The sequence below is a fragment of the Microbacterium hominis NBRC 15708 genome, from assembly GCF_001592125.1.
In the GTDB taxonomy this organism is placed as follows: Bacteria; Actinomycetota; Actinomycetes; order Actinomycetales; family Microbacteriaceae; genus Microbacterium; species Microbacterium hominis.
Genome location: NZ_BCWI01000019.1, coordinates 1 through 57671 on the forward strand (window position 1 = coordinate 1; position 57671 = coordinate 57671).

General features: G+C 72.5%; 45 protein-coding genes (1 of these 45 running past the window's edge). 16 read left to right on the forward strand and 29 right to left on the reverse strand.

The window, feature by feature from the left end; translation table 11 throughout:
• The first annotated feature begins 66 nt into the window (after positions 1 to 66).
• The 3 genes from MHO01S_RS13310 to MHO01S_RS13320 all read left to right on the forward strand — a co-directional run bounded on the left by MHO01S_RS13310 (position 67) and on the right by MHO01S_RS13320 (position 3384).
• The gene (locus MHO01S_RS13310; protein WP_231734823.1) at positions 67 to 1455 is read left to right on the forward strand and encodes a DUF6421 family protein; all 1389 of its coding nucleotides are present in this window, start codon (positions 67 to 69) and stop codon (positions 1453 to 1455) included.
• A complete protein-coding gene (locus MHO01S_RS13315; RefSeq protein WP_061782435.1) occupies positions 1448 to 2119 on the forward strand; it encodes an SDR family oxidoreductase in 672 nt (223 codons plus the stop codon). The genes MHO01S_RS13310 and MHO01S_RS13315 overlap by 8 nt, the downstream gene beginning before the upstream one ends.
• A 143-nt stretch (positions 2120 to 2262) precedes the next feature.
• Complete coding sequence (locus tag MHO01S_RS13320; RefSeq protein ID WP_060958381.1) at positions 2263 to 3384, forward strand: threonine aldolase family protein; 1122 nt, start codon at positions 2263 to 2265, stop codon at positions 3382 to 3384.
• Between the two features lie 42 nt (positions 3385 to 3426).
• On the opposite strand, the gene MHO01S_RS13325 is transcribed toward MHO01S_RS13320, so the two are convergent.
• Genes MHO01S_RS13325 through MHO01S_RS13335 form a run of 3 tightly spaced genes read right to left on the reverse strand, consistent with a single transcriptional unit; the run spans position 3427 to position 6946 of the window.
• A complete protein-coding gene (locus MHO01S_RS13325; RefSeq protein WP_060958380.1) occupies positions 3427 to 5364 on the reverse strand; it encodes a M3 family metallopeptidase in 1938 nt (645 codons plus the stop codon).
• Between the two features lie 51 nt (positions 5365 to 5415).
• Complete coding sequence (locus tag MHO01S_RS13330; RefSeq protein ID WP_232783938.1) at positions 5416 to 6228, reverse strand: AlbA family DNA-binding domain-containing protein; 813 nt, start codon at positions 6226 to 6228, stop codon at positions 5416 to 5418.
• A gap of 55 nt (positions 6229 to 6283) precedes the next feature.
• Positions 6284 to 6946, reverse strand: coding sequence for an NUDIX hydrolase family protein (locus tag MHO01S_RS13335; protein WP_060958379.1), 663 nt, complete (start codon positions 6944 to 6946; stop codon positions 6284 to 6286).
• Positions 6947 to 7063: 117 nt separating this feature from the next.
• On the opposite strand from MHO01S_RS13335, the gene MHO01S_RS13340 reads away from it, so the two are divergent.
• From MHO01S_RS13340 to MHO01S_RS13355, 4 genes are all read left to right on the forward strand, one after another.
• Positions 7064 to 7744: an alpha/beta hydrolase gene (locus MHO01S_RS13340; protein ID WP_060958378.1), complete on the forward strand. Its 681-nt coding sequence runs from the start codon at positions 7064 to 7066 to the stop codon at positions 7742 to 7744.
• 231 nt (positions 7745 to 7975) lie between these two features.
• Entirely contained in the window at positions 7976 to 9571 is a 1596-nt protein-coding gene (locus MHO01S_RS13345; protein WP_061782436.1) for an ABC-F family ATP-binding cassette domain-containing protein, read from the forward strand.
• 208 nt (positions 9572 to 9779) lie between these two features.
• Positions 9780 to 14588: an ATP-dependent helicase gene (locus tag MHO01S_RS13350; RefSeq protein WP_061782437.1), complete on the forward strand. Its 4809-nt coding sequence runs from the start codon at positions 9780 to 9782 to the stop codon at positions 14586 to 14588.
• 45 nt (positions 14589 to 14633) lie between these two features.
• Complete coding sequence (locus MHO01S_RS13355; RefSeq protein ID WP_060958375.1) at positions 14634 to 15407, forward strand: DNA-formamidopyrimidine glycosylase family protein; 774 nt, start codon at positions 14634 to 14636, stop codon at positions 15405 to 15407.
• A 137-nt stretch (positions 15408 to 15544) separates the two neighbouring features.
• Here the strand turns inward: MHO01S_RS13355 and MHO01S_RS16520 are convergent, their stop codons facing one another.
• The 3 genes from MHO01S_RS16520 to MHO01S_RS13370 are packed head-to-tail and all read right to left on the reverse strand — an operon-like array spanning position 15545 to position 19573.
• Positions 15545 to 16906 carry an L-serine ammonia-lyase gene (locus tag MHO01S_RS16520; RefSeq protein ID WP_060958374.1) on the reverse strand — a complete coding sequence of 454 codons (1362 nt, stop codon included), beginning with the start codon at positions 16904 to 16906 and terminating at the stop codon, positions 15545 to 15547.
• A 29-nt stretch (positions 16907 to 16935) separates the two neighbouring features.
• Positions 16936 to 18315 carry a DUF3100 domain-containing protein gene (locus MHO01S_RS16525; protein WP_060958373.1) on the reverse strand — a complete coding sequence of 460 codons (1380 nt, stop codon included), beginning with the start codon at positions 18313 to 18315 and terminating at the stop codon, positions 16936 to 16938.
• 34 nt (positions 18316 to 18349) lie between these two features.
• The gene (locus MHO01S_RS13370; protein ID WP_060958404.1) at positions 18350 to 19573 is read right to left on the reverse strand and encodes an amidohydrolase; all 1224 of its coding nucleotides are present in this window, start codon (positions 19571 to 19573) and stop codon (positions 18350 to 18352) included.
• A 145-nt stretch (positions 19574 to 19718) separates the two neighbouring features.
• Here MHO01S_RS13370 and MHO01S_RS13375 point away from each other — a divergent pair, with 145 nt between their 5' ends.
• On the forward strand, positions 19719 to 20711 hold the full coding sequence (locus MHO01S_RS13375) for an Lrp/AsnC family transcriptional regulator (RefSeq protein WP_060958372.1): 993 nt from the start codon (positions 19719 to 19721) through the stop codon (positions 20709 to 20711).
• Between the two features lie 115 nt (positions 20712 to 20826).
• Here the strand turns inward: MHO01S_RS13375 and MHO01S_RS13380 are convergent, their stop codons facing one another.
• On the reverse strand, positions 20827 to 21489 hold the full coding sequence (locus MHO01S_RS13380; RefSeq protein WP_060958371.1) for a YitT family protein: 663 nt from the start codon (positions 21487 to 21489) through the stop codon (positions 20827 to 20829).
• A gap of 89 nt (positions 21490 to 21578) precedes the next feature.
• Here MHO01S_RS13380 and MHO01S_RS13385 point away from each other — a divergent pair, with 89 nt between their 5' ends.
• The 5 genes from MHO01S_RS13385 to MHO01S_RS13405 are packed head-to-tail and all read left to right on the forward strand — an operon-like array spanning position 21579 to position 25720.
• On the forward strand, positions 21579 to 22544 hold the full coding sequence (locus MHO01S_RS13385; RefSeq protein WP_060958370.1) for a phosphodiester glycosidase family protein: 966 nt from the start codon (positions 21579 to 21581) through the stop codon (positions 22542 to 22544).
• A gap of 5 nt (positions 22545 to 22549) precedes the next feature.
• Entirely contained in the window at positions 22550 to 23704 is a 1155-nt protein-coding gene (locus MHO01S_RS13390; protein WP_061782456.1) for a bifunctional glycosyltransferase family 2/GtrA family protein, read from the forward strand.
• Positions 23705 to 23743: 39 nt separating this feature from the next.
• Positions 23744 to 24151 (forward strand): transferase, encoded by a 408-nt coding sequence (locus tag MHO01S_RS13395; RefSeq protein WP_061782438.1) that lies wholly within the window; start codon positions 23744 to 23746, stop codon positions 24149 to 24151.
• A 51-nt stretch (positions 24152 to 24202) separates the two neighbouring features.
• Complete coding sequence (locus MHO01S_RS13400) at positions 24203 to 24949, forward strand: LysR substrate-binding domain-containing protein (RefSeq protein WP_060958368.1); 747 nt, start codon at positions 24203 to 24205, stop codon at positions 24947 to 24949.
• 45 nt (positions 24950 to 24994) lie between these two features.
• Positions 24995 to 25720, forward strand: a complete 726-nt coding sequence (locus MHO01S_RS13405) for a glutamine amidotransferase-related protein (protein WP_060958367.1) — start codon at positions 24995 to 24997, stop codon at positions 25718 to 25720.
• A gap of 13 nt (positions 25721 to 25733) precedes the next feature.
• Here MHO01S_RS13405 and MHO01S_RS13410 read toward each other — a convergent pair whose 3' ends face one another.
• Both MHO01S_RS13410 and treZ read right to left on the reverse strand, forming a co-directional pair.
• Positions 25734 to 26561: a TspO/MBR family protein gene (locus MHO01S_RS13410; RefSeq protein WP_061782439.1), complete on the reverse strand. Its 828-nt coding sequence runs from the start codon at positions 26559 to 26561 to the stop codon at positions 25734 to 25736.
• A 96-nt stretch (positions 26562 to 26657) separates the two neighbouring features.
• Entirely contained in the window at positions 26658 to 28391 is a 1734-nt protein-coding gene (treZ, locus tag MHO01S_RS13415; protein WP_061782440.1) for a malto-oligosyltrehalose trehalohydrolase, read from the reverse strand.
• A gap of 82 nt (positions 28392 to 28473) precedes the next feature.
• Between treZ and MHO01S_RS13420 the strand changes: the two genes are divergently transcribed.
• Positions 28474 to 29301: a DUF4344 domain-containing metallopeptidase gene (locus tag MHO01S_RS13420; RefSeq protein WP_061782441.1), complete on the forward strand. Its 828-nt coding sequence runs from the start codon at positions 28474 to 28476 to the stop codon at positions 29299 to 29301.
• Between the two features lie 70 nt (positions 29302 to 29371).
• Here MHO01S_RS13420 and MHO01S_RS13425 read toward each other — a convergent pair whose 3' ends face one another.
• The 13 genes from MHO01S_RS13425 to xylA all read right to left on the reverse strand — a co-directional run bounded on the left by MHO01S_RS13425 (position 29372) and on the right by xylA (position 46745).
• Positions 29372 to 30589 (reverse strand): amidohydrolase, encoded by a 1218-nt coding sequence (locus MHO01S_RS13425; RefSeq protein ID WP_061782442.1) that lies wholly within the window; start codon positions 30587 to 30589, stop codon positions 29372 to 29374.
• Positions 30586 to 31233, reverse strand: a complete 648-nt coding sequence (locus MHO01S_RS13430) for a VOC family protein (RefSeq protein WP_060958363.1) — start codon at positions 31231 to 31233, stop codon at positions 30586 to 30588. The genes MHO01S_RS13425 and MHO01S_RS13430 overlap by 4 nt, the downstream gene beginning before the upstream one ends.
• A gap of 28 nt (positions 31234 to 31261) precedes the next feature.
• On the reverse strand, positions 31262 to 31885 hold the full coding sequence (locus MHO01S_RS13435) for an alkylhydroperoxidase domain protein (protein ID WP_061782443.1): 624 nt from the start codon (positions 31883 to 31885) through the stop codon (positions 31262 to 31264).
• Between the two features lies 1 nt (position 31886).
• Positions 31887 to 32519 (reverse strand): CMD domain protein, encoded by a 633-nt coding sequence (locus MHO01S_RS13440; protein ID WP_061782444.1) that lies wholly within the window; start codon positions 32517 to 32519, stop codon positions 31887 to 31889.
• Positions 32516 to 33592 (reverse strand): putative FMN-dependent luciferase-like monooxygenase, encoded by a 1077-nt coding sequence (locus MHO01S_RS13445; RefSeq protein WP_061782445.1) that lies wholly within the window; start codon positions 33590 to 33592, stop codon positions 32516 to 32518. Before MHO01S_RS13445 ends, MHO01S_RS13440 begins: the two co-directional genes overlap by 4 nt.
• A complete protein-coding gene (locus tag MHO01S_RS13450) occupies positions 33589 to 35271 on the reverse strand; it encodes a dipeptide ABC transporter ATP-binding protein (protein ID WP_061782446.1) in 1683 nt (560 codons plus the stop codon). Before MHO01S_RS13450 ends, MHO01S_RS13445 begins: the two co-directional genes overlap by 4 nt.
• Positions 35268 to 36164, reverse strand: coding sequence for an ABC transporter permease (locus tag MHO01S_RS13455; RefSeq protein WP_061782447.1), 897 nt, complete (start codon positions 36162 to 36164; stop codon positions 35268 to 35270). Before MHO01S_RS13455 ends, MHO01S_RS13450 begins: the two co-directional genes overlap by 4 nt.
• Complete coding sequence (locus tag MHO01S_RS13460) at positions 36161 to 37210, reverse strand: ABC transporter permease (protein ID WP_060958357.1); 1050 nt, start codon at positions 37208 to 37210, stop codon at positions 36161 to 36163. The genes MHO01S_RS13455 and MHO01S_RS13460 overlap by 4 nt, the downstream gene beginning before the upstream one ends.
• 34 nt (positions 37211 to 37244) lie before the next feature.
• Positions 37245 to 38900, reverse strand: coding sequence for a TIGR04028 family ABC transporter substrate-binding protein (locus MHO01S_RS13465; protein ID WP_060958402.1), 1656 nt, complete (start codon positions 38898 to 38900; stop codon positions 37245 to 37247).
• A gap of 275 nt (positions 38901 to 39175) precedes the next feature.
• Complete coding sequence (treY, locus tag MHO01S_RS13470; protein WP_061782448.1) at positions 39176 to 41677, reverse strand: malto-oligosyltrehalose synthase; 2502 nt, start codon at positions 41675 to 41677, stop codon at positions 39176 to 39178.
• Between the two features lie 2 nt (positions 41678 to 41679).
• Positions 41680 to 43890 (reverse strand): glycogen debranching protein GlgX, encoded by a 2211-nt coding sequence (glgX, locus tag MHO01S_RS13475; RefSeq protein ID WP_060960641.1) that lies wholly within the window; start codon positions 43888 to 43890, stop codon positions 41680 to 41682.
• A gap of 270 nt (positions 43891 to 44160) precedes the next feature.
• Positions 44161 to 45459, reverse strand: a complete 1299-nt coding sequence (locus MHO01S_RS13480; RefSeq protein ID WP_061782449.1) for an FGGY family carbohydrate kinase — start codon at positions 45457 to 45459, stop codon at positions 44161 to 44163.
• Positions 45460 to 45557: 98 nt separating this feature from the next.
• A complete protein-coding gene (gene xylA, locus MHO01S_RS13485; protein WP_060960640.1) occupies positions 45558 to 46745 on the reverse strand; it encodes a xylose isomerase in 1188 nt (395 codons plus the stop codon).
• A gap of 114 nt (positions 46746 to 46859) precedes the next feature.
• Between xylA and MHO01S_RS13490 the strand changes: the two genes are divergently transcribed.
• A complete protein-coding gene (locus MHO01S_RS13490) occupies positions 46860 to 48032 on the forward strand; it encodes an ROK family transcriptional regulator (RefSeq protein WP_061782450.1) in 1173 nt (390 codons plus the stop codon).
• Positions 48033 to 48083: 51 nt separating this feature from the next.
• On the opposite strand, the gene MHO01S_RS13495 is transcribed toward MHO01S_RS13490, so the two are convergent.
• The 4 genes from MHO01S_RS13495 to MHO01S_RS13510 are packed head-to-tail and all read right to left on the reverse strand — an operon-like array spanning position 48084 to position 52318.
• Positions 48084 to 48650: an SIS domain-containing protein gene (locus MHO01S_RS13495; RefSeq protein WP_060960638.1), complete on the reverse strand. Its 567-nt coding sequence runs from the start codon at positions 48648 to 48650 to the stop codon at positions 48084 to 48086.
• Positions 48651 to 48675: 25 nt separating this feature from the next.
• Positions 48676 to 49698, reverse strand: a complete 1023-nt coding sequence (locus MHO01S_RS13500) for an ABC transporter permease (RefSeq protein ID WP_060960637.1) — start codon at positions 49696 to 49698, stop codon at positions 48676 to 48678.
• On the reverse strand, positions 49695 to 51200 hold the full coding sequence (locus MHO01S_RS13505) for a sugar ABC transporter ATP-binding protein (protein ID WP_060960636.1): 1506 nt from the start codon (positions 51198 to 51200) through the stop codon (positions 49695 to 49697). The genes MHO01S_RS13500 and MHO01S_RS13505 overlap by 4 nt, the downstream gene beginning before the upstream one ends.
• A 38-nt stretch (positions 51201 to 51238) precedes the next feature.
• Positions 51239 to 52318: a sugar ABC transporter substrate-binding protein gene (locus MHO01S_RS13510; protein ID WP_060960635.1), complete on the reverse strand. Its 1080-nt coding sequence runs from the start codon at positions 52316 to 52318 to the stop codon at positions 51239 to 51241.
• 237 nt (positions 52319 to 52555) lie between these two features.
• Here MHO01S_RS13510 and MHO01S_RS13515 point away from each other — a divergent pair, with 237 nt between their 5' ends.
• Entirely contained in the window at positions 52556 to 53302 is a 747-nt protein-coding gene (locus tag MHO01S_RS13515) for a GntR family transcriptional regulator (RefSeq protein ID WP_060960634.1), read from the forward strand.
• Between the two features lie 5 nt (positions 53303 to 53307).
• Here MHO01S_RS13515 and MHO01S_RS13520 read toward each other — a convergent pair whose 3' ends face one another.
• From MHO01S_RS13520 to MHO01S_RS13530, 3 genes are all read right to left on the reverse strand, one after another.
• The gene (locus MHO01S_RS13520) at positions 53308 to 54651 is read right to left on the reverse strand and encodes an FGGY family carbohydrate kinase (protein WP_061782451.1); all 1344 of its coding nucleotides are present in this window, start codon (positions 54649 to 54651) and stop codon (positions 53308 to 53310) included.
• A gap of 51 nt (positions 54652 to 54702) precedes the next feature.
• On the reverse strand, positions 54703 to 56169 hold the full coding sequence (locus tag MHO01S_RS13525; protein WP_060960632.1) for an FGGY-family carbohydrate kinase: 1467 nt from the start codon (positions 56167 to 56169) through the stop codon (positions 54703 to 54705).
• Positions 56170 to 56260: 91 nt separating this feature from the next.
• On the reverse strand, positions 56261 to 57671 hold the 3' portion of the coding sequence (locus MHO01S_RS13530; RefSeq protein WP_060960631.1) for an FGGY-family carbohydrate kinase. Its footprint extends 32 nt past the window's final position; the window shows 1411 of its 1443 coding nt (coding positions 33-1443); the start codon falls outside the window, past its right edge; its stop codon occupies positions 56261 to 56263.

Sequence of the window (57671 nt, forward strand, 5' to 3'; positions counted from 1 at the left end):
CGACCGATGGTGCCGCTCGTCGAAGACGACCGACCCATGGTGCCGCTCGTCGAAGACGACCGACCCATGGTGCCGCTCGTCGAAGACGACCGACCGCTCGAGCAGCAGCCCGCCTGGCAGGCGCTGAAGGATGCCGTCGGCCGGCTGCAACCGCTGCAGGCGCAGGACGGCTCGGTTCCCGGCGACGCCGACCGCGCCGTCGCCGCCGACCTCATCGACACCATCGCCGCCGGCATCCGCACCCTCGCGCCGCTGTTCCCGCACGACGCCGACTACCTCTCAGCCTGCGTCGTCGACCTCCGCCGGTGGGCGGACGCCGGCTTCCCCGTGCCGGACTTCCTCGACTCGCTGGTCGCCTTCCAGCCCCAGCGTGCCCGTGTGGATGGCCTCCGCCACCTCGTCGTGTTCCCGATGTACACGCAGAACGGGTCGCGCGACCGGCACCTCGAGGCCGTGCTCTGCGAGGTGATCTGGCCGGAGTTCATCGGCGAGCTGGAGCAGACCTACACCAACGGCCTGTTCGTCTCGCTGCGGCTGATCGACTTCACCTCCGGCTACGACACCGATTCCGCCGTGCTCTTCCCCGAGACGGTGGCGATGCGCGAGATCCCCTCGTTCACGTGGGGGGCGATCTTCCAGGACCGCGAGGCCGCACGCTTCCGGCGGGTAGTGGCCGCGGCATCCGAGATCACCAAGCTCGACGTGCCGGACGGCGTCGCCCGGATGCTCGCCGATCAGGGCCTCACCGAGCGGACGTTCGTCATGTGGGACCTCATCCACGACCGCAGCCACATGCGCGGCGACCTGCCGTTCGACCCGTTCATGATCAAGCAGCGCATGCCCTACTTCCTCTACACGCTCGAGGAGTTGCGCTGCGACCTCACGGCGTACCGGGAATGCGTGGGCATCGCCGCGCGACTGTCGGCACGCGCGGCGGACGGTCACCCGCTGACGGATGCCGAGACGGCCATGCTCGACCACGCGCGCCTGGTGCAGTACGCCGTGATCTTCGATCGGATCTTCCGGTTCGCGATCACCGGCTCGCGCGTGCGCAACTACGACGGCCTCGGCGGCCAGCTGCTGTTCGCCTGGCTGCATCGGCGCGGGGTGCTGCACTGGACCGACACCGCGCTCGCCTTCGACTGGGACGGGGTGCCGGACGCCGTCATCGCCCTCAGCGACGCGATCGACCGCCTGTACTGGGAGTCGATCGACCGCCCCAAGGTCGCCCACTGGCTCGCGGCCTACGACCTGGTGCGCAGCGTCGTGACCTCGCATCCGGCCTCGACCTGGGCGCGCGGCCTGCCCGACGACGTGCTCGCCGGCGCGCCGAAGGGGTACACCGACGCGGTGCTCGACGACGAGTTCCCGCTCTCGATGTTCTTCGAGGCGCTCGACAAGAAGATGCAGGGCGTCATCGCCTCGACGGCGGGCATCACGGGTCGCGATGGGTGACGGGGTCCGCGGGCGCACGGTCGTGATCGCGGGTGCCACGAGCGCGAGCGGGCGCGCGGCGGTGCGCGCGCTCCGGGGCGCCGGGGCGGTCGCGATCGCCGTGGGCCGCGACGACGCGAAGCTCGCCGGGCTGCGCGATCTCGGCGCGCGGCCCGCGGTGTGCGATCTGACCGACGAGGCCGAGGTGGGCGCGTTCGCGGCGGCGCTCCGCGCCGACGGGACGCCGGTGGACGGCATCCTGCACCTCGTCGGCGGATGGCGCGGCGGCGGCGGGCTTCCGGGCCAGAGCGACGCCGATTACCGCGCGCTCGAGGCCGGACTGACCGCCCAGCGGCACGTCACCCGCGCTTTCTGGGGCGACCTGATCGCCTCGGATGCCGCGCGGGTCGCGATCGTCTCCTCGACCGCGGTCGCGCGCCCGCTGGCGGGGGGCGCCAACTACGCCGCCGTCAAGGCGGCGGAGGAGGCGTGGGCGCGGGCGATGGCCCAGGGGTTCGCTGCGGATGCCCGCGGCGCGCACCGCGCGCCGGCGGCGGCATCCACGATCTTCCGGGTGCGCGCGCTCGAGGGCCGGGAGGAGGAGCTCGCGGCGGCGTTCCTCGGCCTCTGGGACCGGGGAGCGGACGAGGTCAACGACGCCGTCATCACCCTCGGCCCGGGCTGAACTCCTCCATCGCACGCCCCTGGCCGCCGGACGCGGCCCCGTCGCCCCATACGCCCGCCTCGATGGAGGAGTTCGGGCCAGGGGGCGGCGAACCGCGGTCTGCGACGTCGCGGACTCGCGCCCCCGAACTAGATTGGATACCCGTGACCACTCTGCATGACACGACCGCCCGCGGCTTCGCCAGCGACAACTACTCCGGCGTCCACCCCGAGATCCTCGAGGCGATCGCCGCGGCGAACCACGGCCACCAGATCGCCTACGGCGAAGACGCCTACACGATCCGTCTGCAGGAGGTCTTCCGCCGCCACTTCGGCGAATCCGCCGAGGCGTTCCCCGTCTTCAACGGCACCGGCGCCAACGTGGTGGGCCTGCAGTCGATGCTCCCCCGCTGGGGCGCCGTGATCGCGGCATCCACCGCCCACATCAACGTCGACGAGGGCGGTGCGCCCGAGCGGGTGGCCGGGATCAAGATCCTGAACGTCCCCACCCGCGACGGCAAGCTCACCCCCGAGCTCGTCGACCGCGAGGCCTGGGGGTGGGGCGACGAGCACCGCGCCCAGCCGCTGGTGGTCTCCATCACCCAGTCGACCGAGCTCGGCACGCTGTACACCCCCGACGAGATCCGCGCCCTCGCAGACCACGCCCACGCCCACGGCATGCGCCTGCACCTCGACGGCGCCCGGATCTCCAACGCCGCCGCCGCCCTCGACGTCCCGCTGCGCGCCTTCACGACCGACGCCGGCGTGGACGTGCTGAGCTTCGGCGGCACGAAGAACGGCGCGCTCGGCGGCGAGGCGGTCGTCGTCCTGAACCCGGATGCCGCGGAGGGCCTGCTCTTCCTGCGCAAGCTCAACATGCAGCTCGCCTCGAAGATGCGCTTCATCTCCGCTCAGCTGGTCGCGCTGCTGGAGGGCGACCTGTACCTGCGCAACGCCCGGCACGCCAACGCGATGGCCCAGCGCCTGCGCGCCGGCGTCGAGGCGGGCATCGCGGACGGGTCGATCACCGGGGTGGGCTTCAGCCAGCCGACGCAGGCCAACGGGGTCTTCGCGACCCTGCCCGACGGCATCGCCGACGCGCTGCGCGAGAGCTTCCGCTTCTACGACTGGGGGCCCGCCGGCGGAGGCTCGACGGAGCGCGACGGCGATCCGTCGAGTGCCGGTGGGGAGGATGCCGCGAGGAACGAGGTCCGCTGGATGTGCTCGTTCGACACGTCGGAGGACGACGTCGACGCGTTCGTCGCGGAGCTCGCGCGCCTCACCTGATCCCGTCGCGGCCGGGCTCTCACCGCCTCATCCGCGGAGCGGTCACGCCCCGGCGAGCCACTCCCGGTACGCATCGAACGCGTACGGACGCCCGAGGAAGGCCTCGACGAGCGCGGTCGCGTCGCGGCGTCCCCCGGGCTCGAGGATCTCGCGCCGATAGCGGGTCGCGGCCTCGGCATCCATCAGATCGCCCCCGAACCCCGAGAGCAGGTCGCGGGCGATCACGAGGCTCCACTGATACGTGTAGTAGCAGGCGCCGTATCCCGTCAGATGGCCGAAACCGGCGTACGGATGCCGGCCCCGCAGCGGCTGGACGGGACTCGTCGAGGCGTACCAGTGCTCCGTCGCGGCCTGCAGATCGGCCGGTCGATCGACGTGCAGGTGGTACGACACGTTGGCGTGACCGAGCTGGCGCCGCACCTCCAGCGCACGGCCGAAGCCGTCGGCGACGCGCATCTTGGCGACCAGATCGGCCGGAATGGGCTGCCCGTCGGCGTCGGCGGTGAAAGAGGCGAGGACCTCGGCATCCCAGGCCCACTCCTCGAGGAGCTGGCTGGGTGCCTCGACGAAGTCCCACTCGGTCGCGACGCCGGAGAAGCGGACGAAACGCTGATCGCCGCCGAGGATGTCGTGCACGAGGTGGCCGAACTCGTGGAAGAAGGTGACGACCTCGTCGTGCGTCATCAGCCCGCGCGAGAAGTTGCACAGCAGCACGGCCTCGGGGAGCACCCGTCCGGTCACCCCCGGGGCGAGCGGGAAGCACGCGGCGTGGTTGTACTTGCCGTCGCGCGGATGCAGGTCGAGGTGGATGCGGCCGAGCCGCGCCCCGGCACGCACGACGTCGTAGGAGCGGACGTCGTGGTGCCAGGTGGGCACGTCGACCGGCACGTACTCGACGTCGAGCAGCCGCGACGTGGTCGCCAGGACGCCCGGCAGCACGCGGTCGAACGAGAAGTACGAGCGCACGAGCTGCGCATCGACGTCGTGCCGCTCGCGGCGCAGGGCGCTCAGCAGGTAGAAGAAGTCGGCGATGGTCACCTCGGTGGCGGCGGGGTCGTCGCGCTGGAGCCGCGCGAGGAGCACGGGATACTCCGCCGCGGCGGCCGCCGCCGAGGCCTCGTCGAGGCGCGCGAGGAACTCCGCGATGGCCGCGCTGCCGCCGTCCGGGCGACCGGCGCCGATCATCCGCGTCTCGGTCTCGAAGTCCGCCCAGTCGCCATACCCGAGCAGCTGCGCCCGCTCCGCCCGCACGGCGAGCAGCTCCCCGAGGACGGCGTCGTTCTCGGGCCAGGCGAGGTCGTTGTACGCCTCGACGAGCGCGGTGCGCGTGGCCCGGTCCGTCGCGTATTCCCGTACGGGCATGAGGTCGGTGTACTCGGTGGTGAGCACGACGAGGCCGTCGTCGCCGACGGGGTGGTCGTCGATGAAGTCCTGCGGCAGGCCGGCGAGCCCCGCGGGCGGCACCCGGATCTCGCGCCGTCCGTCGCGCACGTTGCGCGAGAACTCCAGGCTGAGCTGCGTGTCGCGGTCGGTGAGCTCCCGCACGCGCTCCCGCTCCGCGTCGGGAAGGGCGACGCCGCCGCGCCGGAAGTCGCGTCGCAGGTGGTCGAGCAGCCGGCGCTGATCGGCGTCGAGACCGTCGTCCGGCAGGTCCGCGAACGCGGCGAAGAGGCGGTCGTCGAGCAGTCGCGCGGCCGACAGGGCCTCCAGCGCCTGCACCTGCTCCTCCGCGGCGGCGCGCACCGCGGCATCCGGATGCGCCTCGCTGAGCAGATACGCCTCGCTCGTGGCCTGCCGCAGGGCGAGGTCGGCGTCGTTCCACAGCTCCAGGCGTGTCGCGGCGTCGAGGTCGTCGTCCGCCGCGGCGAGGCGTGCGTCGAGGTCGGCGACGAGGGCGACGGCGGCGGCCGGGCGGGCGGACGCGAAGGCGCTCCAGCCCGGGGCGTCGGTCGGGAAGGCGAGGGGCTCGATCGCGGTCATGCTCCGAGCCTACGACGGCGCGCCGAGGGCTCGAGGGCGACGGCTGTCGGTTCAGCGGCGCCCGAACAGGGTGTCGGCCACGGTCGGGCGGAAATGCCGGGCGACGTAGGTGAGCGCCTCGTCCACACCGAAGGCGCGCGTCGAGTTGCCGACCCGCACCCAGAGCTCCTTCGCGGCGCCCTGGGTCACGAAGACGGGCTCGGCGGCGCGCGGACACCGCACGGCGCAGACCGTGCGCCCCTCGACCTCTGCGAAGCGGATGCGGGGCATGGCGGCGGCGTTCTTGCCGAGGCTCGCCGCCAGCATGTCGCGCAACCACAGCTCGAAGCGGTCGGCGTCGGGGGTGCGCAGCGTCGCGAAGTCGCGGTCGAGGCCGTGGACGCGGCCGTCGTCGTCGACGCCGATCACGAGGGTGCCGCCGGCACTGTTCAGGAACGCGGCGACGGTCTTGGCCACGACCTGTTCCATGCGGGCGTCCTTCTTGTCGTCACGGACGTTCCAGCGCGCCGTCTCCTTGAACTCGACCTGCTCGCTCTCGCCCTTCTCGAGCAGCGCGGCGACGTCGATGGCACCGTCGCGGCGCACGATCGCGGCGATGCCGGCGACGACGAAGGACAGTCCCAGGCTCGTTCCCGCGGCCAGCAGCAGCGATGTCGGCATCCACAGTCGCAGCCCGAAGAAGAACCAGCCCGCGAGGAACAGCCCGAGGCTCACCCCGAGCAGGGAGACGATCGTCATGACCGACAGCGGCAGGGAGAGGCGGGCGCCGAAGATGCGGCGGAGCACCCACGCGATGACGAAGGAGAGCAGCAGCGCGAGCGGGAGGGCGCCGGCGAAGTCGACCAGCATCTCGCTGCGGGGCACGGTGATCACCTCTGAATCGGGGCGGGGGCGGGGTGAGGGTGAGACGGGCGGTGCGTCAGCGCAGAGCGCCGACGCTCGCCAGCGCCAGACGGATGAGGGTCGAGCGGCCGCCCTCCATCTCGGCCGCCAACGACTCCGACGACGCCTCTTCCGGGGTCATCCAGGTGACCTCCAGCGCGTCCTGACGCGGCTCGCAGGTGCCCGTCACGGGGATGACGAAGGCGAGGGAGACCGCATGCTGGCGATCGTCGTGGAAGGCGCTGACGCCCGGCAGCGGGAAGTACTCCGCCACCGTGAACGGCACGGGCTGCGGCGGAAGCTGCGGGAACGCCATGGGGCCGAGGTCGTTCTCGAGGTGGCGGAACAGGGCGTCGCGCACCGTCTCGCCGTAGCGGACGCGCCCCGAGACGATCGAGCGGGTGATCTCCCCCAGCGGCGTCGCGCGCAGCAGCACGCCCACCTGCGTGACCGCGCCGACGCCGTCGGTGCGCACCGGAACGGCCTCCACGTACAGGATGGGCAGTCGCCGACGCGCCTCGGCCAGCTCGATGTCGGTCAGCCACCCCGGGTTGGCGGCGCTGCCCGGCGTGGGCGAGCCGAACGAGCCGTCGCCCATCGGGTGGCCCGGACGCCCGCCGCCGAAGCCGCGGAGCGGATCGCGGGGGGTCCCGTCGTCGTCGCGTTCGTTCGGATCGGGGTCGGGGGTTCGAACGGCCATGCCTCATGTATACCCGCACCTCCGGTCGCCCCGTGTCCGCGACGCCCGTCGACGCCGGCGGTCGGGTGCCCCCGCGAGCACGGCCGCGGTGTCGGCGGGGACTGAGAGGATGTCGGTATGAGCGCGATCGCGATCGATGACGACGCCGTCCTGTGGTCGGCGCCCACCGCCGAGCGCGCGGGCCGACCGCTGCTGCTGCTCCTGCACGGGTACGGCTCCGACGAGCGCGACCTGTTCGGTCTGGTCCCGTTCCTGCCCGATGCGTATGTGTTCGCGGCCGTGCGCGCACCGCTGTCTCCGCCGTTTCCGGCGCCGGGCTGGTCCTGGTACCCCATCGAAGGTCTCGACGGCCGCTCGAGCGGGGCGGTGACCGACGCCGCCGAGGCGCTGATCGCGTGGGTGGAGGCGGCGACGGATGCCGAGACCATCGGCATGCTCGGGTTCTCGCAGGGCGCGGCCGTCGCCCTGCAAGCCCTCCGGCTGCGGCCCGAGCGGTTCGCGTTCGCCGTCAATCTCGCGGGATACGTCGACCCGTCGCCGCTGCCCGCCGACGCACGGCTGGCCGAGCGGCGCCCCCCGGTGTTCTGGGGACGCGGCGCCCGCGACGAGGTGATCCCGCCCGCCGCCGTCGCCCACACCGTCCAGTGGCTCCCCGAGCACGTCGAGCTCAGCGGTCGGGTCTACACGGGACTCACTCACAGCGTGTCGCAGGAGGAGCTCGACGACGTCCGCGTTTTCCTCCAGAAGCGCCTCGACGACGTCGCCGCCGGCCGCCCTGGCGAGGGCGCCGCGGGCTGAGGTAGGCTGTCCGGGTTCCTGTCCCGAGTGTGAGGAAGACCGTTGAAGGGTTTCGACGCCGCGCTGTGATCCCGCGCTGAGCCGTCGACCCTCCGTCCCTCCTCGGACACCGGGTTCTCCGACGCGTCGGCGCATCCTTCCGCGCCGGCCGTCGACCCTCCCGTCGTCCCGGGAACGGTGTCGTGCGCGCCTGCGCCCCGACATCGTTCACGACATCGACAGGAGGCTCCCATGCCCCACCCCTCACCCGCGGTCGTCCTCGACCGCCTCACCTTCGCCTGGCCCGACGGCACGATCGCCGTGGATGACGTCTCCGGCGCGTTCGGCACCGGCCGCACCGGGCTCATCGGACGAAACGGCACCGGCAAGTCCACCCTGCTCGCACTCATCGCGGGACGGCTCGTCCCGGCATCCGGCGCCGTCGTCCGCACCGGCGCCGTCGAGATGCTGGCCCAGCGGCTCGACCCCCGGACGCGCGTCGCGGACGTGCTCGGCGTGGCCGGCGCCCTCGACGCCGTCCGCGCGATCGGCGCCGGCGACGTCGATCAGCGTCACTTCGACACGGTCGGCGACGACTGGGATGTCGAGGCGCGCGCCGTGGCCGCCCTCGCCGAGGCCGGCCTGCCGCCCGACGCGCTGGATCGTCGCGTGGGAGAGCTCTCCGGCGGCGAGGCGATGCTGGCGGCGATCGTCGGCATCCGACTGCGCGGCGCCCCGATCGCTCTGCTCGACGAGCCCACCAACAACCTCGACCGCGACGCCCGCGTCCACGTCCACGAGCTGGTGCGGGGCTGGCGCGGGACACTCATCGTGGTCAGCCACGACACCGCGCTGCTGGATCTCATGGACGACACGGCGGAGCTCTACGACAACGAGCTGACGACGTTCGGTGGACCCTACTCGCACTGGCGCGCTGCGCACGAGGCGGAGCAGGCGGCGGCGCGGGAGGCCGAGGCGGCGGCGCGTCAGCACGTGCGGCGCGAGAAGCGCGACCGCATCCATCAGGAACAGGTGCTCGCGACGCGGGCCGCGGTCGGCAGGAAGGCGTCGATGGACAAACGCGCGCCGAAGATCGTCATGGGTGGGAAGAAGCGTGCCGCCCAGGTCTCGGCCGGCCGCCTCCGCGTGGAGGCGCGAGGGAAGGAGGAGGACGCCCGCGCCGCGCTCGACGTCGCGGAGCGTCGCGTCCGCGACGACGAGTCCGTGCACATCGACCTGCCCGACCCGCGGGTGGCCTCCGGCCGCCGCATCGCGACGATCCGCGATGCGGAGCGGTCGTGGACGGTGCAGGGGCCGGAGCGGGTGGCCCTGGTCGGTCCGAACGGCGCCGGCAAGACGACGCTGCTGGAGCGCCTCGTCGGCGACGGTCGTGGCACCCCGACCGACGTGGATGCCGTGGCCCACACCGACCGGATCGGCTACCTCTCGCAGCGCGTCGACGGCCTGGACGACGACGCGTCGCCGCTGGCCAACCTGCGGCGCGCGGCGCCCGGGGTCGGCGACGTCGAGCTGCGCAACCGCCTCGCACGGTTCCTCCTGCGCGGCGACACGGTGCTCCGGCCGGTGGCGGCACTGTCGGGCGGCGAACGGTTCCGGCTGGCGCTGGCCTGCCTGGTGATGGCCGACCCGCCGCCCCAGCTGCTGGTGCTCGACGAGCCGACGAACAACCTCGATCTCGACACCGTCGATCAGCTCGTCGCGGCGCTGGCCGCGTTCCGCGGCGCCGTGCTGGTCGTCAGCCACGACGACGGCTTCCTGCGCCGCATCGAGCCCGACCTCGTCCTCGAACTGCGCGACGGCCGGCTCGCCGAGTCTGTGGTGGGCTGAGCGGGTGAGCTGGGGCCGCCCGGGTGGCACGGCTGGTCGAGCCCGGCCGGTCGAGCCGGCCCGGACGGCCGTATTCAGTCTCCCCGGGTGCCGCAGCGGCGCCGGACCGCAGGATTCCGGGCCCGCCACCGCCCGATGACGCCGCGGAGACTGAATACGGAACACGCGCCGCACCCCGCGTGTCGGGGGTCCGCGGGATGATGGATCGATGGCCGATGTGCTGGAGCGGTTCGGTCCTGCGACCCAGGACTGGTTCCGTGGCGCCTTCGCCCAGCCGACGACCGCGCAGACCGGGGCATGGGAGGCGATCTCGGCCGGCAAGCACGCCCTCGTGGTCGCCCCCACCGGCTCGGGCAAGACCCTGTCGGCGTTCCTGTGGGCCATCGACCGGGTGTTCCGGGAGAAGGCCACTGCCCCGGCCGACGGTACGGCCCCCGTCGACGCCGCGCCCGCCGGGGCGGCCAGAAAGAGGCCGCCGAAGAAGGATGCCGCGGGCACGCGCATCCTCTACATCTCGCCGCTGAAGGCCCTCGGCGTCGATGTGGAGCGCAATCTCCGCTCGCCGCTGGTGGGCATCGGCCAGGCCGCGCGCCGTCTCGGCATCCCGTTGCCGGAGGTGACCGTCGGCGTGCGCTCGGGCGACACACCCGCCGCCGACCGCCGCAAGCTCGTCACCGATCCGCCCGACATCCTCATCACGACACCCGAGTCGCTCTATCTGATGCTCACCTCTCAGGCGGCCGAGACCCTGCGCGACGTGCACACCGTGATCGTCGACGAGGTGCACGCCGTCGCGGCCACCAAGCGGGGCGCCCACCTGGCGGTGAGCCTCGAACGGCTCGACGCCCTGCGCCGCGGCGACGATCCGGATCGTCCTGCCGCGCAGCGGGTGGGACTGTCGGCGACGGTGCGCCCGATCGACGAGGTGGCGCGCTTCCTGGGCGGCTCCGCCCCGGTCGAGATCGTCGCTCCGCGCGCCACGAAGGCGTTCGATCTGCGCGTCGTCGTGCCGATGTCGGACATGCTCAACCCCCCGCCCCCGCCGCAGCACCGCCCGGATGACGACGCCGAGGGTGAGACGGCGGCGGATGCCGAGGGTGACGGCGACTGGTTCGCGCCGTCGCCGCCCACGGAGATCACCGGATCGGTGTGGCCCCATGTGGAGGAGGCGATCGTCGACCGGGTGCTCGCGCACCGCTCGACGATCGTGTTCGCGAACTCGCGGCGGCTCGCGGAACGACTGACCGGGCGCCTCAACGAGATCTACGCGGAACGCCTCGGCCTCGAGCTGCCCGATGCGACGGTTCCCGCTCAGACGATGGCGCAGGCGGGCGCGAGCGCCGGCGCCCCTCCGGAGCTCGCGAAGGCCCACCACGGCTCGGTGTCGAAGGAGCAGCGCGCGCAGGTCGAAGACGAGCTGAAGCGCGGCATCCTGCGCTGCGTTGTCGCGACGAGCTCGCTCGAGCTCGGCATCGACATGGGCGAGGTCGACCTCGTCATCCAGGTGGAGGCACCGCCGTCGGCGGCGTCCGGACTGCAGCGCGTCGGCCGCGCCGGACACCAGGTGGGCGAGGTGAGCCGCGCCGCGCTGTTCCCGAAGCACCGCGGCGACGTCCTGCACACCGCGGTGGTCACCGAGCGGATGCTGGCGGGGCAGATCGAGGCCATCGCCGTGCCGCAGAACCCGCTCGACATCCTCGCCCAGCAGACGATCGCGGCCTGCGCCGTCGGCCCGGTCGACGTCGAGGGCTGGTTCGAGACCGTGCGCCGTTCGGCGCCGTTTCGGACCCTCCCGCGCTCGGCATACGAGGCCACACTCGACCTGCTCGCGGGCAAGTATCCCTCCGACGAGTTCGCGGAGCTGCGCCCGCGCGTCGTCTGGGACCGCGATCACGGCACCCTGACGGCGCGCCCCGGTGCGCAACGCGTCGCCGTGACGAGCGGCGGCACCATCCCCGACCGGGGCCTGTTCGGGGTGTTCGTCGCCGGCGAGACCCGCAACGCACGCGTCGGCGAGCTCGACGAGGAGATGGTCTACGAGTCGCGGGTGGGCGACGTGTTCACCCTCGGCACCACGAGCTGGCGGATCGTCGAGATCACCCATGATCGCGTCAACGTGCTGCCCGCGTTCGGCCAGCCGGGAAAGCTGCCGTTCTGGCACGGCGACGGCCTCGGACGGCCCGCCGAGCTGGGCGAGGCGCTGGGGCGTTTCTCCCGCGAGGTCGCCGCCGCGGGCTCCGAGAAGGCCACCGCACGACTTCGCGAATCGGGGCTCGACGACAACGCCATCGGCAACCTGCTGGCCTATCTCGACGAGCAGAAGGAGGCGACGGGCAGCCTCCCCACCGACCGCACCCTGACGGTCGAGCGTTCCCGCGACGAGGTCGGCGACTGGCGCATCATCCTGCATTCCCCGTACGGCATGCACGTCCACGCGCCCTGGGCTCTCGCCGTCAACGCACGCATCCGCGAGCGGCTCGGCGTGGAGGGGTCGGCGGTCGCGAGCGACGACGGCATCATCGCGCGCGTGCCGGATGCCGAGAGCGAGCCGCCGGGAGCCGACCTGTTCGTCTTCGAACCCGACGAGCTGGAACGGCTCGTGACCGACGAGGTGGGCGGCTCGGCGCTGTTCGCCTCACGCTTCCGCGAGTGCGCCGCCCGCGCCCTGCTGCTGCCCCGCCTCAACCCCAACAAGCGCTCGCCACTGTGGCAGCAGCGGCAGAAGTCCGCGCAGCTGCTGGAGGTCGCAAAGAACCACCCCACCTTCCCGATCATCCTGGAGACGCTGCGCGAGGTGCTCCAGGACGTCTACGACCTGCCCGCCCTGCTGCGCATCGCGCGGTCGATCGGCGACCGGCGCATCCGCCTCGTGGAGACCACGACCAGCCAGCCGTCGCCGTTCGCACGCGATCTGCTGTTCGGATATGTCGGCGCGTTCATGTACGAGGGCGACTCGCCGCTGGCCGAGCGCCGGGCCGCCGCGCTCTCGGTGGATCCCGCACTGCTCGGCGAACTGCTCGGCAAGGTCGAGATGCGGGAGCTCCTCGACCCCGCCGTGATCGCGCAGTTCGAGCGCGAGGCGCAGCGGCTCGATCCGTCGCGCCGCGTGCGCGGCGTGGAAGGGGTGGCCGACCTGCTGCGCCTGCTCGGGCCCCTGGATGCCGCGGAGGTCGCGGCCCGCCTCGAGGCCCCCGACGTCGCGCCGGCCGCCGCCGGGGACGAGACGGATCCGGCCGCGGACGCTGCTGCGACGGCCGCGGATCCGGCTGTGGCACAGGCCGTGGCGGCGTCCCTGCTCGGGGAGCTGATCGACGCGCGTCGCGCGATCCGCGTCACGGTCGGCGGCGTCGAGCGCGTCGCCGCCATCGAGGATGCGGGCCGGCTCCGCGACGCTCTCGGAGCGGCGCTTCCCGTCGGCATCCCCCTCGCCTTCCTCGAGCCCGTCGCCGACCCGCTCGCCGACCTCGTCGCCCGCCACGCCCGCACCCATGGCCCGTTCCGGACCGCGGACGTCGCCGGGCGCCTCGGCGTCGGCACGGCGGTCGCGCGGCAGACGCTGCAACGCCTGGAGTCGCAGGGGCGCGTGTCGGCGGGCTTCTTCCTGCCCGACGCCGCCGCCACCACCGACGGACGCGCCCCCGCGGACGACCTGGAGTGGTGCGACAGCGAGGTGCTGCGACGCCTGCGGCTGCGATCCTTGGCGGCCATCCGCGGCACGGTCGAGCCCGTCGCCCCGGAGTCGTACGCGCGGTTCCTGCCCGCCTGGCAGCACGTGGCCGGGTCGGCCGGCGGCCGTCCGATGGAGGGCGTCGACGGAGTGCTCGCCGCGATCGAGCAGCTCGCGGGCGTCCCCCTCCCGGCGAGCGCGTGGGAGTCGCTCGTGCTGCCCGCGCGGGTGAGCGACTACACGCCCGCGATGCTCGACGAGCTCACCTCGACGGGCGAGGTCGTCTGGTCGGGGCACGGCTCGCTGCCGGGGCGCGACGGGTGGATCGCGTTGCACCCGATCGACGCCGTGCCGCTCACCCTCGCCCTGCCCGACGACCCCGAGCCGCCCACGGAACTGGAGCAGCGGATCCTCGACGCGCTCGGCGCGGGCGGCGCCTTCTTCGCCGGCCAGCTCGCCGGCATGACGTCCGCCCTCAGCGAGCAGGCAGTCGTCGAGGCGCTGTGGAACCTGACGTGGACCGGACGGGTGACGAACGACACCTTCGCGCCGGTGCGCGGCCTGCTCGCCGGCGGATCGCAGGCGCATCGCACGACGCGGCGCACGCCGCGGGCGCGGATGTTCCGGGGCACCTCGATCGCAGCGACCGTCACGGCGCCGCGGGCGGGACCCCCGCGCTCTCCCCTCGTGGGCGGCCGGTGGTCGCTGCTGCCGCAGCCGTCCGCCGACGCCGCGCTTCGCGCTGCGGCATCCGCGAGCCTGCTGCTGGAGCGCTACGGCGTGGTCACGCGCGGGGCGGTGCAGGCGGAGGGGGTGCCCGGCGGCTTCGCGCAGACCTACCGTGTGCTGGCGGGTTTCGAGGATGCGGGCCACTGCCGTCGCGGATACTTCATCGAGAAGCTCGGGGCGGCCCAGTTCGCGGCATCCGCCACCGTCGACCGCCTGCGCGAGTACGCCGCGCTGCCCGATCCCGCGCCGCTGCGGGCGGTGACGCTCGCCGCGACCGATCCCGCCAACCCCTACGGCGCCGCGCTCGCGTGGCCGGCGCTGGAGGCGGTCGCGCACCGGCCGGGACGCAAGGCGGGAGGACTCGTGACGCTCGTCGACGGCGCCCTCGTGCTCTATCTCGAACGCGGCGGACGTTCGGCGCTCGTGTTCAGCGATGACGACGACGTGCTCGCCGCCGCCGCCGCCAGTCTCGTCGACACGGCGCGACGCCGGCACCTCGACACCCTGACCGTCGAGCAGGTGTCGGGCGCGTTCGTCTACGGCACGCCCGCCGGACGGGCGCTGCAGACCGCGGGCTTCGTCGAGTCCAGCCGTGGCCTGACCCTGCGGCGGCAGCGGTGACCCGCGGGGGCGCCGGAAGCGGCCGCGCGATCCACGGAGGGGCGCATGCCTGAGGGCGACACCGTGTTCCGCACCGCCCGACGGCTGCACGAGGCGCTCGCGGGCGCCGAGGTGACCCGCTTCGACCTGCGCGTGCCGCGGTACGCCACGGCCGACTTGACGGGTGAGCTCGTGCACGAGGTCGTGCCGCGGGGCAAGCACCTGCTGATGCGCATCGGCGGCTTCACCCTGCACTCGCACCTCAAGATGGAGGGCCGCTGGCTCGTGTTCCGCCGCGGCGAGCGGTGGCGCTCCCCCGCCTTCCAGGCGCGCGCCATCGTCGGCACCGCGCAGGTGGATGCCGTGGGCTTCGAGATCGCGATGGTCGACCTCGTCCCCACCAGCGAGGAGGACGCCCTCGTCGGCCAACTCGGTCCCGACCTGCTCGGCCCCGACTGGGACCCGGCCGAAGCGGCGCGCCGCCTCTCCGCCGATGGGAGGCCCGTGCACGTGGCGGTCCTCGATCAGCGAAATCTCGCCGGGCTCGGCAACGAGTACGCCAACGAGCTGCTTTTCGTCCGCGGCATCCTGCCGACGACGCCGGCCGCCGACGTGGATGTCGCGGGTCTGGTGGACACCGCCGCGCGGATGATCACCGCCAACCGGGACCGACCATCGCGGACCTTCACCGGTGACACCCGACCGGGTCGGCAGAACTGGGTCTATCGGCGCGAGCGCAAGCCCTGCCGGCGGTGCGGCACGCCCATCCGCCGCACCGAGCTGGGCGCGACCGAGACGAGCGAGCGCATCGTCTTCTGGTGCCCCGTCTGCCAGACGTGACCGCGGCGTCCACCGAGGACGCCGCAGAATCGGAGCGTCGCACCGCATTCGGATGCCGCGGCATCCACCCTCCGCATCCGTTGCAGGGCACCGAATCCGCGACCGGCGCCGGCACCGACTCCGCGGGCGGCGCGGGCTCAGCACTCCACGACGTTGACGGCCAGGCCCGCCTCGCTGGTCTCCTTGTAGCGAGCAGACATGTCTGCGCCGGTCTGCCGCATCGTCTCGATGACGGTGTCGAGGGTGACGACGTGCGTTCCGTCGCCCAGCAGCGCGAGGCGTGACGCAGTGAGGGCGGTCGCCGCGGCGACCGCATTGCGCTCGATACAGGGGATCTGCACGAGGCCTCCGACCGGGTCGCAGGTCATGCCGAGGTGATGCTCCATCGCGATCTCGGCGGCGTTCTCGATCTGCGCGGGTGTGCCCCCGCGGATGGCGGTGAGACCCGCCGCCGCCATGGCGCAGGCGCTCCCCACTTCCGCTTGGCACCCCGCCTCGGCGCCGGAGATCGATGCGTTCGCCTTGATGATCGATCCGACGGCGGTGGCCGTCAACAAGAAGACGCGGACCTCCGCGCGGTCGAATCCGCCCGCGCGGCACGCGTGATACATCACCGCAGGGAGAACGCCCGCCGCGCCGTTGGTCGGTGCGGTCACCACACGTCCGCCGGCGGCGTTCTCCTCGTTGACGGCCATCGCGTAGAGCGACAGCGCCTCGGACGTCTCCGCCGGATCGCCGGTCGACGCCAGGCGCGCCCACGCCGCCGCGGCGCGTCGGGGCACAGCGAGCCGTCCCGGCAGCACCCCGCGAGCATTCAACCCGCGCTCCACACAGGCGCGCATCTCCTGCCAGATGAGATCGAGGCCGGCGGCGGCGCGATCCGCACCGCGCAGCGCGACCTCATCGGCCCAGGCGACCTCGGCGATCGTCCGACCGTCGAGGGCGGCGAGCAACTCGGTCATCGTGCGGTACCGCGACGGAAGCATCCCCGCGAGGCCGTCGTCGCCGACCGATTCTGGAACGTTCTCGTCGGGCCCGGACTCCCCGACGCGTCGCACGAAGCCGCCGCCGATCGACAGGTAGGTCTCCGAGGCGAGCTCGCCGTCGCCGTCGAACGCGGTCAGGGTGAGGGCATTGGGGTGACCGTGATGGCGCTCGCGGGGAGCGAAGGCGATGTCACCCTCGGCGAGAGCGACCCGGCCGATGCGCACGTCCTCCCCCGCGCACAGGCGTGCCCACTCACCGTGCACGTGCGCCGGGTCGACGGTCTCCGGGCGCAGGCCCCGTAGACCCGCGATGACGGCGTCGGGGGTCCCATGGCCGACGCCCGTCGCCGCCAGGGAGCCGTGGAGCCGACAGACGAACCGGGTCACCCGCTCTCGGATTCCCGCGCTCTCTAGGCCGTCGACGAAGGCGAGCGCAGCACGCATGGGCCCCACGGTGTGCGAGCTCGACGGACCGATCCCCAGGGAGAAGAGATCGAGCGCGGAGACGTACACTCCGCGCTCGATCTCCGGCGACGCGCCTCTCAATGGCCCCACAGGCCCAGCGCGAACTCGGCGACGACGGCCGAGAGGAGGAACGAGGCGGTGATCGACACGATGCCGACCGGGATGATCTTCCACCCGATACTGCGAAGCATCGGCAGGTCCTTGCCCAGACTGAGACCCGCGATCGTGAGCATCACCGTGATCAGTGCGAGGAAGTCGACGGATGCCGCGGCTCCCGTGACCCAGGACGCGATCGGGGAGAGAGGCGAGGTCAGCAGGGCGCCTGCGGTCATCACGACGATGATGGCGGGGACCTTGCCTCGTGTGATCCGTGCCGCACCGAGCCCCGCGAGCACGAGGATCGTCAACATCGCGTACGTGATGACCGTGTTCACCGACAGCGACCTCGCGGCGATGGCTGCGACGACCAGGCCGGCGGCGGAGATGATCAGCACCGACAGCCACAAGGGCACCCGCACGGTGGGCGGGTGGACCGTGGCCGCTTCGATCGTCGGAAGGTCGGCGGTCGGCAGCGTCCCCTGCGGTGAGCGCGGCCGACGGCCCGGGAGGAGGGCGTCCTTGTCCCGTGTCAGCGCCTTGTACAGGCGGTCGGCGAGGGGGAGGGACACCCAGACGCCGATGTAGAGGCCGAGGATCCCGGTGATGAGGTTGGAGGTGGCCGCCAGCGCCAGCACCTGGTCCTGCATCTCCGGGTGTGCGGAGACGATGACCGATGCCGCCGCCGCCATCATCGATCCGGAGCCGACACCCGCCCCCATCGCCAGCGCAAGCGGATCGAACAGGCCGAGAGACGCCGCCAACGAGGCGATGAGGCTGACGATGACAGCACCGAAGATCGTGCCGAACACGTACATCGACAGCACACCGCGGTACTGCGGCGAGTCGGATCCGTAACGCTCGCTCACCATCGCGAACGACCCCTCGCGGTCGATGGAGAACGTCGCCCCGACCGTCGCCGGGCCCATGCGCAGCAGGACCGCGAGCGGGAGAGCGAGCGCGATCGTGCCGAAGAGGTGGCCGAGTTCCTGGAGCAGCAGCGCCGGGCCGGCTTGCAGGAGAAGGGGGATGTTGGGACCGATCGTGAACGACATGCGCGCGACGAGGAACAGCACCGCCACGCCCATCACGACCGTGGCGGCCTGCTGCAGGTCGATCGGGAAGGGCTTGAGACGCTGCCCGGACACGATCGTGCCCGCGAGGATCCCCCAGATCATGGGCAGCAGCGTGATGGAGGCGATGCCGAGGGGGATGACGACGGGACCGATCGCCTGTGCGCCGGCGGCGATCGCGACGACACATGCGAGCAGCATCCACACGCGGCGGTCGCGGAGGGTGAGGACGGCGACGGCGCGTGCCGTCGAGACGGGCGTGGCCGCACGGGCCTGATTGGTGGTCATGGCATCTTCTCCGGTGGGGCCTGTCGCTGCGCGATCAGGCTTCGAGCGTGATCCGAGTCGCCCCGGCGGGGCGAGCGGCGGTGCGCCTGTGGAGCTCGGCGCGGAGGTTCTGGTCGCAGGCGACGTCGAGCGCCGTCCAGGCCAGGAGCAGAGCGCCGTCGACGACGGCGTCGTCGGCGGCCGGGCTGACCGCCGCCACGGCGAAGTCCGGGTTGTGCGGCACGGCCGTCTCGCCGAGGAAGGCGATGGTCGGATGGATGGACGGGACGACCTGCGAGACGTTTCCCATGTCCGTCGAACCGCCACCGGCAGGGGCATCCCCGATGATGCGCCCGCGGGCGATCAGATTGCGGTCCCACACGTCCGCCAGCGCGGCATCGGGCGTCAAAGGCGCATACGGATGCTCCGTCGGGCGCCATTCCCAGCGGCAGCCCGTGGCGATCGCCGCCCCCTCGAAGCAGGCCAGCACTTTGTTCTTCATGTCGCGCCAGACCTCGATGTCGTAGGCACGCAGCTCGACCTGGAGCACCGAACGCTCCGCGATGATGTTCGTCGCCTCACCGCCCATCGACACGAACATGTTCATGTTCGTGTCCGCCGGAAGCTGCTGGCGCAGCAGGGCGGCGGCGGTCTGTGCCAGCGTCGCTGCCGCCGCCGCGTTGATGCCCCGTTCCGGAGCGCCGGCGGCATGGGCAGCGAGACCGTGGAACTCCACCTCGAACCGATCCACCGCGGTGGAGCGGAACGCGGAGGCGGAGATGTCACCTCCGGTCATGCCGTGGACCATCATCGAGAAGTCGACGTCCTCCCAGGCTCCGCGTGTGAGCATCGCGACCTTGCCCCCACCGTGCTCCTCCGCAGGGGTGCCGAGCAGCTTGATGCGCAGGCCCACCGAAGCGGCCAGGGGTGCGAGCAGCAGCGCGGCGCCCGCTCCTGCGGCGGCGATGACGTTGTGTCCGCAGGCGTGGCCGATCCCCGGCAGGGCGTCGTACTCGGCGCAGAGGGCGAGGGTGAGATCCCCCTCCCCGTACGTCGCTTCGAAGGCCGTGTCGAGACCGTAGGCCTCTCGGCGGACATCGAACCCCTCTGACTCGAGGAGGTCGGCGATGCGGGCGGCCGACCGGTGCTCCTGCCACGAAAGCTCGGGATCCGCGTGGACGGCGTGACTCAACGCGACGAGTTGCGCTCTGCGACGATCGACCTCGTCGGTGGCGCGGTCTTTCAATGCGTCGACGTCGGCGGCGAGCCGGGGCTGCATGGTGGTCACCGGTTGTCCTCTCGTGGGCGGATGCCGATGATTGTGCAGACAGTCATGTCACTGTTTTGTAAACTCTCGCGAATTCTGCGCAGAAGCCGGCTTCGGTGCGGGATAACCGGTGCATCCTGTGTCTAGGAGGACCACGATGACGTCCACGCGGCTCGACGACACCGACCTGCGACTGCTGCATGCGCTGCAGATCGAACCGCGCGCTCCCTGGAGCGATCTCGCTTCGGCCGTCGGCGCCGACGCGGGGACCTTGGCGAGACGCTGGGCGCGATTGAGCGCAGAGGGCATCGCGTGGGTCACCGGCCACGCGATCCGGGGGCAGCTCGCGCTGCTGGAGGTCGAAGTCGAGCTATCCCAGCTGAACGCCGTCGCCAATGGGCTCCAGAATGACCCTTTCGTCGTCGTCCTCGACCATGCGTCGGGCTCTCGTGACCTTCTCGCTCTGGTCCAGGCCCCTGATCTGGGGGCCCTGTCCACCTACGCTCTGACGAGGCTGGGCGGGCTGGACGGCATCCGATCGGTGCGCACACACCTGGCCAACGAAGTCCTCATCGACGCATCGCGGTGGCGTCTGCGCGCGCTCGAACCCGAGGAGGCCGGCCGCATCCGACCGCCTCGGCCGCCGCGCCCGCGCGCCAGCCGCCACGTCCCCGACGAGTTGCGCACCGCACTGGCGCGGGAGCTGTGGCACGACGGACGGATGAGTGTCGCCGAGCTGAGCACGCGCACCGGGTTCGCCGCTCAGCGCATCGCGGACGCCATCGCGACGCTGCGCGCGAGCGGGGAGCTCACCTTCCGCGTCGACCTCGCCCGCGGCTACACGGGCTGGCCGATCTACACGTGGTACTTCGTCGAAGCACCCGCGCGCGTCATCGAAGCGGCGCGAACCGCGATCACCAGCGTGCCGGAGGTCCGACTGGCGATGACGGCCGCCAGCCGCTACAACCTCATCCTTGCGGTGTGGCTTCGCAATCTCGCCGACGTCAACCGCTTCGAGATGGCCCTCGAGACAGCCCTGCAGGGGTCCAGGATCGCGGATCGCGCCGTCGTGCTGCGCATCGCGAAGCAGATGGGGCGAATGGTCAGCCCCGACACCCGGGCAAGCGGCCCCTCCGCACCGCCGGCGTAACCACCAGAATCGGACCACGATCACAGAATCGGATGCCGCGGCCCCCACCCTCCGCATCCGTGATCACTCTCCGCATCTGCTGAAGCGCGGCGACGGCGACACGCCGGCGCGCGGGTCAGCGACCGAGGTAGCGGCCGGGTCGATGGTTCAGGGCCAGCACCAGGTTGAGGAGCACCGCGCCGGCGGCGCTCATCAGCACGTTCTGCCACGGGACGACCAGCAGCGCGAGCGCGACGATCAGCACGTCGAAGATCATCATCGTCCAGCCCGCCCGGAAGCCCGTGCGGTCCTGGATCTCCAGCCCGATGATGTTGATGCCGCCGACGCTCGCGCGATGGCGGAAGAGGATGAGCACCCCCACGCCCGCCAGCAGGTTGCCGGCGAGGGTGCCGTAGAGCGGCTGCAACCCCTCGATGGGGAAGAGGGCGTCGTGCAGCGGCGCGAACGCCGACACGAGCGCGATGGAGATCACCGTGCGGATCGTGAAGTCCCAGCCCCGGCGCCAGACCGCCAGCAGCGCGAAGGGGAGGTTGACCGCGGCGAACAGCACCCAGAACGGCCAGCCGGTCGCGTAACCGAGGAGCAGCGAGAGGCCGGCCGTGCCGCCGGTCACCGCCTGTGCGGCGTGCAGCAGGTGCAGTCCCGACGAGACGAGGAAGGTCCCGGTGAGCAGGCCGAGGATGTCTTCGCCGACCGAGTGATCCTGCGCCTTGGTGTCGAAGACGAGCGTCGGACCGGTGGTCGGGTCGTCATCTGCGGGAGCGGTCACGGCATCCATCTTCGCAACATCCGCGGGGCGCGACGTTCATAGCCGCCGCGTAGCCGCCGCCAAGGGGGCGCCTACCGCGAACGCCGAGGGTGGTCCTCATGAAAAAGCGTGTCAAGCACTCCCTCATCGCCGGTGGGGTCGCGGTCCTGCTCGCCGCGGGGGGCGGGACGGCCTGGGCACTCGACCGGTTCGTCGTCCCCCACGTCGTCGTCTCGGACGTCGCCGCCTACGAGGCGGCGCAGAACGGGACGGCCTCGGCATCCCCCACGGCATCGGCGTCCGCCGACGCGACGAGCACGGCCTCGACGCCCGTCGTCACCGCCACCACCTACACCTCCGACGACGCGGCGATCTCGATCAGCACGCACACCCAGGGCACCGGGGACGCCACGGTCACGTACTACGTCGCCGACATCACGCTGAGCGACGCGACCGCGCTGCGCAGCGCCTTCGCGAACAACCAGTTCGGCGAGAACATCACGGCCCTCGTGAGCGAGACGGCGACCGCCAACGGGGCGGTGTTCGCCGTCAACGGCGACTACTACGGCTTCCGCGACTCGGGGATCGTCATCCGCAACGGCGTCGTCTTCCGCGACGACGGCGCACGCGAGGGCCTCGTCTTCTACAAGGACGGCACGGCGGCGGTGTACGACGAGACGCAGACCTCGGCCGCGGAGCTGCTCGCCGACGGGGCGTGGAACACGTTGAGCTTCGGTCCCGCGCTGGTGGAGGACGGCGCGGTCGTCTCCGGCATCGACGACGTCGAGATCGACACCAACATCGGCAACCATTCGATCCAGGGCGAGCAGCCCCGCACGGCGATCGGCGTCATCGACGAGAACCACATCGTGATCGTGGTGGTCGACGGGCGCAGTCCGGGCTACAGCGCGGGCGTCACGATGAGCGGACTCGCCGACATCATGGTCTCGCTGGGCGCCACCACGGCGTACAACCTCGACGGGGGCGGGTCGAGCGAGATGTGGTTCAACGGCACGGTCGTCAACAAGCCCTCCAACGGGGGCGAGCGCGCGACGAGCGACATCCTCTACATCGCGGCGGGGTGATCGCGATGCACATCGTCCTGATCCCCGCGTACGAGCCCGATGGCCGTCTCGTCGACGTGATCGCCGCCCTCACCGCCGCGGCGCCCGAGACGCCCGTCCTGGTCGTCGACGACGGCTCGGGTGAGCGGTTCGCCCCGGTGTTCGCGGCCGCCGCGGCGGCCGGCGCCGTCGTGCTCCGGCACGGACGCAACCGCGGAAAGGGCGCGGCGCTGCGCACCGGGTTCGCTCACGCCGCGCGGGCATGGCCGGGCGCGGCGGTGGTGACGGCGGATGCCGACGGCCAGCACACCCCGGCGGACATCCGCCGCGTCGCCGAGGCGGTCGATCCCGGCGGCGTGCGGCGTCCGCGGGAACTCGTCGGCCAGTCCGCCGGCTCCGCCTCCAGCCCGCGGGCCGGCACCCCCGCAGCGACGCCGACGGCGACGACACCGACGGCGGACGACGCGGCCCGCGCACGCACGATCGTGCTCGGGGCCCGCGCCTTCTCCGGGGAGGTGCCGCTGCGCAGCCGCGTCGGCAACGGCACCACCCGCTGGGCCTTCCGCCTGGCGACCGGGCAGCGGCTGCGCGACACCCAGACGGGACTGCGGGGGTATCCGGCCGCGACGCTGCCGTGGCTGCAACAGGTTCCCGGCGACCGGTTCGAGTACGAGCTGGCGATGCTGCTGCGCGCCCGCGGCGCCGGGATCGCGCTCGCGGAGGTGCCGATCGAGACCGTCTACCTCGACGGCAACCGCTCCAGCCACTTCCGGCCGGTGGCGGACTCGGTGCGCGTGTACGGCCCGCTGCTGAGGTTCACGGCCTCGGCGCTGCTCGCCTTCGCCATCGACACCGCCGCGCTGCTCGTGCTGGACGCGTTGACCGGGTGGCTGCTCTTCTCGGTGGTCTTCGCACGTCTGTTGAGCGCCAGCGTGAACTTCGCCGTCAACCGCTCGTTCGTGTTCGGTCGCGCCCGGTCGCTTCCCACGCGCACGACGGCGCTGCGCTACTTCTCGCTCGCGGGGCTGCTGCTGGCGGCGAACTACGGCATCCTCAGCGCCCTGACGGACGCCGGCATCCCCGTCCTGCTCGCGAAGATCGCGACCGAGACGACCCTCTTCGTGGTCAGCTACGGCGTGCAGCGGACGGTCGTGTTCGCCCCGACGCCCGGCCGGGAATGATTCCCGCCCCGACGCGGTTGCGATCACCAGGAGGGATTCGTGGGTAAGAACTACATCGACATCGAAGACGATCGCGGGCAGACGCTCCGCTATCGAAAGCACGTCAACGGCCGCGGCCTGGTCGCGAACGGCGCGAAGGTGCACGCCTCCGCGCTCGTCGAAGCGGGCGCGTATGTCGAACCGGGCGCGCAGATCGCCGCGGGCGCCCACATCGGCCGCGGCGTCTGGATCGAGCCCGACGCGGTCATCGGCCCCGACGCGGAGATCGCCCCGCACGCGCACATCGGATCCGGCGCGGCCATCGGCCCGCGCGCGAAGATCGGTGTCCGCACCGTCGTCGGCGCGCACGCGCGCGTCGCGGGCGGATCGCTCATCGGCGACGACGAGCAGATCGCCGACGGCGAGCGCGTCGCGACCGACCGCCGCGGATTGCGCCTGGCCGCCTGACGCCCGCCCGTCCCGCGTCGTCCGCCGGCCCACCCGGCTACGCTGGCCTGCATGGCAGGCAGTGGTGCGGGACGCGCGAACCGGCGCGGGGGCAGACCCGCCCGCCCGGGTTCGGGGCGCACGTCCGGAGCGCCCGCGGGCGCGGCCAAGAAGCCTCCGCAGAAGCGGACCGCCCCGCCCCCGCCGCCCGTCGAGCCGCACGGCACGTTCCGACTCGGGGCGATCGAGGGCGCGACCCCGGGCACCTGGATCGACCGCTGGCGTGAGCGGATGCCGCGTGTCGCGGTCGACCTGGTACCCCTGGGCATCGCCGATCAGCGTGAGGCGGTCGCCTCGGCATCCGTCGACGCCGCCCTCGTCCGCCTCCCGCTGGATCGCGCGGGGCTGCACGTCATCGAGCTGTACGACGAGGTGCCGGTGGTGGTCTGCGCCGCCGACTCGCATCTGACGGCGGCCGACGAGCTCACGCTGGACGACCTCGACGGCGAGGTCGTCATCGCGCCGCAGCATCCGCCCGTCGAGCTCGCGGTGCCCGGAGCGCTCGTTCCCCGCTTCGCGGCGCCCGAGAGCGTGGGCGAGGCGATCGCGATCGCCGCGTCGGGGGTCGGCGTCGTGATCGTGCCGATGTCGCTCGCGCGGCTACACCACCGCAAGGACGCCACGTTCCGCCCCCTCGTCGGCGGACCGGTGTCGACCGTGGCCCTCGCGTGGCCCGTGTCGGCCGACGGCGACAACGGAGCGCTCGTCGACGCGTTCATCGGGATCGTGCGCGGACGCACCGCCAACTCGTCGCGCTGACGTCGCACGCGGCCGCGTCGCGGCATCGCCGCCTAGACTCTCCGCATGGCTCCGCTCGTCTACGTGTGCGCGCGCCCCCAGCAGGGCGCGGCGGCCGCCGAGTACGAATCGTTCCGTCTCGCCATGCACCTCGACGAGGGCGATCTGCAACGGTGGGACCTCGTGCGCGACCCGTGGCCGGCCGATGCCGCCGTCCGGTGGCGCGGCGCCGTCGTCGGGGGAAGCCCGTTCAACGTGACCGACCCCGAATCGGCGAAGACCGCGGCGCAGCGACGTCTCGAAGCCGACCTGGCGCGGCTGGCGGAGGCGGCGGCGGCCGGGGAGACCGCGGCCCTCTTCACGTGTTACGGCATCGGCGTCGCGACCCGCACACTCGGCGGGGAGGTCACGCGTGCCTACCCCGAAGACACCGGACCGACGGTCGTGAACCTGACGGACGAGGCACGCCGCGACAGCCTGTTCGGCGCCCTCGCGCCCACCTTCTCGGCGCTGACCGCGCACAAGGAGGGAACGGGGCGGATGCCGGAGGGTGCGGTGCTGCTCGCGACCAACGAGGCCTGCCCCGTGCAGGCCTATCGCCTGGGCGACACGCTCTACGCGACCCAGTTCCACCCCGAGCCCACCGGTCGCGCCTTCACGGAGCGCATGGCGGTCTACCGCGACGACGGCTATTTCGCGGCCCACGACTACGACCGCATCGCCGGGCTGGTGCTCGCCGCCACGCTCACCGAGCCGATGCGCATCCTCCGCGCCTTCTCGCAGACGTTCTGACGCGCGACCCTCGTCAGTCCCCGATGGTCGCGGCGACCGCGCGCCGGCGACCTGCCGCCGCGATCGCCGAGACCAGCACGACGCCGGCCACGACGAAGGCCGCCGTCGCGACCGCGGGGGCGTGCGGCTCGCCGCTCGTGCGCGCGATCCCGATCCACACGAGGCCCCACGACATCGCGAGCGCCGGGGCGATGCCTCCGCCCGATCCGAACGCGACCGCGACACCGACGAGGGCGACGACCACCAGGACGATCACGCCCCACAGCTGCTGACTGTCGGCATCCATCGCGGGCACGACGTCCGCGGCCAGCCAGGCCGTGATGTTGGCGACCGTCGCGAGGCTCACCCAGCCGAGGTGGATGCCGACGGTGCCGTCCATGAGCAGTCGATCGGCCCACGTCTCCGCAGGCGTCCGCACGAGAGACCGCAGCGTCGCCCCCAGGGCGACGAGGAGCACGATGATCGCGATCACCGTGGCCGGCAGCGTGAGGAACTGCGCCGCGAGGAGCCAGCCGCCGTTGAGGACGGCGGTGATCGCGATCCACCACCCCGCGCGCCGCTGGCGCTCCCGCCCACGCTGTGCGGGCAGGGCCTGCCAGACGGCGTAGGCGACCATGAGGACGTAGACGACGGACCAGATCGAGAACGCCGGCGTCGCCGGCGCGAGCACGGTCGCATCGGCATCCAGTGCGCCGCCCTGCAGGTCGCGGACGTTCGTGCCGCCGAACAGTCCGGTCCCCACCATCGCGGCGATGATCATGAAGACCACCGCGGAGATGACGACGATCTGACGCGCGAGGTCGGCGCCCGTGGGGCTCTGCGTGCCGCGAGAAGTGTCCATGCCATTCACGGTATGGAGGGATGCCGCCGTGCGCCAGGCCCTTGACAGGCACCGCGACGGCGCCCGGCGCACCGGCGATCAGCGAGACACCGGCGGTCAGCGAGACACGGGGCCGACGATCGCGGCGGTGTCCGCCGGGAGCGCGAGGGCACCGGCGTCCGCAGCGCCCGCGGGGGCGCCGGACGTGGCGAGCCACACCTCGCGCCCGTCGAGGTCGATGATCCACGGCTCGGGCGAGAGGTTGACGTAGACGGCCGCGGTGTCGCGGCGGAGCACCCACCGTCCGGGACCGGCGCTCTCGGCCCCGTGCCCGCGGCGATCCGGGTCGGTCAGCTCGGGACGGGCTCGCCGCAGCCGCGACAGCGCCCGGTACAGCTCCAGCAGTCGCGCGTGCACGCCGGCGCCGGGCTCCGCCCAGTCCAGCTTCGACCGCTCGAACGTCGCGGGATCGTTCGGGTCGGGCACGAGCGCCTCGTCCCAGCCCATCCGCGCGAACTCCGCCGTGCGGCCCTCGCGGGTCGCGGCGGCGAGCTCGGGCTCGGGATGCGAGGTGAAGAACTGCCAGGGCGTCGAGGCCCCCCACTCCTCCCCCATGAACAGCATCGGCGTGCCGGGGGCGGTCATCGTCAGCACCGCCGCCACCTCGAGGCGCTCCGCCGACAGCGACTGGCTGAGCCGGTCGCCGGCGGCGCGGTTGCCGATCTGGTCGTGATCCTGCGCGAAGGTCACCAGGCGCCATGACGGCACCGCGGCGGGGATCGGCGCCCCCCAGTCGCGGTCCCGGAACGAGGAGAACGTGCCGTCGTGGTAAAAGCCGTCGGTCCACGTCTTCGGCAGCGCCTGCGGGTCGGCGAAGTCGGCGTAGTACCCCTCCGTCTCCCCGGTGAGGGCGACGTGCACCGCGTGATGCCAGTCATCGACCCACTGCGCGGTGAGCCCGTAGCCGCCGGCCTCGCGCGGAAGGATCATCACCGGGTCGTTGAGGTCGCTCTCCGCGATGAGCGTCAGCGACCGGCCGAGGTGGGCCGACAGCGCGTCGACCCGCTCGGCGATCTCCCGCAGGATGTGCACGGGGCTTGCGGCCGACTCGTGCAGGGCGTGCACGGCGTCCAGGCGCAGACCGTCGACGTGCATGTCCCCGAGCCACATCAGCGCGTTGTCGATGATGTGGTCGCGCACCGCGCGCTGGTCGAGATCGACGCTCGATCCCCACGTCGTGCTCTGCCCGTCACGCAGGTACGGCCCGAACTCGGGCAGGTAGTTTCCCGAGGGGCCGAGGTGGTTGTAGACGACGTCCTGCACGACCGCGAGGCCCGCCGCGTGCGCCGCGTCGACGAAGCGGCGGTACGCCTCCGGCCCGCCGTAGTCCTCCTGCACCGTGTACCAGAGCACGCCGTCGTAGCCCCAGTTGTGCGTGCCGTTGAAGCCGTTCACCGGCAGCAGCTCGACGTGCGTGACGCCCAGGTCGACGAGGTGCGGCAGGCGCCCGATCGCGGCATCCAGCGTGCCCTCGTGTGTGAACGTGCCGACGTGCAGCTCGTAGACGAGTCCCCCGGCGAGCTGACGCCCGGTCCAGGCCGCATCGGTCCAGGCGAAGGATGCCGGGTCGTCCCAGGCCGAGAGCTCGTGCACGCCCCGCGGCTGACGCCGCGAGCGCGGGTCGGGGCGCACGGCGCCGTCGTCGAGCACGAAACCGTACTCGTCGCCGGACGCCAGCGTCAGCGGAGCCGTCCACCAGCCGGCCTCCCCCGCGGTCAGCTCGACGTCGTCGAGCCCCGGTCGCCGCAGTCGCACCCGCGCCGCGCGCGGCGCCCACACCTCGATCGTCATGCGACCATCCTGCCGGTCGCGACGAGATCGCCGTGACCCCTTGACCTCGCCCCACGAGCGGTCCTCTGCGAGGATGCTCCCCGTGCGCCCTCGCCTCCTCTCCCGCCGCGCCCGCATCGTGAGTGTCCTCGCCGCCGCGACGGCCCTGCTGGCCGGATGCACGGCGCCGGACCCCGACGCCGCGGCGAGCGGGGCATCGTCCGTCGGCCACGTCGTCGTCGACTACGCGGCGACGACGACACCGGAGAACGAGACCGAACGACGCCTCTTGCAGGACGCCGGGCTCCTCGAAGCCTTCGCCGCGTGGATGGAGGAGACGGTGCGCCTGCCGAAGGACATCACCCTCGTCGCGAAGGAGTGCCAGGACGCCAACGCGTTCTACACGGCGCAGGACTCGACGATCACCGTGTGCTACGAACTGCCCGCGAGCGAGCGCGTCTCACTGCGCGCCGACGGCACCGCCGACGCGGACATCGACACGCAGCTGCTCGAGAGCGCTCGCGAGGTCCTCTTCCACGAGGGCGGCCACGCCCTGCTGGCCGAGCTGGACCTCGCATTCACGGGCCGGGAGGAGGACGTGGCCGACCAGTTCTCCGTCTACGCGCTCACCGGCACCGAGGCCGACACCGACTCGCTGATCACGGTGGCAAAGCTCTACTACCTGCGGGCGCAGGCGGTCACCACCATCGACGAGCTCCCGTTCTCCGACACGCACGGACTCGACGCGCAGAGGTCGGCGAACTTCCTCTGCTACGTCTACGGGGCCGCCCCGGACCGCTACGACTACCTCGTCACCGACGGCGTCCTCGACGGCGACCGCGCCGCCGGGTGTCCGGAGGAGTACGCCCAGCTGACCGCGGGCTGGAACGCCCTGCTCGCGCCGTTCCGGACCACCTCCGCGACCTCCTGACTCCGACACCGGGCCCCGCACCGCGGGGCCCGGTGTCGTCGCTTCGCCTGTCCGTATCCGCGCAGCGCGCTCAGTCCGCCCAGCGGGAGGGGCCGCCGGATGCCGCGAACTCCGCCGCCGCCGCGGCGCGCAGCTCGGGGTCGGCCGCGTAGGCGACGGCCGTCGCGGCGAGGGCGGCCGCGGCATCCACGAGCGCGTCGGTCGCGGCCGGCAGCACCGTGAGGTCGGCGAAGGCCGCGTTGTGCGGGAAAACGTCGTCGGGTCCGCCGAGGCCGAGCGACGGGTGGATCGACGGCACGAGCCGGCTGACGTTTCCCATGTCGGTCGACGGTCCGCCCTGCGGCGGCTCGGCCGGCGGCGGGACCTCGTGCCCGCGTGCGGCGAACGCATCAACCCAACGCGAGGTCAGGGCGGTGTTCGTCTGCAGCGGCAGGTACGGCGGGACCGGGTCGACGTCGATCTCGGCGCGCGTTCCCGTGGCGAGCGCAGCACCCTCCAGCACCGCGACGACGCGGTCGGTCAGCTCGCGGAGCGCGGCGACGTCGGCCGACCGCACGTAGAACAGCGCCGAGGCGCGTTCGGGCACGATGTTGGGCGCGGCGCCGCCGTCGGTGATGATGCCGTGGAGGCGGTCGGTCGGCAGGATGTGCTGGCGCAGTTGCGCGATGCTCTGGTACGCCGTCACGACGCCGTCGAGCGCGTTGCGGCCGAGCCACGGCGCCCCCGCGGCGTGCGCGGCGCGGCCGTGATAGGTCACGGCGACCCGCCGCACCCCGGTGGTGCGCTGGCCGAGCACCGAGCTGGTGCCCGATCCGCTCGAGGGGTGCACCATGCCCGCGGCATCGACGTCGTCGAAGCCGCCGGCGCGGATGATGAGCTCCTTGCCGCCGCCGTTCTCCTCGGCGGGGGTGCCGATGAGCGACAACCGCCCGCCGAGGCCGGCGACCACCGGCGCCGCCGCGAGGTACGCGCCCACGGCGACGGCCGCGATCACGTTGTGCCCGCAGGCGTGGCCGATGCCCGGCAGGGCGTCGTACTCGGCGATGATCGCGAAGTGCGGGCCGGATGCCGCGCCCGCCGCGGCCGTACTCGCGCGCAGGGCGGTGTCGAGGCCGAAGGCGCCGACCTCGACATCCACACCGTGTGCCGCCAGCAGCGACGCGATGCGGGCGACCGACGCGTGCTCCTCGAAGCCGATCTCGGGCTCGTCGTAGAGCTCGCGCGCGAGCCGCTCCAGCTCGGGGCGGAGCCGCTCGACGGCGTCCGCGATCTCCGCGTCGGCGCTCACAGCTCGACGAGCTCGCCGTCGGCGCGGCGCAGCGTGAGCCGGAATCCCGACTCCTCGCCCGCCACGACCTCCGCGACGCCGTCGCCCAGGCCGTACGCGCCCAGGATCGCCTGCAGCGGCGCCGGGTCGGGCTCGGTGCGCACGAGCGAGACCAGCTCGATGGTGGGGATGTCGCTGAGGCCCGGCTGCGGGGTCGTGCCCCAGTCGATGAGGAACGGCACGTCGATGCGACGGTTCTCCCCGCGGGTGAGCCGCCACTCCAGCAGCGTTCCGTCGGGCGTGCGCCGCGAGAGGTCGCTGACGTCACCCGGGTCGTAGCCACCGGCGCGGGCGGTGGCGACCGTCGCCTCGATGTCGGACGGGTGCACCGCGTAGGCCTGCACGCGGGGCGCGGCGAGGGTGGCGATGCCGAAGGTCTCCGGCAGTTCCGGCTCGGGTCGCGCCGGGTTCGGGCCGATCAGCTCGATGTACTGCGGGCCGCGGCTGCCGTCGACGGTGAGCGCGACGAGCGCGTTAGCGGTGCCGGTCGGGTGCGCGCCGCCGGGCGCGGCGACGACACCGGTGCGCTCGGCGAACCAGTCGACCAGGGCGGCCAGGTCGGGGCCGGCGATGACGACGTGGTCGAGAAGGGTGGGGATGCTCATGGATGTCCTCGCTATCGGGGTGGAACGTCTATCGGGTCGCGGCGCGTCGCGCGGGCACTTCGGGCTCGCCGAGCGACAGCATGAGGCGGTTCGCCCAGTTGAAGAACGCGGCGCCGCCGATGACGTCGACGATCTCGGCGTCGTCGAGGCCCGCATCCCGCAGGCGCGCGATGTCGGCCTCGCCGAACGCGAGCGGGGTGTCGGCGAGCGCCACGGATGCCGCGACCACCGCGTTCCACGTCTCGTCGCCGAGGTCGGCCTCCACGCCCTCGTCGAGCAGGCGCTGCACGTCGGCCTCGCGACCGGACTCGCGGGTGGCGGAGGCGGCGTGCACGGAGGCGCAGAAGACGCAGCCGTTGTGACGCGAGGTGGCCGCGGCGGCCAGCTCCCGCTCGGCGCGCCCGATGCCGCCCGAGACGTTGTAGAAGATGTCGAGGTCGGTGAGCGTGCGGGCGCGCAGCGCCTCGGGGTCGCGTGCGAGCAGCCGGAAGTACGGCATCTTCGCGCGCGCGGGCTCGATGAGCGCGTCGCGCTGCGCGTCGGTCAGCTCGTCCTCGGCCACCGGCAGCAGCCACGGCACCCAGCCGAGCCCCTGCTGCGTGAAGGCGTCGGGACGGGCGAGGTCGGGGTACGTGGTGACGGTGTCGGTCATGTCAGGCTCCTTCGGACACGGCGGCGGCGGGAACGGCGACGGAGGCCGCGGCGAGCGTGCGCAGCCCCCACGCGACCCGCAACTGGAACGTGAGGAACGCGACGAGCTGCGACAGCGACACGATGTCGTCGGGGCTCCACCCGGCATCCACAAGGGCCTGGATCGCCTCGGCGCGGGCCTCGCGCGGGCGGAAGACGAGCAGGTGCGTGTGCGTGAAGGCGGCCGCCAGTCGCGTCTGGAGCGCCTCCGCGGTCGCCGCGTCGGGTGTCCAGCGCGCGCCGTCGGTGGACTCCCCCTGCAGACGCGGCTCGCGGTAGGCGCCGAACGGCCCGGTCGCGGCGGCGGAGGCCGCGGCCGCCGCGACGACGGAGGTCAGCGCGGGGGCCTCGTCGCCGAGGAGATCGCCGTAGAACGCCGTCGCCTCGGCGAACCCGTGCAGCTGCGAGACGAAGGAGGCCACCGCGTACCGCTCGGCGAGCGGGAAGGTGCCCGGGTCGGCGGGCTCGAGGAGCGCCTCGAAGCTGCGCTGCGCGTTCTCCCGCGCCTGCGCGCGCTGATCGCGCACGGCGGCGAGCGCATCGCCCGGCGCGATGCCGGCCAGCAGGTCGATGATGTCGGCGGTGGGCGTGCTCATGCGATTCCTTCCGTGGGGGTGCCGGCGAGGGCGAGCGGCCGGTGCGCGCGATGGAGGTCGGCGGCGGCGTCGGGGCCGACGGTGAAGCCGAGGCGCGGAGCGACCTCGTCGGCGAGCAGCTGCAGCGAGCGGAGCGTGAGATCGTGGGTCGCCGCGATCGAGTGCACCTGGAACGAGACGTCGCTGGCCGCCGGCAGCGTCCGGTCGGCCGACAGCGACGCCACGACCTCGTCAACCGTGCCCACATGGGTGTCGGTGATCCGGATGAGCTCGTCGAGCGAGACCCCGTCGGTGTCGATGCCGAACATCGTGCGGGCGAGGTGGCGCAGGCCGTCGCCGGCCAGTTCGAGGGCGCGCGTGCGGTCCTCGGGATCGACGACGAGCGCGGTCCGCGACGCGAGGATGCGCACGGGCGCACCCTCGGGCAGGGCGGCGCGGTACGCCTCGATGATCGGCAGCTGCAGCTCGTGCAGCGGCGCGTCGGGAGCCTCCGGCGTGCGCGGCTGCGTGCGCGACAGCAGCAGGCCGTCGCCCCGCTCGCCCGCGCGGCGGCCGCCGTCGACCGAGAAGGTCGCCTGCCAGATGCGCGCCGACAGGTCGCCCGCGGCGGGGTAGATGTGCGAGTCGGTGCCGCGGACGCCGCGGCCCTCGAGTGCGTCGAGGAGCACGTCGAGGTGGTCGGCGAAGATCTCCCGCCGCCGGTCGGACTCCCGCCCGAACGCCGCGAACGACGACGGCGTGCCGCCGGTGGCCAGACCCAGCTGCACGCGCCCGCCGCTCAGCTGATCGAGCACGGTGGCGTCCTCCGCGACCCGCAACGGGTCGTCGAGGGGCAGCGTGACGACACCGGTCGCCAGCGCGATGCGGCTCGTGCGCTCCGCCGCGGCGGCCAGCAGCACGAACGGCGAGGGCAGCCCGCCCTCGTGCTCGCCGAAGTGGTGCTGCGCGACCCAGGCCGACGCGAACCCGCTGCGCTCGGCCTGGGCGATCTGCTCGATCGCGAACCGGTAGCGGTCGGCGGCGGACGCCTCTTCGAGCACGCGGCTGAAGAAGCCGAGACGGGGGCCGCTCATGCGGGTACCTCTTCCTTGCGGGGGGCGGTCGGGTCGGGGGGCGTCGCCGTCTCCTCGCGCAGCGATGCGCCCGGGATCGCGGCGAGCAGCTCGCGGGTGTACTCGTGCTGCGGACGGTCGAAGACGGTCGCGGCGGCGCCGTGCTCGACCTGGCGGCCGCGGCGCAGCACCGAGACGGTGTCGGCGATCTGGCGGACGACGGCGAGGTCGTGCGAGATGAACACGTAGGTGAGGCCGAGCTCGCTCTGCAGCCGCGCGAGCAGCCGCAGGATCTGCGCCTGCACCGTCACGTCGAGCGCCGAGACCGCCTCGTCGAGCACGACCAGCTCGGGTTCGACGATCAGCGCCCGGGCGATCGCGACGCGCTGGCGCTGCCCTCCGGAGAGCTCCCGCGGATGCCGCGCCCCGATCTCGGGCGCGAGCGCGACGAGCTCGAGGTGGTGCGCCACGCGGTCGGCGCGGTCGGCGCGGGAGCCGATGCCGAAGTTGCGCAGGGGCTCGGCGAGGATGTCGGCGATGCTCTGGCGCGGATCGAGCGACGCGTACGGGTTCTGGTACACGAGCTGGGTGCTGCGGTGGAACGCGCGCCGCGCGCGCCCGCCCGACAGCGCCGTGACCTCCGTGCCGCCGACGCGGATGGTCCCGCGCGTCGGGCTGTTGAAGCCCGCGATCGAGCGCCCCGTGGTGGTCTTGCCCGAGCCCGACTCCCCGACGAGCGCGTGGGTCGTGCCGCGGGCGACGGTGAACGACACGTCGTCGACCGCCCGCAGCGGCGAGCGTCCCGCGCGGCGGAACTCCTGCGTGAGCGCGGAGACCTCCACGAGCGTGTCCGCGCCGGCCGCGGCATCCGGGGCGACCCGGTCGACGACGCGCGCGAGCGACGGCGCGTCGGCGAGGAGGGTGCGGGTGTACGCGGATGCGGGCGCCGCGAGGACCGCGGCCGTCGCTCCGGCCTCCTGCACCTGACCGGCGCGCATCACCACGAGCGCATCCGAACGATCGGCCGCGACGGCGAGGTCGTGCGTGATGAAGAGGATGCCGGTGCCCGTCTCTGCCCGGAGCTCGTCGAGCAGGTCGAGGACCGTCCGCTGCACCGTCACGTCGAGCGCGCTGGTGGGCTCGTCGGCGATGATCAGCTCGGGCTGCAGCGCGAGAGCCGCCGCGATGAGGACGCGCTGGCGCATCCCGCCCGACAGCTCGTGCGGGTACTGGCGCGCGCGGGTCTCGGGGTCGTCGATGCCGACGCGCTCGAGCAGGTCGATCACGCGCGTCTGGATCTTGGCGCGGTCCTTCCAGCCGTGGATGCGCAGCGCCTCCGCGACGCTCCAGCCGATCGTCGCGACCGGGTTCAGCGAGTTGCCCGGGTCCTGCGGGATGAGCGCGATGCAGCGTCCGCGCAGGTGCCGCCACCGCCGCTCCGACAGTCCCACGAGCTCGGTGGGTCCGTCCGTGCGCTCGGACAGGCGGATGCTGCCGCCGGCCACGCGGCCGTTCCCGGCCAGGAGGCCGATGACCGCCTGCGCCACGGTGGTCTTGCCCGAGCCCGACTCGCCGACGAGCGCCGTGACCGACCCCGCCTCGACATCGAACGAGACACCGCGCACGGCGTCGACGGGGCCCCGGCGGGTGCGGTACTGCACGGCCAGGTCGCGGATGGACAGCAGCGGCTGCGCGCTCACGCGGCATCCCCTCCTCTGAGGGCCTGGCTGAGGCGGTTGGTGGCCAGCACGACGAACACGACGATGAGACCGGGAAGCACGGTCAGCCACCAGGCCGTCGCGACGTAGTTGCGCCCCTCGGCGATGAGCAGACCCCACTCGGGCGTGGGCGGCGGAGCGCCGTAGCCGAGGAAGCCGAGGGTGGAGATCTGCAGGATCGCCGAGCCGAACTGCAGAGCGGCCAGGGCGATCACCGGGGTCAGCGAGTTGGGGAGGATGTGCCGCCAGAGCACGCCGAAGAAGGTGCCGCCGGAGCCGTAGGCGGCCTCGACGAAATCGGTGACGCGCACGCTGACAACGCGGGAGCGCGCGAGACGCGCGAACACGGCGATCGACGTCACACCGACCGCCACCGCGGCGCTGGTGGTGCCGAAGCCGAGCAGGATGACCACGCTCAACGACAGCAGCAGGGCCGGGATCGCGAGGAGCACGTCGACCACGCGCATGAGCACCTCGTCGACGGGCCCGCCGAGGGCGCCGGCCGCCAGTCCGATGGCCGTTCCCACGATGAGTCCGACGAGCACGGCGACGAGCGCGCCGATGATCGACTGCGACGCGCCGTAGACGACGCGGGCGTAGAGGTCGCGGCCCGTGGCGTCGGTGCCGAACCAGTGCTCGGCGCTCGGCGCCTGCAGCGCGGGCGCGACGGTCTCCGTCGGGTTCTGGCTCGTGAACAGGCTCGGGAACAGCGCCCACAGCAGGGCGACGACGATCACGAGGGCCGGGACGACGAAGCCGGCGCGCGAGAGGAGGCTCCGCCAGCGGAGGCGGCGATCGGCGGCGGGAGCGCCGGGGCCGGAGCCGCCGGGTGCCGTGTCGCCGGCGAGGCCGGCGGTGGTGGCGAGCGCGGTCATCGGGTCTCTCCTCGGGTTGCGGCGCCGACCGGTTCGCCGACCTCGGCATCCAGGCGCTCGTCGACGGCGCGCTCCGCGGCATCCGTCTCATCGGCCGCGCTCGCGCCGCCGCGGGTGCGGCCGGCGGTGCGCAGCCGCGCGTCGAGCACGGGGTAGAGCAGATCGACGATCAGGTTGATGACGACGAAGGCGACGGTGGAGATCACGACCACGGCCAGCAGCACCGGGGTGTCGCGGTTCGCGACGGCCTGGGCGGTGAGCTGGCCGATGCCGGCCCGCGCGAACACCGTCTCGGTGACGACGGCGCCGCCGACGAGCTCGCCGAACAGCAGACCCGCCATCGTGAGCGTCGGCAGGAGGGCATTGCGGGCGACGTTGCGCCACAGCAACCACGGCGTGCTCGCGCCGCGGGCGCGGACGACCGCGACGAACGGCTGCTCGCGCACCTCGTCGATCGAGCGCATGAGCACCTGCGCCAGCGGAGCGGCGATCGGGATCGCGAGCGTGATCACGGGCAGGATGAGCGCCTGCACCGGGTCGGCCCCGATCACCGGGACGAGCCCCAGGCGGAACGAGAAGACCTGGATCAGGATGATGCCGATCCAGAAGACCGGCAGCGAGACGAACAGCGGGGGGATGCTGCGGAAGACGCGCCGCAGGGCCCGCCCGGCGCCGTACGTCGCGGTGAACGCGATCGTCACCGCCAGGAAGACCGCGAGCGCGAGGCCGAGCACGGCCAGCGTGAGCGTCGGCGGCAACGCGGTGGCGACCAGGTCGGAGACGGCCGCGCCGCTGGCCACCGAGTAGCCGAAGTCTCCCGTCAGGAAGCCCGCGATCGAGCGGAAGTACTGGACGATGAGCGGCTGATCGGCACCCAGCGACTGGCGGATCGCCTCGATCTGCTCGGGGGTGAGCCCCAGCTCGGGGCTCCCGTACCGGGCGATGACGGCATCGCCCGGGAGGGCCGCCAGCAGCAGATAGGCCGCCGTGTAGGCCAGAGCGAGGACGAGCACCGCCTGGCCCACACGACGAAGGACGTACGACATGGATTCTCCGTGAACCGGTCCGGGAACCGGGTTCTCAGCCTGCGAGCCAGGTCGAGTAGAACGTCGGGCGACCGACCGACTCCGTCTCGAAGCCCTGCACCTTGGCGGTCAGGCCGAACACCTGCGGCTCCTCGAAGATCGGCAGGATGTACGCGTTCTCGGCGAGGTACTTCTGCGCCGCCTCGGACGCCGCCTGACGCTCGGCCGTCGTGGGCTCGGACGCGATCGCCTGCAGCAGCGTGTCGAGCTCCGGGTCGCCGACGGTGCCGTCGGCCGGGTTGAGGTTGAGCAGCGTGTTGCGGTTCTTGGAGAAGTACTGCGACTTCAGCACATCGAAGTCCGCGCGGCCGACCATCGAGTGGTACACCTGGATCGTGCTCTGATCGGTCGACGCCTTGGTCTGCGCGGCCATGTCGCCCGCGAACAGCGACACCTGGATGCCGAGCTTGCCCAGCTGCTCCTGGATGAGGGTCACGACCTCCTTGGAGCGCGGCTGCGGCAGCGCCTCGTTGAAGGAGAGCGTCAGCTTCTCGCCGTCCTTCGCGCGGATGCCGTCGGAGCCGAGCGTCCAGCCGGCCTCGTCGAGCAGGGTGGCCGCTTTCTCCGGGTCGTACGTGTAGTACGACGAGGTGTCGACGTAGCCGAGGGCGGTCGTGGCGAGCGCACCGGTGGCGAGGGGGTAGTTCTTCGTGAACAGGGTGTCGACGATCTTCTGACGGTCGATGCCGGCGATGATCGCCTGGCGCACCCGCACGTCGGCCAGACGCGGCTCGCGGAAGCGGAAGCTCAGGCCGTTGTTGACGCCGTTGGTCGCGGCGGCGTGCAGCGACAGGCCGCCGGCCGCGAACTGGGCCTCGTCGGGTGCGGGGATGTTGCGGGCGATGTCGGCCTGGCCGGCGACGACCGTGCCGACGCGCACGCTGTTCTCGGCGGCGACGACGTAGTCGATGCCGTCGAGGTAGGCGGCGCCCTGGTGCTTCAGCGACGGCGGCGCCCAGTTGTAGTCCTTGCGCGCGGTCACGCTGGTCTGCGTGCCGATCTGCTCGTCGGAGATGACGAACGGGCCGCTGCCGATGATCTTGGTGGCGTTGCCGGGGCCGAACTGCTCGCTCGTGCGGTCGAGCGTCGCGTCGGAGAGCAGCCCCGAGTTGATGGTCGAGACGGCCTGGGCGAATCCGGGCGACGGCGCCGTGAAGTGGAAGACGACCGTGTGCTCGCCGGTGACCTCACCGTGGTCGTAGTTGTTGATCGCCTCGGACACGGTCAGGGCGCGACCCTTGTCGCCCTTGCCGTAGAGGTCGATGTTCTTGACGACGTTGGCCGCGGTCAGCGGCGTGCCGTCGGAGTAGGTGACGTCGGTGCGCAGATCGAACGTGTACTCGGTCGCGTCGTCGTTGACCTTGTAGTCGGTCGCGATCCACGGCTCGAGCTCGAGCGTCTCGGGGTTCTGGTAGAGCAGACGGTCGGTGATGTTGTTGACGATGCCGCCGTTGGGGTAGAAGCCCGCGGACGGCGGATACAGCGTCGTCCAGGTCTGCGGCTCGAGGTAGGTCAGGGTGCCGCCGGTCTTCGGCTCGCCGCTGCCGTCCGAGGCGGACGGAGCGGAGGCGCCGGAGGCGCAGCCGGCGAGGAGGGCGACCACGGCGACGGTGGATGCCGCCGCGAGGGCCGTGCGGGTGAATCGGGACATGGTGGTCTCCTGGGATGCGCCGGATGGCGCTGCGGTGTTCGGGATGATCCAGCCCACCATGCGACCCGAGGGCGGAGCCAGTCGCCGGTCACGGGGCGTAAGCGTTCGTCACGAAACGTCATACGCGCTGCGTTTCGACTCGCTGCGCTCGCTCAACGACCGGCGGGAGCGACCCTCCGCGCTCGCTCGACGACCGGCGCCCGCCTCAGCCCCGGTCGTTGAGCGAGCGGCGCAGCCGCGAGTCGAAACGCCCCGGCCCCGTCCGCGTCGAGCGGTCAGTCGGCCGCGACCAGCAGCGCGACCGGCAGGTCGGCGAGCACGGCGGCCAGGGGCGCGGCCCCGCCGGCGAGCTCGCGGCCCGTGAACGCATCGCGCCAGCGCCCCGCGGGCAGCAGCACCGCGGTGTCGCCCCAGCCGCCGCGCGCCGCGAGCCCGACGGGCAGACGCGTCGCCACCGCGATCGCACCGCCCCGGTCGAACGCGACGGCGTGCGCGGATGCCGCGCCGACGACGGGCAGCGGCGTGTACCGCGTGAACAGGTCGGGCCGGTCGCGGCGCAGCCGCAGGGTCCGCGACACGACGAGGAGCTTGGCGCCGCCGGTGCCGTCGAGCGGCGGCATCCACCCGTCGTCGAGCCGTGCGAGCAGCGCGCGGCGGCCGGCGAAGTCGACGGGGCGGCGGTTGTCGGGGTCGACGAGCGAGAGGTCCCACAGCTCCGTGCCCTGGTAGACGTCGGGCACGCCGGGTCCGGCCAGCTGCAGCAGCTTCGCCGACAGGGAGTTCGATCGGCCCGCCTCCACCACCTCGGCGACGAGCGCCTCGACCGTCGGCCGCGCGGACGCGAACGCGGCATCCACGATCCCGTGGACCCGCGCCTCGAAGGCCTCGTCGGGGTCCGTCCAGCTCGTACCCACCCCGCCCTCGCGGGCCGCCTTCTCGGCGTAGCCGTGCAGGCGCTCGGGCAGGGCGGGGTCGTCCGACCACGCGCCGATCACCGCCTGCCACAGGAGCGCATCGAGGGGGCCGTCGCCGGTGGACGCCGCCGCACGGAGCGCGTCCAGCGCCTCGGCCCAGCGACCGGGGATCTCCGCGAGCACCGAGAGGCGCGCCCGCACGTCCTCGGAGCGCTTCGTGTCGTGCGTCGTCAGGGCCGTCAGGGTGTGCGGCCACGAGGCCTGGCGACGCGCGAACGCGGCGTGGAGTCCGGCGACGTCGAGCGCGAACAGCGACGGATCGCCGCCGACCTCGGTGAGCGACGTCAGCCGCGTGTACCGGTAGAACGCGCGGTCCTCCACGCCCTTGGCGGTCACCGGGCCGGTGGTCTGCATGAAGCGCCGCGACAGCTCGGCGTCCGCATCGGCGACGACCTCCGCCAGCGCGACGAGGGCATCGGCGAGGTCGGGCCGGCGCGCGGATGCCGTGGCCACGGCATCCGCCAGCAGCTCGCGGCCGGCCGGGAGGTACGCGCGGTAGACGGGGAAGGCGGCGAGCAGCTCCGCGAACGCGTCACGCGCACGGGCGTCGCCGAGGTCGGCGCGCACGGCGTCCGGCAGGCAGCGGATGAGGCGACCGACCTCGGCGGCCTGCGACGTGTCGGCGATCTCGCGTTTGGTGCCGCCGATCATGTCGTGCCAGTCCCCCGGCCCGCCGCGCAAGCGCTCGTCGAGCGCGGTCAGCGCCGGCGCACCGGCGGGGTCGACGAGCACCCGGTCGATCTCGCCGAGGGCGTCGTAGCCGGTGGTGCCGTCGGTGGCCCACCAGCCGGGCAGCTCCTCCCCCGGCTCGAGGATCTTCTCGACGTAGACGGGGATGCGCTTCGACGCGGCGCTGCGCGCCTCGCTCAACGACCGGGAAGCATCCTCCTCCCCCGCCGAGCGGGAAGCGCCCACGTGCCGGTCGTCGAGCGCGCGCAGCGCATCGGAGCGCGCCTCCCGCGCGTCCGCGACCGCCGCGGCGAGCGCGTCGAGGTAGCCGCCCGGATCGGCGAGGCCGTCGGGGTGGTCGATGCGCAGCCCGTCGACGAGCCCCTCGCGCACCCACCGCAGGATCTCCTCGTGCGACGCGGCGAAGACCTCGGGAAGCTCCACCCGTACGCCCGCGAGCGAGGTGACGGTGAAGAAGCGCCGGTAGTTCAGCTCCTCGGCATCCCGCCGCCACGACGTCACCCGCCAGTGCTGCCGCTCCAGCACGTCGCGCACCGCGAGGCGGTCGGTCGTCGCGTGCAGCGGCGCGGTGCCGGGGGCCAGCGGCAGCACGAGCTCGTAGTAGCGCGCCGTGCCGAAACCGTCGTCGTCGCCTGCCGGCGGTGCCACCTCGATCTCGCCGCGACCGAGCACCTCGTCGAGCGTCCCGCCGAGCACCGGCAGCACGACGCGCTCGGCGCCGTGCTCCCAGTCGATGTCGAACGCGGCCGCGTGCGCCGAGCGGCGCCCGTGGGTGAGCACGTCCCACCACCACGGGTTCTCGGTCGGGTCGGCGACGCCCTGATGGTTCGGCACGATGTCCACGAGGATGCCGAGACCGGCGTCACGTGCCGCCGCGACGAAACGCGACAGCCCGCCCGGACCGCCGCGGTCGGCGTCCACGCGCGTGGGGTCGACGACGTCGTAGCCGTGGTCGGAGCCGGCCGCCGCCTGCAGGATCGGTGACAGGTAGGCCCACTCGACGCCGAGGTCGCGCAGATAGCCGGTGACGGTGGCCGCGGCATCCAGGTCGAACGACGCCCGCACCTGGAGGCGGTAGGTCGAGGCGGGGCGGGGCGCCGTGGCATCCGACATGATCAGTGCGGCAGCTCGGCCTGCGGCGCGGGAGAGCGGACGATGTCGATCGGCACCGTGAGGGCGGCGAGCGACGCGGCGACCGAATGGTCGACGTCGGGCTTCTCCTCCTGATAGTCGCGCAGGACGATCAGCGAGCGCCCCGCCAGCTCGATGGCCTCTCCGCCGTCGCGCGGGTACGTGTCGGTGAGCTGGCCGGTCGTGTCGACCACGATCTCCCACTTCGGGCTGAACTCGGCGCGCGGGATCGTGAACTCGAGCCCTTCGTCACCCGCGTTGAACAGGATGAAGAAGTGGCGGTCCTCGATCTGCTCGCCGCGACGGTCGCGCTCACGGATGCCGGCGCCGTTGAGGAACACGCCGACGGCGCGCCCGAAGCCCGACTCCCAGTCCTCCGGTTGCATCTCGGTGCCGTCGGGACGCAGCCACGCGATGTCCGGCAGCGGAGCCCCCTCTTCGCGGCGGACGGGGCGCCCGTCGAAGAAGCGGCTGCGCCGGAAGGTCGGGTGCTCGCGGCGCAGGCGCGCGAGCGCCGCCGTGAACTCGACCAGCGGCTGATCGACGTGGCTCCAGTCGATCCACGTGATCTCGTTGTCCTGCGCGTAGCCGTTGTTGTTGCCGCCCTGCGTGCGTCCGAGCTCGTCGCCGTGCGAGATCATCGGCACGCCCTGGCTCAGCAGCAGGGTCGCGAGGAAGTTGCGCTGCTGGCGGGCGCGCAGCGTGAGAACGCCCTGGTCGTCGGTGGGGCCCTCGACGCCGCAGTTCCAGGACCGGTTGTGCGATTCGCCGTCGTTGTTGTCCTCGCCGTTGGCCTCGTTGTGCTTCTCGTTGTACGACACGAGGTCGCGGAGCGTGAAGCCGTCGTGGGCGGTGACGAAGTTGATGGATGCCACGGGTCGCCGCCCCGAGTTCTCGTAGAGGTCCGCCGAGCCGGTCAGGCGCGACGCGAACTCGCCGAGGGTGGCCGGCTCGCCGCGCCACAGGTCGCGGACGGTGTCGCGGTACTTGCCGTTCCACTCCGTCCACTGCGGCGGGAAGTTGCCCACCTGGTAGCCACCGGGGCCGATGTCCCACGGCTCGGCGATGAGCTTGACCTGCGAGATCACCGGATCCTGCTGCACGATCTCGAAGAAGGCCGCGAGCCGGTCGACCTCGTAGAACTCGCGGGCGAGGGTCGCGGCGAGGTCGAACCGGAAGCCGTCGACGTGCATCTCGAGCACCCAGTAGCGCAGCGAGTCCATGATCAGCTGCAGCGTGTGCGGGTTGCCCACGTTCATGCTGTTGCCGGTGCCGGTGTAGTCGGTGTAGTACCGCTTGTCGTCGGCCTCGAGGCGGTAATACGCCTCGTTGTCGATGCCGCGCATGGAGAGGGTCGGGCCCAGGTGGTTGCCCTCCGCGGTGTGGTTGTAGACCACGTCGAGGATGACCTCGATGCCGACGGCGTGCAGCGCCTTCACCATGCTCTTGAACTCCTGCACCTGCTGGCCGCGCTGGCCGGTCGAGGCGTAGGTGTTCTGCGGGGCGAGGAAGGCGATCGTGTTGTAGCCCCAGTAGTTGCTGAGACCCTTCTCCTGCAGCGTGGAGTCGTTGACGAACTGGTGCACCGGCATGAGCTCGATGGCCGTGACGCCGATGTGCTTGAGGTGCTCGATGATCGCCGGGTGCGCGATCGCGCTGTAGGTGCCGCGGATCTCCTCGGGGATCTCCGGGTGCAGCTCGGTGAGGCCCTTCACGTGGGCCTCGTAGATGACGGTCTCGGCATACGGCGTCTTCGGCTGCCGGTCGCCGGCCCAGTCGAAGAACGGGTTGACGACGACGCCCTTCATCATCGCGTGCGCCGAATCCTCGTCGTTGCGGGAGTCGGGGTCGCCGAAGTCGTAGCCGAACACCTCCTGGCCCCACTGCACCTGACCCTCGACGGCCTTCGCGTAGGGGTCGAGCAGCAGCTTGTTCGGGTTGAAGCGCTGGCCGTTCGCCGGGTCGTTCGGCCCGTGGACGCGGTAGCCGTAGCGCTGGCCCGGCTGCACGGTCGGCAGGTAGACGTGCCAGACGAACGCGTCGACGTCGCGCATCTCGATGCGCGTCTCCTTGCCCCGGTCACCGAACAGGCAGAGCTCGACCCGCTCCGCGCCCTCGCTGAAGAGAGCGAAGTTGGTTCCGCTGCCGTCGAAGGTCGCCCCGAGCGGGTACGCGGATCCTGGCCATGACTGCATGTGCGACTCCCTGTTCGATGACATCGCTCGGTGACATCGCTGCCACACCGTGACGAGACCGCCCCGTGACGAGATCAGCCTAGGGGGCGGATCCTCGCACCGGGGTGTCGGGCGGTGGGTCTGGACGGGGGCTCGCGGAGTTGCTATGCACCCGCGGCATCCCCGCGAGAAACCAGCCCCGGCGCGAGAAAGACGTGCGGACGGGATGTCTCGTGTCGGGGATGGTTTCTCGACGGCTGCCGGATGCCGGCTCGGGCGAGGGGGATGCCGTCAGGCGGGGAGGAGGCGGGCGGCTTGGCGGGCGGCGCCGAGCGCGACGTACTCCCCCGGTGCGGGCACCTCGACCGGCACGCCCAGCACGTCGGGCGCGATGCGGCGGACGGCCGCCGACTGCGCCCCACCCCCGACGAGCAGCGCGCGCTCGATCGGCACGCCGAGCCCGCGGATCGCGTCGAGGCCGGCGGCGAGCCCGCGCAGCATCCCCTCGACGGCGGCGCGGGCGAGGTTCTCGCGCGTCGTGGAGGCGAGCGTCATCCCGGTCAGCTCCGCGGTCGCGTCGGGCAGGTTCGGTGTGCGCTCGCCTTCGAAGTAGGGCAGCAGCCGCAGCCCGCCGGCCCCGGATGCCGCGGCCAGCGCGAGGGCGCTGAGCCCGTCGTGGTCGACGGCGAGCAGCCGGGCGGTCACGTCGAGCACACGCGCGGCGTTGAGCGTCGCCACCAGCGGGAGGAAGTGGCCGTCGGCATCGGCGAAGCCCGCGACGGTGCCGGTCGGGTCGATCGTCCGCTCCGCGCTGACGGCGAACACCGTGCCGCTGGTCCCGATCGACACGACGACATCGCCGACACCGGCTCCGACCCCGAAGGCCGCCGCCGCGTTGTCGCCGGCGCCCGCGCCGACGCGGCGCCCGTCGGCATCCGCGACCGACTCGAGCGGGCCGAGCACCCGCGGCAGCGCGGCGTCGTGGCCGAGGGCGGCGACGAGCAGGTCGCGGTCGTAGCCGTCGGTCGCCGGATCCCAGTAGCCGGTGCCCGACGCGTCGGAGCGATCGGTGATCAGCTCGTCGAACGCCGGGGCGCCGTCGGCGACGGGGCCGTAGCCGCGCAGCCGCCACGTCAGCCAGTCGTGCGGGAGCGCCACGGCGGCGACGGCCGCGGAGTTGTCGGGTTCGGCGTCGCGCAGCCACCGGAGCTTCGTGATCGTGAACGAGGCCACGGGCACGACTCCCGTGCGCGCGGCCAGGGCGTCGGCGCCGAACTCGGCGATCAGATCCGCCGCCGCCCCCGCCGAGCGGGTGTCGTTCCACAGCAGGGCGTCGCGCACGACCCGACCCTGCGCGTCGAGGGCGACCATGCCGTGCTGCTGCCCGCCGATCGCCCAGGCCGCGACGTCGGCGATGCCGCCGGCATCCGCGATCGCCGCCTGCAGCGCGACCCACCACGCCTCGGGATCGACGCTCGTGCCGTCGGGATGCGACGCACGCCCCGTCCGCACGACGGCGCCCGTCGCGGCGTCGACGATGACGACCTTGCAGGACTGCGTCGAGCTGTCGACGCCCATCACGAGTGCCATGTCGGCATCCTCATCTCTTCGTGAGTCGGGGGCGTCCGCGCGTGAGACCCCGGCCGGACGACCAGGGTCTCACGCGCGGACGCGGGCGGATGCCGGGGTCAGCGCGCGCCGAGCAGGTGCTCGGTGGCGAGCTGCTGCAGCCGGACGAAGCCGAAGCCCTTGCCGCCGAGGTACGCGTCGGTGTCGAAGTCCTCGTAGGCGGAGCGGTCGGCGACGAAGTCGTCGTAGCTCTCGCCCTCGGCGAACGTCGGCTGCGCCAGCTCCGCGACGCGCGCGGCGGCGAGCGCCTCCTGCACCTCGGGGTCGGCGCGGAACGCGGCCGCACGCTCCTTGAGCAGCAGGTACGTGCGCATGTTGGCGGCTGCCGAGTCCCAGACACCCGTCTCGTCCTCGGTGCGCGACGGCTTGTAGTCGAAGTGACGGGGGCCCTCGTACGACTGCCCGCCGTTCGGGCCGCCGTTCTCGAGCAGGTCGACGAGCGCGAACGCGTTGTGCAGGTCGCCGTGACCGAACACGAGGTCCTGGTCGTACTTGATGCCGCGCTGGCCGTTGAGGTCGATGTGGAAGAGCTTGCCGTGGTACAGCGCCTGCGCGATGCCGGCCGCGAAGTTCAGCCCGGCCATCTGCTCGTGGCCGACCTCGGGGTTGAGGCCGACGAGCTCGGGACGCTCGAGCGAGTCGATGAACGCGAGGGCGTGACCCACGGTCGGCAGCAGGATGTCGCCGCGCGGCTCGTTCGGCTTCGGCTCGATCGCGAAGCGGATGTCGTAGCCCTTGTCGACCACGTAGTCGCCGAGGAAGTTGACGGCCTCGCGGTAGCGCTCCAGCGCCTGGCGGATGTCCTTCGCGGAGTCGTACTCGGCGCCCTCGCGGCCGCCCCACATCACGAAGGTCTGCGCGCCCAGCTCGGCGCCGAGGTCGATCTGGCGCAGCACCTTGCGGATCGCGAAGCGACGCACGTCGCGGTCGTTCGAGGTGAACCCGCCGTCCTTGAAGACGGGGGCGCTGAAAAGGTTGGTCGTGACCATCGGCACGGTGAGGCCGGTCGCGTCCAGCGCGCCCTTCAGCCGGTCGATCTGATGCTGCCGGTCCGCCTCGGAGGAGCCGAACGCGAACAGGTCGTCGTCGTGGAAGGTGAGGCCGTACGCGCCGAGCTCGGCGAGCTTCTCGACCGCGTGGACGACGTCGAGCGGCGGACGGGTCGGCCCGCCGAACGGGTCGGTGCCGTTGTAGCCGATGGTCCAGAGACCGAAGGTGAACTTGTCGGCGGGGGTCGGGACGGTCATGGCGCTCCTTCGCGAGGACTCCCGTGAGGGAGTTTTGTTGTTAGTCACAACCTATACCACGACGCACCCTCCGTCCACCACGCCCACCGGCATCCGCGCCTCTAGGGTGGACGCGTGGCACGCGCAGAGGGAACCGTCGAGGGCGTCCGTCGCGCCAACCTCTCACGGGTGCTGCGGCTCGTGCACGAAGACGGCCCACTCTCGCGTGCCGCCCTGACCGAGTCGACGGGTCTGAACCGCTCCACGATCGGGGCCCTCGTCGCCGACCTCGTCGCGGCGGGACTCGCCAGCGAGGGCGCCCCGGAGGTGCATCGCCGCGTCGGGCGCCCCTCCCCCTCCGTCGCGGCCGCGCCGGACGTCGTCGCGATCGCGGTGAACCCCGAGGTGGACGCGCTCACCGTGGCGGCGATCGGGCTCGATCGCACGATCGTGCTGCGCGAGCGCATCGAGCTGGAGGGACTGATCTCGGCCGCGCAGGCCGTCGAGCTCACCACCGGCGTCACCGACCGGTGGCGCGGGGGCGAGCTCGCCGCCCACCGCATCGCGGGCATCGGCGTGGCCGTGCCCGGCCTCGTGCGCACCGCCGACGGCCTGGTGCGCCGCGCGCCGCACCTCGACTGGACCGACGCCCCGCTACGCGACACCCTCGCCCGCGCGAGCGGGCTGCCGGTCGCGATCGACAACGACGCCACGCTCGGCGCCCTCGCCGAGAGCATGTACGGCGCGGGCCGCGACGTGAGCGACCTGATCTACCTCAACGGCGGCGCGAGCGGCATCGGCGGCGGGCTGGTGATCGGCGGGCGCCTCGTGCGCGGCGCCGGCGGCTACGCGGGCGAGCTGGGCCAGAACCGCCCCGGGATCGCACAGCCCGCCGACCGCCGCTCCGGCGCGCAGGGCACGCTGGAGGACGAGGTGAGCCGGTCGCGACTGCTCGCCGTCGTCGGCCTGCACAGCGCGGACGAGCCGACGCTCGAGCGGGCGATCCGCGAATCGCGCAGTGTGGAGGTGGCCGCCGAGGTCGAGCGCCAGCGCCGCATCCTGGCGACGGCGCTCGCCAACGCCGTCAACGTGCTCAACCCGTCGACCGTCGTGCTGGGCGGCTTCCTCGCGACGATCCTGGATCAGGATGCCGAGGCCCTCCTGTCCGCCGTGCGCGCGCAGGCCATGGCGATGAACGCCGAGGACCTGCAGCTGCGCCCGGCCGACCTCGGCCCCGACCGCCTGCTCGTCGGCGCCGCCGAGATCGCGTTCGAGGCGCTGCTGACCGATCCGCTGACGCCCGCGTGACGGCCCGACGCCGGGAGCGACCGGCGCCGCGCACCCCGGACGGCGCGGCCGTCACTCGAAGTTGCGGTGCCGTGCCACGAGGTCTTCGAACTTCGCGCCCGTGCGACGCACGAGCATGAGGTACAGCACGTCCCAGAAGATCCAGAGCGACTGCTCGAAGAGGCTCCCCATCGCCTGGATGGTCGGCACCAGGCCGCTCGGGTCGTCGGCGCCGTAGGTGTGGGCCGGGATCGTCAGCACGATGTCGGCGAGCTGTGCGGTCGGCCCGTCGGGGACCGCCGTGGCCACGAGCAGCGTCGCGCCGGTCTTCTTGACCTGCTCGGCGATGTAGTGCAGGTGCGGGATGTTCGCCGGCCCCGAGGGCATGATGAACAGGTCATCGGCGGTGACGGCGGGGGTGGTGTCGTCCCAGCCCCAGTGCACGGTCTTGCCGAAGTGCGTCAGCCGCATGGCGAACGCCTTCGACCCCAGCCCCTCGCGGCCGATGCCGAGGACGAAGATGCGCTGGTGCTTCTCGAGCGCATCGAGGGCGGCGTCGATGTTGTCGAGCGGAACCCGACGGAACACCTCCCCCAGCTCCTCGACGACGGTCGCGCTGATCTCGCGGAACTCCGACATGGACGGTCCTTTCTGTGTCGTGCGGTCAGTGGGCGGCGGTCCGGCCGCCCCAGCGGCCGACCAGCAGCGCGAGGAGGATGACGGCACCGTACACGGCGTTGATCCAGAACGTGGGGACGCCGGCGAGCGTCAGCACGTTGGTCAGGGTACCCAGCAACAGCACGCCCATGAGCGCCCCGACGATCCGCCCCTGCCCGCCGTTGAGCTGCACGCCGCCGATGACGGCCGCCGCCAGGGCGCTGAAGATGAGGTTGTCGCCCATGCCGCTCGTGACGGAGGCGAGACGGCCGGCGAGCATCATGCCGGCGAAGGCGGCGAGAGCGCTGGCGACGACGAAGGCGGTGATGAGCACGGCATCCACGCGGATGCCGGCGGCGCGGGCCGCGTCGGCGTTGCCGCCGATGGCGTAGAGCGCGCGACCCCACGCGGTGTAGCGCAGCACGAGACCGGCGATCAGGAACAGGATGCCGGTGATCCAGATCGCGGCGGGGATGCCGGCCCAGCGGGCCGAGCCGACATAGCGGAACGCCTCGGGCAGACCCGCGAGCGTCTTGCCCTGGCTGACGCCGAGGGTGATGCCGCGCAGCAGGATGAGCATCGCGAGCGTGACGATGAACGGATCGAGTTTGACCTTCACGACCAGGAAGCCGTTGATCAGCCCGATCAGCACCCCGATCGCGAGGGTCACGAGGATCGCGACGCCGGGGCCGATCTCGGAGCCGAGACCGCCCATCGCGGCGGGGACCATGAGCCACGCGGCGACCATCGGGGCGAGGCCCACGGTGGACTCGAGCGAGATGTCGAGCTTGCCGGTGATGAGGATGAAGGTCAGGCCGATGACGACGATCCCCAGCTCGGCGGACTGCCGCAGGATCAGGGTCAGGTTCGCGGCCGAGAGGAACGCGGGGCTGACGACCGCACCGACGATGGCGACGATGATGAGGCCCGGCAGGACGCTCAGCTCGCGAACGTTCTTCACGACGGCGCGCACCACGGGGTTGGTCGCGGGGGCGGGGGTTCGGACGACGGTGGTACGCACGATGTTCACTCCAGGCCTTCGATGGCTCGAACGATGTCTTCTTCGGTGGGGTCGGCGAGCTCGGCCGACACGCGGCCCTCGCGCATGATGAGGACGCGCGAGCTGACCAGCAGCTCCTCGACGTCGTCGGAGATGAGGATCACGGCCACGCCGTCGGCGAGCGCCCGCAGCATGAGGCCGTAGATCGCGTCCTTGGCGGCGATGTCGACGCCGGCGGTGGGCGAGATCAGGACGAGGACCCGGGGCTTGCGGGCGAGTGCCCGGGCGAGCACCACCTTCTGCTGGTTGCCGCCGCTGAGGCCGGACACGGCCAGCGACGGGTCCGGCGGGACGAGCGCGACGTCGGAGATGAGCTCGCGCGAGAGCGCGGTCTGCTTCCGCGGCGAGAACACGCCCGCCGGGGCGAGCTGGTCCATGATGCCCATGGTCATGTTCTCGGCGACGCTCAGCTGCGGGACGTAGCCGTCGCGGTGGCGGTCGGCGGGGACGAACCCGATCCCGGCGCGCTGGCTGGCCTTGACGTCGCCGCTGCGGATCGCCGACCCGGCGACGATGACCTCGCCCGACGCCACCGCGCGCAGGCCCGCGATGGCCTCGCCGACGGAGTACTTGCCCGAGCCGCCGACCCCGCCGATCGCGACGAGCTCGCCGGGGGCCACGGAGAGCGAGACGTCGGTGAACGCCCCGTCCTTCGCCGTCGCGGCGCGCAGCTCCACCGCGGGCGCGGCATCCGGAGCGGGAGCGACGCTCTCGGCGCGGTGCCGACGCTGCTCCTGCCCGGCGAGCAGCGCCTCGACGAGGTCGTCGGAGCGGATGTCGTCGCCCCGGCGCGACCACAGCAGCCTGCCGTCGCGCAGCACGGTCGCCGCGTCGCAGATCGCGGTCACCTCGCGCAGGAAGTGCGAGACGAACACGAACGTCACGCCCGACTGCTGCAGCTCCTGCACCTTGTCGAACAGGCGGCGGATCGCCGCGCCCTCCAGCTGCACGGTCGGCTCGTCGAGGAGGACGATGCGGGTGCCCGACTCGAGCGCCTTGGCGATCGTGAGCATCTGGCGCTCCTCGATCGGGGCGTCCGCGAGCAGCATCTTCGGGTCGAGGCGGATGTTCCAGTCCGAGAGGATGCGCTCCGACTCGGACCGCATCCTCTTCCACGACACGCGCGCGCCGGAGCCGGGCAGGCGTCCCGCGAAGAGGTTCTCGGCGATCGTGAGGTTCGCGAACACCGAGGGGCGCTGGTAGACGCACGCGACGCGCTGCTGCCAGGCCTTGGGGTCGGATGCCGGGGGCGCGGCTTCTCCGAAGAAGCTCACCGTGCCCGTGTCCGGCGTCTCCAGCCCCGTGATCATGCGCAGGAGCGTGGACTTGCCGGCGCCGTTGCGTCCGATCAGTCCGTGCACCTGGCCGGGGAGGATCGAGACGGAGACGTCCTGCAGGGCCTTCGTCGCACCGTAGGTCTTGCTGACGCCGTCGATCTGGATGGCGGGCACGGTGGTCGGCGGGGTGGTCATGACGTCTCCGTCTCGAGGGGTGTCGTGGTGTGGCCGGGTCAGTTGGTCGCGCCGAACGCGTCCAGGGCGAACTTCTTGTTGCCCCAGAGGTTCGGGTCGTCGACGTTGTCCTTGGTCACGACGGGGGTGGGCAGCAGGTCGACGAGGTTGCCGTTGCGCTCCTCGACGACGCTGCCGTGGTCGGTGTTGCCGGCCGTGAAGGTCTCGCCCTTGATGGCGCGGACGAGGTAGTCCGCGCCGTAGTCGATGTAGTCGGTCATCGGCTGCGCGACCGCGGCGTCCAGCCATCCGTCGCGGATCGCGGTCATCGCCATGGGGCTCGCGTCGACGGAGACCTGGACGATGTGCCCGGGCTGTCCGGCCGCGATGAGCTTGCCCGCCGACTTGAGCGTGTCGAGGATCGTCGGGAAGAAGGTCGCGTCGCTCTGGTTGTAGATGCCCGCGACGTTGCCGTACTGGTTGAGCGCCGTCTCGATGCCGGATGCCGCCTTGGCGGGGTCCCACTCGGTGGCGACGTTGACCAGCTTGACGTTCGGGTACTTCTGCGTCATGCAGTCGTTGAACCCGTTCGTGCGGTCGCGGCCGTTGGAGGTGACGGGGTCGCCGTCGAGGGTGATGACGACGGCGTCGGCGGCGACGCGCTTGCCCATCTCCTCGCACGCCAGCTCGCCCATCTTGACGTTGTCGGCGCGGACGATCATGGCGATCTTGCCCGAGGCGGGCGCCTCGTCGATCGCGACGATCGGCACGCCGGCGTCGTTGGCGTACTCGATGGCCGGGACGATGGCGTCGGCGTCGCCGACGGAGATGACCAGGCCCTTGGCGCCCTTGTTGATCAGCGTCTGGATGTCGGTGATCTGCTGCGCGGCGTCGCGGTCGGCGTTTGTCGCGGGGATCGTGGCGTAGCCGAGCTCGGCGAAGCGCTCCATCGAGCCGACGTTCTCGGCGTTCTGGAACGGGTCGGTGTGCGGCTGCGAGTAGCTCAGCGGCGTGTCGGCGGGGTTGACGCCGTCACCCGACCCCGACGGGGAGTCGGAGGAGCCCGCGCTGGAACAGCCGACGAGCAGAAGGGCGCCCGCGCCGAGAAGCGCGAGTCCGGTGATGGGTGAAGTTCGCATGCGTACTTCCTCTCTGAAGTGCAGAAGCCTCGGGGGCCGATGGTGTTTCGGGATGCAGGATCCAGGTCCTGCACGTATCGTACGTGTTGTACGTACAGAATGTACAGCGATCACCGAAAAGTTACCAACGGAGGATTCGTGCCGGTATCGCGGATCGGGGTATGCATACCGTCTGTACAGTCGAATCCAAACGTACGACGAGAGCGCGACGACGCGCACGAGGACGAGGAGAATCACGTGGCGCAGACGATCGAGCGGGTCTCTCCCGTGCCGTACTACGAACAGCTGTTCGAGATCCTCCGTGATCGCATCGCGCAGGGCGACATCGCCGAGGAGGAGCGTCTTCCCAGCGAGCTCGAGCTCTGCCGGGAGTTCGGCCTGTCCCGCGCGACCGTCCGTCAGACCCTCACGAAGCTCGAGAACGAGGGGTACGCGCACCGCATCCCGCGACGCGGCGTCTTCGCCAGCATCCCCGGGCAGACCGCGGGCTGGACGGTGCAGGAAGGCTTCCTCGAGTCCCAGCTGCGGCACGGGCGCACCGGCATCTCGACCGTCGTCGTGGACACCGGCTACCGGAGGCCGGCTCCCCACGTCGCCGAGGCGCTCCAGGTCGGACCGGAGGAGGAGGTGTTCGCCCTCGAGCGCGTGCGGTCCCTCGACGGGGTCGCCGCGATGCTGAGCACGAACTGGTTCCCGCGAGAGGTCGCCCGCACCATCGAACGCGAGCCCGGCGTGCTCGACGGCACCGCATCGTTGAACTCGCATCTGCGCGCGGCCGGGTTCGTCATCAGCGGCGCCCAGCGCATCATCCACGCCCTCCCGGCCCCGGCGGAAGTCGCGGCCCACCTGAACGTGGCCGTCGATCGCCCCGTCCTGCGCGTCCGGTCGCTCTCGTGGGCGGCCGACGGCACCCGGTTCGACTACTACGAGACGTGGGTGCTCACCGATGTCATCCCCCTCGAGGTCAGCGTCGCGGCCAGCTGAGCCCGTCAGCCGAGCAGGCCCGTCGCGAACCCGCCGAGGGCGTCGACGGGGTCGGGACGCCAGCCTCGCGCGGTCGCCGCGATCAGCGCGGCGCCCACGGCCGTGACCTCCGGCTCGAGGACCGGCACGGTCGGGAACCCGTTGACGGCCGATTTGATCGCGATCCAGCCGGGCGAGCGCACCCACCCGCCCGCCACCCGCACGGCCGCGGCCCCGCCCACGTGGCGCCGCACGGCGTCGACGGCGTCGCGCCCCGAGAGGGCCAGCGCCCCGAGCACCGCGGAGGCCCGTGCGACCGGATCCGTCGGTGCCCCCGGCGCATACGCGGGCTCGCCCCCGCCGCGGCGTCCCGGAACGAACCAGCCCGAATCCCACACCTCCCGGGGCGGCACCCGCCCGATGAGCAGGTGGCGGATCGCGCGGGCCACATCGGGATCGCGCGAGGCCCACTGCACGTTGCGCGCCAGCTCTTCGACGCGCAGCAGCGTGCGTCCCGACGACCGGATGCCGGGAGCCACGTCGACCTGGTCATCACCGTGCCCGCGCACCTCGGCGGACTGTGCGACCACGACCTCGGCGGTGCCCATCGAGTCGAGGATCGCCCCCGGCACCATCAGCTGCACACCCCAGCCCCCGATCGGATGATCGTGACCGCCGGCGACGGCGACGGCATCCGCGGCCACCACTCCCGCCGCACGCAGAACCGGCGAGATGATCGGCCCGACGACGTCGCCGGTGCGCACGACGGGAGGAAGGAGGCCGGGATCGCCCAGCGTGAGCGCCACCCGGTCGGCATCCCACGCGCGATCGCGGCTGCGCCACGCCGCGGTTCGCGAGGCCAGGGTGTCGCTGAGGAACCGGCGCCCCGTCCACCGCACCGCGGGCAGGTCGGTCAAGGCGATCCACGACGCGGCGCGATCGGCGCCCGCGTGGGCGCGTGCCCAGCTCCAGCCGACGAGGGTGCGAACGGGGTCGGTGTCGACGTCGAAGCCCTCATCGCCCACCAGGTCGGAGCGCAACCGGCGGAACGTCTCCTGCCGGCGCGGGTCGAACCAGGCCATCGCGGGCATCAACGGCGCGAGGTCGTCGTCGACGAGGATGCCGTCCTCTCCGATTCCGGCCACGCACAGCGCATGCGCCTCGCGCCCGCCGCCGCACACCTCGACGACCATGTCCTCGACGGCGGCGACGAGGGCTGCGGCATCGACCGACAGGTCATCGGCCAGGCGACGGGTGGGGCGGCTCGCCCTGGCGACGACCCCGCCCTCCGCGGTCAGCGCGACGACCTTCGTGTTCGTGCTGCCGATGTCGATGCCCACCGCCACGGGCACACGCGAGCGCAGGGACACCGTCGACTCCTCCCGAAGACAGCAAGGGCCGTCGCGGACCTCTCCTCGACCCTAGCGAAGCACCCGCGCGGCGTCCTCGGCGACATCGCCGGGACTCGCGGCGGCGTAGCCCATCGCGACCTGCGCGGCGCGGTGCTGGCGCAGGATCCGACGAGCGGGCGGGGCCGGCGGGAGGGGATCGAGGACGACGGGCCAGTCGGGGAAGTCGTCCGTCAGCGCCACGGCGGCCTGCATCGCGGCCCCCTTGGCGACGTACTCGTCGGGGCCGGGCACGAGAACGGGCAGGTCGACCAGCTCGGTCAGGATCCGCTGGACGGCCGGGTTCTTCGCCGCCCCGCCGATGAGCAGAAGCCGGCTCGTCGGCACCCCGCACGCGTCGAGGGCCTCGAGCATCGCGACCTGGCTGGCCAGGGTGCCCTCCACGATCGCGCGGGCGACGTGCGCGCGGGTGAAGTTGGCCAGCGTCGCACCGAGGAGCGCGCCGCGGGCGTGAGGCAGGTCGGGGGTGCGCTCCCCCTCGAAGTACGGCAGCAGCGTGAGCCCGTCGGCGCCGGGCGGAGCCGCCAGGGCCAGGGCCGCGAACTCGTCGTGCGTGCAGCCGAGCAGCTCAGCGCCGGCCTGCAGGTTGCGGGCGGCGTTGAGCGTCGCGACGAGGGGCAGATGGGCGCCCGTGGCATCGGCGTAGTTGCACACCGAGCCGGTGTAGTCGTGCACCGGCTGCGAGGAGCGGGCATAGACCACGCCGGAGGTGCCCAGGCTCAGCACCGCGTCGCCCTCGCGCAGGCCGAGCGCGAGCGCCGCCGCGGCATTGTCGCCGCTGCCCACCCCGATCGGGATCCCGGCGGGGATTCCGGGGAGGCCGTCGCCCGTCGACCCGGCCGACCCGCGCGGGCCGAGCACCGTCGGCAGCACGACGTCGTGACCGAGCGCGTGCACGAGGAGGTCGCGCTCGTACTCCCCCGTCCGCGGCGACCAGTACCCGGTCCCCGACGCCTCCGAGCGGTCGGTGACGAGCTGATCGATCCCACCCGTCCCGGGCCCGAAGCCGCGCAGTCGCCACGTGAGCCAGTCGTGCACGACGGCGATCGCGGCCGTGCGCGCCGCGGCATCCGGGTTCACGTCGCGCAGCCAACGGGCCTTCACCACGGTGTCCGACAGCGACAGGGGAAGCCCCGTCCGCCGGATCCACTCCTCGCGACCGAGCTCGGCGTTCAGCGCCACGGTCTGCGGGTGCGAGCCGAGGTCGTTCCACAGCGGCGACGCGCACGTGGCGACGCCGTGCTCGTCGAGGAAGATCGGGGTGTGCTGCTGTCCGCTCACCGAGACGGCCCGCACGTCGTCGAGACCGCCGGCGTCACGGACGGCCTCGAGCAGCGCCGCCCACCACGCCTCGGGGTCCACGATCGTGCCCGACGGGTGGGGCGCGGCGCCCGCGCGGAGCGTCGCACCGGTGTCGAGGTCGCGCACGGTGACCTTGCAGCTCTGGGTGGACGAGTCGATTCCCGCGACGAGCTTCATTGCTGCGCCTTTCCTTCGGAGTCGTTGGTCGCTCGGTGCCGTCGGGAGTGCCGGTGCCGTGTGGGGTGGCCTGCGGTGGGGTGGCCGGGGCTCACCCGGGCATCTCTGCCAGGTACGCCCACTGCCGGGCCGTGCGGGTGCGCCACGCGGCGAGCGCGGCGGCGCGTCCGGCATCGGGCAGCACGTCGCGCGGGTCGGATGCGCACCAGGGCAGCCGGACGCCGTGTGCCAGCACCTGCGCACCCCGCGAGACGACCTCGGGAAAGCCCGACACGCTGAGCGGGACGCCCAGCTGATCGGCCTTGAGCTGCAGCCACAGGGGGTTGGAGCTGGCGGGGCCGATGAGCTTCACGCGCTCAAGCGGCAGGCCGAACAGATCCCAGACGTCGGCGAACTGGCGGGCCATGCCCAGGAAGCACGCGAGGACCAGCTCGACCGCCGTCGTGTCGCCCTGGAGCCCCGCGACCACCGCGCGGGCCGCGGCATCCTTCTGCGGCGGCGGACTGCCGCGGAATCGGGGCAGCACGAGAGGCAGCCGGTCGAGCGAGACCTTCCCGGTGATCCAGTCGCGATGGGCCTGGGCGATGAGGGCGAGGAGCTCGTCGACGTCGCGATCCAGGAGCGTGCGCAGGGTCGCGAACGCCGAGCCGCCGGTGGGGATCGAGGCGAACAGCGTGAACGCGTCGCCGTCGCACGCGAGGCCGTTCGCCACCTTCGTCGCCGCGGTCGCGGCATCCAGTCGCGGCGACGGCAGCAGGGCGAGCACGCCCTCCGTCGTACCGGTGGAATCCAGCACCTCGCCCGCGCGCAGATCGGCTCCGACGGCGCCGGCCATGTGGTCGTGGCCCGCCACGTGAACCGTCACCTCGTCCAGGCCCCAGGCGCGCGCGATCGCGGAGTCCATCGCGACCCCCTCGGCCGCGGGGCGCAGCGGCGGGAAGACCACCGGGTCCACTCCGAACAGCGCGCACATCTCGCGAGACCAGCGGCGACCGGAGACATCGAGCGCCATCGTGCGACTCGCGAGCGAGGGCTCGGCCCATCGCCGGCCCGTCAGCTGCGCCGCGAGGAACTCCGAGACGTTGAGCCACTGCACGTCGCCGGCGGGACGATCGGCACGGGCGAGCGCCCACGCCACCTTCGAGATCGCGTAGTTCGCGTTCACCGGAAGACCCGTCACGGCGTAGATTCGCTCGCGCTGGGCCTCCGAGATCCGCGCGAGCAGCTCCGCCCCGCGGTGGTCGTGCCACAGGATCATCGGCGACGCCGGTGAGAGGTCGGCGGCGACCAGGCCGCCGGACTCCCCGACCCCGGCGATCGCGATGCACTGCACCGCGCGCCGTTCGGCTCGATCGAGCCCCTCGACGAACCCGCGCACGATGTCCAGGAGCGCGACCGTGTCGTACACCTCGCCCCACGCATCGCGGCGGGTGGGCGTGGGGCAGCGGTCGGCCGCCAGCAGCGTGCCGTCGGCGTCGAAATGGCACAGCTTGATGCTGGTC

Coding starts and splice junctions, on each gene's coding strand:
- MHO01S_RS13400 (WP_060958368.1), top strand. CDS start 24,203: ATGGCAGGCAGTGGTGCGGGACGCGCGAACCGGCGCGGGGGCAGACCC.
- MHO01S_RS13495 (WP_060960638.1), bottom strand. CDS start 48,650: ATGTCGGAGTTCCGCGAGATCAGCGCGACCGTCGTCGAGGAGCTGGGG.
- MHO01S_RS13380 (WP_060958371.1), bottom strand. CDS start 21,489: ATGGATGCCGTGACCGCTCCCGCAGATGACGACCCGACCACCGGTCCG.
- treY (WP_061782448.1), bottom strand. CDS start 41,677: ATGTCGGATGCCACGGCGCCCCGCCCCGCCTCGACCTACCGCCTCCAG.
- MHO01S_RS13510 (WP_060960635.1), bottom strand. CDS start 52,318: ATGCGAACTTCACCCATCACCGGACTCGCGCTTCTCGGCGCGGGCGCC.
- MHO01S_RS13340 (WP_060958378.1), top strand. CDS start 7,064: ATGAGCGCGATCGCGATCGATGACGACGCCGTCCTGTGGTCGGCGCCC.
- MHO01S_RS13390 (WP_061782456.1), top strand. CDS start 22,550: ATGCACATCGTCCTGATCCCCGCGTACGAGCCCGATGGCCGTCTCGTC.
- MHO01S_RS13375 (WP_060958372.1), top strand. CDS start 19,719: ATGACGTCCACGCGGCTCGACGACACCGACCTGCGACTGCTGCATGCG.
- MHO01S_RS13465 (WP_060958402.1), bottom strand. CDS start 38,900: ATGTCCCGATTCACCCGCACGGCCCTCGCGGCGGCATCCACCGTCGCC.
- MHO01S_RS13455 (WP_061782447.1), bottom strand. CDS start 36,164: ATGACCGCGCTCGCCACCACCGCCGGCCTCGCCGGCGACACGGCACCC.
- MHO01S_RS13435 (WP_061782443.1), bottom strand. CDS start 31,885: ATGACCGACACCGTCACCACGTACCCCGACCTCGCCCGTCCCGACGCC.
- MHO01S_RS16525 (WP_060958373.1), bottom strand. CDS start 18,315: ATGACCACCAATCAGGCCCGTGCGGCCACGCCCGTCTCGACGGCACGC.
- MHO01S_RS13325 (WP_060958380.1), bottom strand. CDS start 5,364: ATGACCGCGATCGAGCCCCTCGCCTTCCCGACCGACGCCCCGGGCTGG.
- MHO01S_RS13350 (WP_061782437.1), top strand. CDS start 9,780: ATGGCCGATGTGCTGGAGCGGTTCGGTCCTGCGACCCAGGACTGGTTC.
- MHO01S_RS13385 (WP_060958370.1), top strand. CDS start 21,579: ATGAAAAAGCGTGTCAAGCACTCCCTCATCGCCGGTGGGGTCGCGGTC.
- MHO01S_RS13310 (WP_231734823.1), top strand. CDS start 67: ATGGTGCCGCTCGTCGAAGACGACCGACCGCTCGAGCAGCAGCCCGCC.
- MHO01S_RS13445 (WP_061782445.1), bottom strand. CDS start 33,592: ATGAGCGGCCCCCGTCTCGGCTTCTTCAGCCGCGTGCTCGAAGAGGCG.
- MHO01S_RS13430 (WP_060958363.1), bottom strand. CDS start 31,233: ATGAGCATCCCCACCCTTCTCGACCACGTCGTCATCGCCGGCCCCGAC.
- MHO01S_RS13345 (WP_061782436.1), top strand. CDS start 7,976: ATGCCCCACCCCTCACCCGCGGTCGTCCTCGACCGCCTCACCTTCGCC.
- glgX (WP_060960641.1), bottom strand. CDS start 43,890: ATGCAGTCATGGCCAGGATCCGCGTACCCGCTCGGGGCGACCTTCGAC.
- MHO01S_RS13505 (WP_060960636.1), bottom strand. CDS start 51,200: ATGACCACCCCGCCGACCACCGTGCCCGCCATCCAGATCGACGGCGTC.
- MHO01S_RS13480 (WP_061782449.1), bottom strand. CDS start 45,459: ATGGCACTCGTGATGGGCGTCGACAGCTCGACGCAGTCCTGCAAGGTC.
- MHO01S_RS13440 (WP_061782444.1), bottom strand. CDS start 32,519: ATGAGCACGCCCACCGCCGACATCATCGACCTGCTGGCCGGCATCGCG.
- MHO01S_RS13405 (WP_060958367.1), top strand. CDS start 24,995: ATGGCTCCGCTCGTCTACGTGTGCGCGCGCCCCCAGCAGGGCGCGGCG.
- MHO01S_RS13355 (WP_060958375.1), top strand. CDS start 14,634: ATGCCTGAGGGCGACACCGTGTTCCGCACCGCCCGACGGCTGCACGAG.
- MHO01S_RS13370 (WP_060958404.1), bottom strand. CDS start 19,573: ATGCAGCCCCGGCTCGCCGCCGACGTCGACGCATTGAAAGACCGCGCC.
- MHO01S_RS13460 (WP_060958357.1), bottom strand. CDS start 37,210: ATGTCGTACGTCCTTCGTCGTGTGGGCCAGGCGGTGCTCGTCCTCGCT.
- MHO01S_RS13410 (WP_061782439.1), bottom strand. CDS start 26,561: ATGGACACTTCTCGCGGCACGCAGAGCCCCACGGGCGCCGACCTCGCG.
- MHO01S_RS13525 (WP_060960632.1), bottom strand. CDS start 56,169: ATGAAGCTCGTCGCGGGAATCGACTCGTCCACCCAGAGCTGCAAGGTC.
- treZ (WP_061782440.1), bottom strand. CDS start 28,391: ATGACGATCGAGGTGTGGGCGCCGCGCGCGGCGCGGGTGCGACTGCGG.
- xylA (WP_060960640.1), bottom strand. CDS start 46,745: ATGACCGTCCCGACCCCCGCCGACAAGTTCACCTTCGGTCTCTGGACC.
- MHO01S_RS13315 (WP_061782435.1), top strand. CDS start 1,448: ATGGGTGACGGGGTCCGCGGGCGCACGGTCGTGATCGCGGGTGCCACG.
- MHO01S_RS13335 (WP_060958379.1), bottom strand. CDS start 6,946: ATGGCCGTTCGAACCCCCGACCCCGATCCGAACGAACGCGACGACGAC.